Source organism: Scandinavium lactucae (assembly GCF_033843265.1).
GTDB lineage: Bacteria > Pseudomonadota > Gammaproteobacteria > Enterobacterales > Enterobacteriaceae > Scandinavium > Scandinavium lactucae.
In genome coordinates, this window is the sequence record NZ_JAWXRD010000038.1 from 57,672 (window position 1) to 115,101 (window position 57,430).

The 57,430-nt window shown below is 56.4% G+C and carries 53 protein-coding genes, 1 pseudogene and 1 riboswitch (2 of these 55 only partly in view); of the genes and pseudogenes, 24 read left to right on the forward strand and 30 right to left on the reverse strand.

Annotation, left to right across the window (positions count from 1 at the left end; translation table 11 throughout):
- Positions 1-643, reverse strand: partial view of an ATP-dependent RNA helicase RhlE gene (rhlE, locus tag SIK69_RS16855; protein ID WP_319629390.1) — the 5' end (the start) only. 740 nt of this gene lie to the left of the window's left edge; the window shows 643 of its 1,383 coding nt (coding positions 1-643); the start codon lies at positions 641-643; its stop codon lies off the left edge, out of view.
- 233 nt (positions 644-876) lie between these two features.
- Between rhlE and cecR the strand changes: the two genes are divergently transcribed.
- From cecR to SIK69_RS16880, 5 genes are read left to right on the forward strand one after another with little or no spacing between them, the layout of a single operon-like run.
- A complete protein-coding gene (cecR, locus tag SIK69_RS16860) occupies positions 877-1,545 on the forward strand; it encodes a transcriptional regulator CecR (RefSeq protein WP_319629391.1) in 669 nt (222 codons plus the stop codon).
- Positions 1,546-1,549: 4 nt separating this feature from the next.
- The gene (gene hlyD / locus SIK69_RS16865; protein WP_319629392.1) at positions 1,550-2,545 is read left to right on the forward strand and encodes a secretion protein HlyD; all 996 of its coding nucleotides are present in this window, start codon (positions 1,550-1,552) and stop codon (positions 2,543-2,545) included.
- Positions 2,538-4,277: an ATP-binding cassette domain-containing protein gene (locus SIK69_RS16870; RefSeq protein WP_319786615.1), complete on the forward strand. Its 1,740-nt coding sequence runs from the start codon at positions 2,538-2,540 to the stop codon at positions 4,275-4,277. The genes hlyD and SIK69_RS16870 overlap by 8 nt, the downstream gene beginning before the upstream one ends.
- A complete protein-coding gene (locus tag SIK69_RS16875; protein ID WP_319629394.1) occupies positions 4,267-5,400 on the forward strand; it encodes an ABC transporter permease in 1,134 nt (377 codons plus the stop codon). Before SIK69_RS16870 ends, SIK69_RS16875 begins: the two co-directional genes overlap by 11 nt.
- A 9-nt stretch (positions 5,401-5,409) precedes the next feature.
- Positions 5,410-6,516 (forward strand): ABC transporter permease, encoded by a 1,107-nt coding sequence (locus SIK69_RS16880; RefSeq protein ID WP_319629395.1) that lies wholly within the window; start codon positions 5,410-5,412, stop codon positions 6,514-6,516.
- 14 nt (positions 6,517-6,530) lie between these two features.
- On the opposite strand, the gene SIK69_RS16885 is transcribed toward SIK69_RS16880, so the two are convergent.
- On the reverse strand, positions 6,531-6,932 hold the full coding sequence (locus SIK69_RS16885; RefSeq protein ID WP_319629396.1) for a YbhQ family protein: 402 nt from the start codon (positions 6,930-6,932) through the stop codon (positions 6,531-6,533).
- 131 nt (positions 6,933-7,063) lie between these two features.
- Here SIK69_RS16885 and SIK69_RS16890 point away from each other — a divergent pair, with 131 nt between their 5' ends.
- The 3 genes from SIK69_RS16890 to SIK69_RS16900 are packed head-to-tail and all read left to right on the forward strand — an operon-like array spanning position 7,064 to position 10,025.
- Positions 7,064-7,825 (forward strand): endonuclease/exonuclease/phosphatase family protein, encoded by a 762-nt coding sequence (locus SIK69_RS16890; protein ID WP_319629397.1) that lies wholly within the window; start codon positions 7,064-7,066, stop codon positions 7,823-7,825.
- Positions 7,822-9,063: a cardiolipin synthase ClsB gene (gene clsB / locus SIK69_RS16895; RefSeq protein ID WP_319629398.1), complete on the forward strand. Its 1,242-nt coding sequence runs from the start codon at positions 7,822-7,824 to the stop codon at positions 9,061-9,063. Before SIK69_RS16890 ends, clsB begins: the two co-directional genes overlap by 4 nt.
- Complete coding sequence (locus SIK69_RS16900; protein WP_319629399.1) at positions 9,063-10,025, forward strand: lysylphosphatidylglycerol synthase domain-containing protein; 963 nt, start codon at positions 9,063-9,065, stop codon at positions 10,023-10,025. Before clsB ends, SIK69_RS16900 begins: the two co-directional genes overlap by 1 nt.
- Positions 10,026-10,079: 54 nt before the next feature.
- Here the strand turns inward: SIK69_RS16900 and SIK69_RS16905 are convergent, their stop codons facing one another.
- From SIK69_RS16905 to moaA, 6 genes are all read right to left on the reverse strand, one after another.
- On the reverse strand, positions 10,080-10,784 hold the full coding sequence (locus tag SIK69_RS16905; RefSeq protein ID WP_319629400.1) for a Bax inhibitor-1/YccA family protein: 705 nt from the start codon (positions 10,782-10,784) through the stop codon (positions 10,080-10,082).
- A gap of 76 nt (positions 10,785-10,860) precedes the next feature.
- Positions 10,861-11,313, reverse strand: a complete 453-nt coding sequence (gene moaE, locus SIK69_RS16910; RefSeq protein WP_319629401.1) for a molybdopterin synthase catalytic subunit MoaE — start codon at positions 11,311-11,313, stop codon at positions 10,861-10,863.
- A gap of 2 nt (positions 11,314-11,315) precedes the next feature.
- Complete coding sequence (moaD, locus tag SIK69_RS16915; protein WP_319629402.1) at positions 11,316-11,561, reverse strand: molybdopterin synthase sulfur carrier subunit; 246 nt, start codon at positions 11,559-11,561, stop codon at positions 11,316-11,318.
- On the reverse strand, positions 11,554-12,039 hold the full coding sequence (gene moaC / locus SIK69_RS16920; protein ID WP_319629403.1) for a cyclic pyranopterin monophosphate synthase MoaC: 486 nt from the start codon (positions 12,037-12,039) through the stop codon (positions 11,554-11,556). The genes moaD and moaC overlap by 8 nt, the downstream gene beginning before the upstream one ends.
- Positions 12,040-12,042: 3 nt before the next feature.
- Positions 12,043-12,555, reverse strand: a complete 513-nt coding sequence (gene moaB / locus SIK69_RS16925) for a molybdenum cofactor biosynthesis protein B (protein ID WP_319629404.1) — start codon at positions 12,553-12,555, stop codon at positions 12,043-12,045.
- Between the two features lie 26 nt (positions 12,556-12,581).
- Positions 12,582-13,571, reverse strand: coding sequence for a GTP 3',8-cyclase MoaA (moaA, locus tag SIK69_RS16930; protein ID WP_319629405.1), 990 nt, complete (start codon positions 13,569-13,571; stop codon positions 12,582-12,584).
- Positions 13,557-13,689, reverse strand: a riboswitch (molybdenum cofactor riboswitch). Its footprint overlaps the gene before it by 15 nt.
- A 225-nt stretch (positions 13,690-13,914) precedes the next feature.
- Here moaA and yvcK point away from each other — a divergent pair.
- From yvcK to pmrB, 4 genes are all read left to right on the forward strand, one after another.
- The gene (yvcK, locus tag SIK69_RS16935) at positions 13,915-14,823 is read left to right on the forward strand and encodes a uridine diphosphate-N-acetylglucosamine-binding protein YvcK (protein WP_319629406.1); all 909 of its coding nucleotides are present in this window, start codon (positions 13,915-13,917) and stop codon (positions 14,821-14,823) included.
- A gap of 91 nt (positions 14,824-14,914) precedes the next feature.
- Positions 14,915-16,555 (forward strand): phosphoethanolamine transferase EptA, encoded by a 1,641-nt coding sequence (gene eptA, locus SIK69_RS16940; protein WP_374941358.1) that lies wholly within the window; start codon positions 14,915-14,917, stop codon positions 16,553-16,555.
- Entirely contained in the window at positions 16,556-17,227 is a 672-nt protein-coding gene (gene pmrA, locus SIK69_RS16945) for a two-component system response regulator PmrA (protein WP_319629407.1), read from the forward strand.
- The gene (gene pmrB, locus SIK69_RS16950; protein WP_319629408.1) at positions 17,228-18,304 is read left to right on the forward strand and encodes a two-component system sensor histidine kinase PmrB; all 1,077 of its coding nucleotides are present in this window, start codon (positions 17,228-17,230) and stop codon (positions 18,302-18,304) included.
- A 197-nt stretch (positions 18,305-18,501) separates the two neighbouring features.
- Here the strand turns inward: pmrB and uvrB are convergent, their stop codons facing one another.
- Entirely contained in the window at positions 18,502-20,523 is a 2,022-nt protein-coding gene (gene uvrB, locus SIK69_RS16955) for an excinuclease ABC subunit UvrB (RefSeq protein WP_319629409.1), read from the reverse strand.
- A gap of 756 nt (positions 20,524-21,279) precedes the next feature.
- Between uvrB and SIK69_RS16960 the strand changes: the two genes are divergently transcribed.
- Positions 21,280-22,002 (forward strand): ABC transporter ATP-binding protein, encoded by a 723-nt coding sequence (locus SIK69_RS16960; protein ID WP_319629410.1) that lies wholly within the window; start codon positions 21,280-21,282, stop codon positions 22,000-22,002.
- On the opposite strand, the gene bioD is transcribed toward SIK69_RS16960, so the two are convergent.
- Genes bioD through bioB form a run of 4 tightly spaced genes read right to left on the reverse strand, consistent with a single transcriptional unit; the run spans position 21,977 to position 25,592 of the window.
- Positions 21,977-22,666, reverse strand: coding sequence for a dethiobiotin synthase (bioD, locus tag SIK69_RS16965; RefSeq protein ID WP_319629411.1), 690 nt, complete (start codon positions 22,664-22,666; stop codon positions 21,977-21,979). The two genes, SIK69_RS16960 and bioD, sit on opposite strands and share 26 nt — an antisense overlap.
- Entirely contained in the window at positions 22,659-23,414 is a 756-nt protein-coding gene (gene bioC / locus SIK69_RS16970) for a malonyl-ACP O-methyltransferase BioC (protein WP_319629412.1), read from the reverse strand. The genes bioD and bioC overlap by 8 nt, the downstream gene beginning before the upstream one ends.
- Positions 23,398-24,555, reverse strand: a complete 1,158-nt coding sequence (gene bioF, locus SIK69_RS16975) for an 8-amino-7-oxononanoate synthase (RefSeq protein ID WP_319629413.1) — start codon at positions 24,553-24,555, stop codon at positions 23,398-23,400. Before bioF ends, bioC begins: the two co-directional genes overlap by 17 nt.
- The gene (gene bioB, locus SIK69_RS16980) at positions 24,552-25,592 is read right to left on the reverse strand and encodes a biotin synthase BioB (protein WP_319629414.1); all 1,041 of its coding nucleotides are present in this window, start codon (positions 25,590-25,592) and stop codon (positions 24,552-24,554) included. Before bioB ends, bioF begins: the two co-directional genes overlap by 4 nt.
- Before the next feature lie 87 nt (positions 25,593-25,679).
- Here bioB and bioA point away from each other — a divergent pair, with 87 nt between their 5' ends.
- Together bioA and SIK69_RS16990 are read left to right on the forward strand one after the other, a co-directional pair.
- Positions 25,680-26,969 carry an adenosylmethionine--8-amino-7-oxononanoate transaminase gene (bioA, locus tag SIK69_RS16985; protein ID WP_319629415.1) on the forward strand — a complete coding sequence of 430 codons (1,290 nt, stop codon included), beginning with the start codon at positions 25,680-25,682 and terminating at the stop codon, positions 26,967-26,969.
- A gap of 43 nt (positions 26,970-27,012) precedes the next feature.
- The gene (locus SIK69_RS16990) at positions 27,013-27,489 is read left to right on the forward strand and encodes a kinase inhibitor (RefSeq protein ID WP_319629416.1); all 477 of its coding nucleotides are present in this window, start codon (positions 27,013-27,015) and stop codon (positions 27,487-27,489) included.
- A 229-nt stretch (positions 27,490-27,718) separates the two neighbouring features.
- On the opposite strand, the gene hutH is transcribed toward SIK69_RS16990, so the two are convergent.
- The 5 genes from hutH to hutI all read right to left on the reverse strand — a co-directional run bounded on the left by hutH (position 27,719) and on the right by hutI (position 34,016).
- Complete coding sequence (gene hutH, locus SIK69_RS16995) at positions 27,719-29,239, reverse strand: histidine ammonia-lyase (RefSeq protein WP_319786617.1); 1,521 nt, start codon at positions 29,237-29,239, stop codon at positions 27,719-27,721.
- Positions 29,236-30,924, reverse strand: coding sequence for a urocanate hydratase (gene hutU, locus SIK69_RS17000; RefSeq protein ID WP_319629418.1), 1,689 nt, complete (start codon positions 30,922-30,924; stop codon positions 29,236-29,238). The genes hutH and hutU overlap by 4 nt, the downstream gene beginning before the upstream one ends.
- A gap of 140 nt (positions 30,925-31,064) precedes the next feature.
- Positions 31,065-31,787, reverse strand: coding sequence for a histidine utilization repressor (locus SIK69_RS17005; protein ID WP_319629419.1), 723 nt, complete (start codon positions 31,785-31,787; stop codon positions 31,065-31,067).
- A gap of 28 nt (positions 31,788-31,815) precedes the next feature.
- On the reverse strand, positions 31,816-32,775 hold the full coding sequence (gene hutG, locus SIK69_RS17010) for a formimidoylglutamase (RefSeq protein WP_319786618.1): 960 nt from the start codon (positions 32,773-32,775) through the stop codon (positions 31,816-31,818).
- Positions 32,772-34,016 (reverse strand): imidazolonepropionase, encoded by a 1,245-nt coding sequence (gene hutI, locus SIK69_RS17015; RefSeq protein WP_319629421.1) that lies wholly within the window; start codon positions 34,014-34,016, stop codon positions 32,772-32,774. Before hutI ends, hutG begins: the two co-directional genes overlap by 4 nt.
- A 213-nt stretch (positions 34,017-34,229) precedes the next feature.
- Here hutI and SIK69_RS17020 point away from each other — a divergent pair, with 213 nt between their 5' ends.
- A complete protein-coding gene (locus SIK69_RS17020) occupies positions 34,230-35,513 on the forward strand; it encodes a putative acyl-CoA thioester hydrolase (protein ID WP_319629422.1) in 1,284 nt (427 codons plus the stop codon).
- A gap of 165 nt (positions 35,514-35,678) precedes the next feature.
- On the opposite strand, the gene SIK69_RS17025 is transcribed toward SIK69_RS17020, so the two are convergent.
- The 7 genes and pseudogenes from SIK69_RS17025 to pgl all read right to left on the reverse strand — a co-directional run bounded on the left by SIK69_RS17025 (position 35,679) and on the right by pgl (position 44,729).
- Positions 35,679-37,064 carry a KPHS_23130 family T6SS system protein gene (locus SIK69_RS17025; protein WP_319629423.1) on the reverse strand — a complete coding sequence of 462 codons (1,386 nt, stop codon included), beginning with the start codon at positions 37,062-37,064 and terminating at the stop codon, positions 35,679-35,681.
- Complete coding sequence (locus SIK69_RS17030; RefSeq protein WP_319786619.1) at positions 37,061-37,318, reverse strand: PAAR domain-containing protein; 258 nt, start codon at positions 37,316-37,318, stop codon at positions 37,061-37,063. The genes SIK69_RS17025 and SIK69_RS17030 overlap by 4 nt, the downstream gene beginning before the upstream one ends.
- A 14-nt stretch (positions 37,319-37,332) precedes the next feature.
- On the reverse strand, positions 37,333-38,031 hold the full coding sequence (locus SIK69_RS17035) for a T6SS immunity protein Tli3 family protein (RefSeq protein WP_319629425.1): 699 nt from the start codon (positions 38,029-38,031) through the stop codon (positions 37,333-37,335).
- A 2-nt stretch (positions 38,032-38,033) separates the two neighbouring features.
- Entirely contained in the window at positions 38,034-38,729 is a 696-nt protein-coding gene (locus SIK69_RS17040; RefSeq protein ID WP_319629426.1) for a T6SS immunity protein Tli3 family protein, read from the reverse strand.
- Positions 38,730-38,738: 9 nt separating this feature from the next.
- A pseudogene (locus tag SIK69_RS17045) lies at positions 38,739-40,876 on the reverse strand (T6SS effector phospholipase Tle3 domain-containing protein).
- Positions 40,873-43,386: a type VI secretion system Vgr family protein gene (locus SIK69_RS17055; protein ID WP_319629429.1), complete on the reverse strand. Its 2,514-nt coding sequence runs from the start codon at positions 43,384-43,386 to the stop codon at positions 40,873-40,875. Before SIK69_RS17055 ends, SIK69_RS17045 begins: the two are co-directional and overlap by 4 nt.
- A gap of 347 nt (positions 43,387-43,733) precedes the next feature.
- Positions 43,734-44,729 (reverse strand): 6-phosphogluconolactonase, encoded by a 996-nt coding sequence (gene pgl, locus SIK69_RS17060; RefSeq protein WP_319629430.1) that lies wholly within the window; start codon positions 44,727-44,729, stop codon positions 43,734-43,736.
- 131 nt (positions 44,730-44,860) lie between these two features.
- On the opposite strand from pgl, the gene SIK69_RS17065 reads away from it, so the two are divergent.
- Entirely contained in the window at positions 44,861-45,679 is an 819-nt protein-coding gene (locus SIK69_RS17065; RefSeq protein ID WP_319786620.1) for a pyridoxal phosphatase, read from the forward strand.
- Here the strand turns inward: SIK69_RS17065 and modC are convergent, their stop codons facing one another.
- The 4 genes from modC to SIK69_RS17085 form a co-directional block, all read right to left on the reverse strand.
- Positions 45,680-46,738, reverse strand: a complete 1,059-nt coding sequence (gene modC, locus SIK69_RS17070; RefSeq protein WP_319629432.1) for a molybdenum ABC transporter ATP-binding protein ModC — start codon at positions 46,736-46,738, stop codon at positions 45,680-45,682.
- Between the two features lie 2 nt (positions 46,739-46,740).
- Positions 46,741-47,430 carry a molybdate ABC transporter permease subunit gene (gene modB / locus SIK69_RS17075; RefSeq protein WP_319629433.1) on the reverse strand — a complete coding sequence of 230 codons (690 nt, stop codon included), beginning with the start codon at positions 47,428-47,430 and terminating at the stop codon, positions 46,741-46,743.
- Positions 47,427-48,206 (reverse strand): molybdate ABC transporter substrate-binding protein, encoded by a 780-nt coding sequence (modA, locus tag SIK69_RS17080; protein ID WP_319629434.1) that lies wholly within the window; start codon positions 48,204-48,206, stop codon positions 47,427-47,429. Before modA ends, modB begins: the two co-directional genes overlap by 4 nt.
- 174 nt (positions 48,207-48,380) lie before the next feature.
- Positions 48,381-48,539 carry an AcrZ family multidrug efflux pump-associated protein gene (locus SIK69_RS17085; protein WP_319629435.1) on the reverse strand — a complete coding sequence of 53 codons (159 nt, stop codon included), beginning with the start codon at positions 48,537-48,539 and terminating at the stop codon, positions 48,381-48,383.
- Positions 48,540-48,666: 127 nt separating this feature from the next.
- On the opposite strand from SIK69_RS17085, the gene modE reads away from it, so the two are divergent.
- The 7 genes from modE to gpmA all read left to right on the forward strand — a co-directional run bounded on the left by modE (position 48,667) and on the right by gpmA (position 56,413).
- Complete coding sequence (gene modE, locus SIK69_RS17090) at positions 48,667-49,455, forward strand: molybdenum-dependent transcriptional regulator (protein ID WP_319629436.1); 789 nt, start codon at positions 48,667-48,669, stop codon at positions 49,453-49,455.
- 66 nt (positions 49,456-49,521) lie between these two features.
- Positions 49,522-50,991, forward strand: coding sequence for a molybdate ABC transporter ATP-binding protein ModF (modF, locus tag SIK69_RS17095; protein WP_319629437.1), 1,470 nt, complete (start codon positions 49,522-49,524; stop codon positions 50,989-50,991).
- 205 nt (positions 50,992-51,196) lie between these two features.
- Positions 51,197-52,213, forward strand: a complete 1,017-nt coding sequence (gene galE / locus SIK69_RS17100; protein ID WP_319629438.1) for a UDP-glucose 4-epimerase GalE — start codon at positions 51,197-51,199, stop codon at positions 52,211-52,213.
- A 9-nt stretch (positions 52,214-52,222) separates the two neighbouring features.
- Positions 52,223-53,269 (forward strand): galactose-1-phosphate uridylyltransferase, encoded by a 1,047-nt coding sequence (galT, locus tag SIK69_RS17105; RefSeq protein WP_319629439.1) that lies wholly within the window; start codon positions 52,223-52,225, stop codon positions 53,267-53,269.
- Positions 53,270-53,274: 5 nt separating this feature from the next.
- A complete protein-coding gene (gene galK, locus SIK69_RS17110) occupies positions 53,275-54,423 on the forward strand; it encodes a galactokinase (protein WP_319786621.1) in 1,149 nt (382 codons plus the stop codon).
- Positions 54,417-55,457, forward strand: a complete 1,041-nt coding sequence (gene galM, locus SIK69_RS17115) for a galactose-1-epimerase (RefSeq protein ID WP_319629441.1) — start codon at positions 54,417-54,419, stop codon at positions 55,455-55,457. Before galK ends, galM begins: the two co-directional genes overlap by 7 nt.
- A gap of 203 nt (positions 55,458-55,660) precedes the next feature.
- Entirely contained in the window at positions 55,661-56,413 is a 753-nt protein-coding gene (gene gpmA / locus SIK69_RS17120; protein ID WP_097164985.1) for a 2,3-diphosphoglycerate-dependent phosphoglycerate mutase, read from the forward strand.
- Between the two features lie 63 nt (positions 56,414-56,476).
- Here gpmA and aroG read toward each other — a convergent pair whose 3' ends face one another.
- On the reverse strand, positions 56,477-57,430 hold the 3' portion of the coding sequence (gene aroG / locus SIK69_RS17125; protein WP_319629442.1) for a 3-deoxy-7-phosphoheptulonate synthase AroG. 99 nt of this gene lie beyond the right edge of the window; 954 of the gene's 1,053 nt are visible here — the last part of the coding sequence; its start codon lies beyond the right edge, outside the window; its stop codon occupies positions 56,477-56,479.

Below are 57,430 nucleotides of genomic sequence, written 5' to 3' on the forward strand. Positions count from 1 at the left end.
TGTTACGGCGCGCGACTTCCACTTCCAGCGGGTTGTGCAGCAGCTTGGAGGCCAGCGATTTGATTTCATCAGAGAAGGTGGCGGAGAACAGCAGGTTCTGCCGCTTGGCAGGCAGCTTCGCCAGCACGCGACGGATGTCATGGATAAAGCCCATGTCCAGCATGCGGTCGGCTTCGTCCAGCACCAGAATTTCGACTTTATCGAGGCTCACGGCACGCTGATGTTCCAGGTCCAGCAAACGCCCCGGGGTGGCGACCAGTACGTCAACGCCGCCGCGCAGTTTCATCATTTGCGGGTTAATGCTCACGCCGCCGAAAACCACCATCGAACGAAGATTCAGATATTGGCTGTACTCACGCACGTTTTCACCCACCTGAGCCGCCAGCTCGCGGGTTGGGGTGAGGATCAGCGCCCGCACCGGACGACGGCCTTTAGCATGCGGTTCAGTCTGCGACAGCAGTTGCAGCAGCGGCAGGGTGAAGCCTGCGGTTTTGCCGGTACCGGTCTGCGCGCTGGCCATCAGGTCGCGGCCTTGCAGTACGGCAGGAATAGCTTGTTGCTGGATAGGGGTCGGCTGGCGATAACCCTGCTCTTCGACAGCACGCAGGATCTCGGCATTCAGGCCAAGGGTTTCAAAAGACATAACAACTCCGAACCGCCCCGACCATGACAGGTATCGTTTTCAGGGTGATAGTGGGTATACGACAAGACAAAAACGATAATGTCAGCAAGGGGCGGAGTGTAGCAGTTTTTGTGACGCACCGCATAAAATATCCCTCATCTCTTTTTCTGCGAAACTATTTACCGGTTCGGGTGGACAAGGTTAAAATTCAGTCATAATCTTAATCAATCGATTGATTAATTTTCAGAGGCGCGATGAATACCACGCCGATCACCAGCAAAGGCGAACAGGCCAAAAACCAGCTGATTGCCGCGGCTATTGCTCAGTTTGGCGAATATGGCCTGCATGCAACCACCCGCGATATCGCCAGCCTCGCCGGGCAAAATATCGCGGCAATCCCCTATTATTTCGGTTCGAAAGAGGATTTGTATCTCGCCTGCGCCCAGTGGATTGCCGATTTTATCGGGGTGAACTTTCGCCCCCACGCCGACGCCGCTGAGCAATTACTCAGCCAGCCCGCGCCGGATAAAGCCGCCATTCGCACGCTGATTCTGCAGGCCAGCAAAAATATGATCCTATTGTTGACCCAGGATGAAACGGTCAACTTGAGTAAGTTTATCTCGCGGGAGCAACTTTCGCCCTCCCCCGCCTATCAACTGATTCACGATCAGGTTATTGCCCCCCTGCACGGGCATCTGACGCAACTGATCGCGGCCTATACCGGGCGCGATGCGACGGATACCGATACCATTCTGCATACCCACGCCCTGCTCGGGGAGATCCTCGCCTTTCGTCTGGGACGTGAGACCATTCTGCTACGTACCGGCTGGACGCAATTTGATGCAGAAAAAGCGGAACGTATTTTTCAGGTGATTACCTGCCATATCGATCTCTTGCTGAACGGACTATCTCCAGGGAGTTGACGTCATGAAGAAACCCATCGCCATTATTTTGGTGGTCTTGATTATCGTTGCCGCGATTGCCGGAGGTGGAATCTGGTATCAGAGCCGAAAAGATACTGGCCTGACGCTGTACGGCAACGTCGATATCCGCACGGTGAATATGAGTTTCCGCGTCGGCGGCCGTTTGCAGGCGTTGCAGGTCGATGAAGGGGATGCGGTGAAAAAAGGGCAAACGCTGGGTGAAATCGACCATGCTCCTTACCGAAATGCGCTGATGCAGGCCGAGGCCAACGTCGCCGCCGCACAGGCAAAATACGATCTGCTGCTGGCGGGTTACCGCGATGAGGAGATTGCTCAGACCGAAGCCGCGGTACGTCAGGCGAAGGCGGCCTATGACTATGCGCAGAACTTTTATCAGCGCCAGCTGGGGCTGTGGAAAAGCCGCACCATTTCCGCCAACGATTTAGAAAACGCCCGTTCTTCGCGAGATCAGGCGCAGGCCACGCTGAAGTCGGCACAGGATAAGCTCAGTCAGTACCATGCCGGTAATCGTCCACAGGAAATCGCCCAGGCCAAAGCCAGCCTTGAGCAGGCCCAGGCTCAGCTGGCACAGTCGCAGCTGGATTTGCAGGACACCACGCTCATTGCCCCATCTGATGGCACCATTCTCACCCGCGCCGTAGAGCCAGGCAGCATGCTGAACGCGGGCAGCACGGTGTTGACGCTGTCGCTGACCCGCCCGGTGTGGGTCCGCGCCTACGTGGATGAAAGCCATCTGAATCAGGCCCAGCCGGGTCGCGAGCTGCTGCTGTATACCGATGGCCGCCCGGATAAACCGTATCACGGCAAAATTGGCTTCGTGTCGCCGACCGCCGAATTCACGCCGAAAACAGTGGAAACACCTGACCTGCGTACTGACCTGGTGTATCGCCTGCGCATTATCGTCACCGATGCCGACGATGCACTGCGTCAGGGGATGCCGGTCACGGTGTCCTTCCCGCAAGGAGAAACGCATGAGTGAAGCGGGGATTAAGCTCGACGGGCTTATCAAACGCTTTGCTGGCATGGAGAAGCCTGCGGTCGCCCGGCTGGACTGCACTGTGCAGTCCGGCTATGTCACCGGGCTGGTTGGCCCGGACGGTGCGGGAAAAACGACCCTGATGCGCATGCTCGCCGGACTGTTGAAGCCTGATGAAGGCCAGGTCAGCGTGATTGGCTACGACCCTATCAACGACAACAGCGCCCTGCATGCGGTGCTCGGCTATATGCCACAGAAGTTCGGGCTGTACGAAGATTTGACGGTGATGGAAAACCTGACGCTGTACGCCGATTTGCGCAGCGTCACCGGCGATGTGCGGGAAAAAACCTTTGCCCGGCTGCTGGAATTTACCTCACTCGGCCCCTTCACCGGGCGGCTGGCGGGAAAACTCTCCGGCGGCATGAAACAAAAGCTGGGCCTGGCCTGTACTTTGGTCGGCGAACCGAAAGTGCTGTTGCTCGATGAACCCGGGGTGGGTGTAGACCCAATCTCACGCCGCGAACTGTGGCAAATGGTCCACGAACTGGCGGGCGACGGGATGCTGATCCTCTGGAGCACCTCCTATCTCGATGAGGCGGAACAGTGCCGGGACGTGCTGCTGATGAACGAGGGCGAGTTGCTGTATCAGGGCGAGCCGAAGGCGCTGACCGACACCATGCGCGGACGCAGTTTCCTGATGAGCAGTCCGGCGGAGAACAACCGTAAACTGCTGCAACGGGCGCTGAAGCTGCCACAGGTCAGCGACGGCATGATTCAGGGCCGTTCGGTACGCCTGATCCTCACCAAGGATGCCACCGCAGACACGATTCGTCACGCAGACGGGATGCCCGACGTCATCATCGACGAAACAGCCCCGCGTTTTGAAGATGCGTTTATTGATTTGCTCGGCGGCGCGGGCACGTCAGAATCCCCGCTGGCGGCGATTCTGCACACCGTTGACGGCAAGCCGGGCGAAACGGTGATTGAAGCCAAAGAGTTGACCAAAAAATTTGGCGATTTCGCCGCGACTGACCACGTGAACTTTGCCGTTAAGCGCGGTGAGATTTTCGGCCTGCTCGGCCCGAACGGCGCGGGCAAGTCCACCACCTTTAAAATGATGTGCGGCCTGCTGGTGCCCACTTCCGGTAACGCGCTGGTGCTGGATATGGATCTCAAAGTCAGCTCCGGTAAGGCCCGTCAGCATTTGGGCTATATGGCGCAGAAGTTCTCGTTATACGGCAACCTGACGGTGGTGCAAAACCTGCGTTTCTTCTCCGGGGTGTATGGCCTGCGCGGGAAAGCGCAGGCAGAGAAAATTGAACGCATGAGCGAGGCCTTTGGCCTGAAAAGCATCGCCGACCATGCCACCGATGATTTGCCCCTCGGCTACAAGCAGCGTCTGGCGCTGGCCTGCTCGCTGATGCATGAGCCGGACATTCTGTTTCTCGACGAGCCGACCTCCGGCGTCGACCCGATCACCCGCCGTGAATTCTGGCTGCATATCAACAGCATGGTGGAAAAAGGCGTCACCGTGATGGTGACCACCCACTTTATGGACGAGGCGGAATATTGCGACCGCATCGGGCTGGTGTATCGCGGGAAGCTGATTGCCAGCGGCACGCCGGACGACCTCAAAGCGCAGGCCGCGGATGATGAGACCACCGATCCGACCATGGAACAGGCGTTCATCACCCTGATTAACGACTGGGATAAGGAGCATCACGATGTCCGGTAGCGTTCTGTCGTGGCGGCGCGTTCGCGCCCTGTGCGTGAAAGAAACGCGGCAAATTATCCGTGATCCCAGCAGCTGGCTTATCGCGGTAGTGATCCCGCTGCTGTTACTGTTCATCTTTGGCTACGGGATTAACCTCGACTCCAGCAAGCTGCGGGTCGGCATTTTGCTGGAGCAGCAAAGTGAGGAGGCGCTGGATTTCGCCCACGCCATGACCGGATCGCCGTATATCGATGCCACGATTAGCGACAATCGCCAGGCATTAATCCAGAAGATGCAGGCCGGACGCATTCGTGGCCTGGTGGTCATCCCGGTGAACTTCGCGGCGCAGATGACCAGGCCGGGCGACACCGCACCGCTACAGGTCATCACCGACGGCAGCGAACCGAATACCGCCAACTTTGTGCAGGGTTACGTGCAGGGCATCTGGCAAATCTGGCAGATGCAGCGCGCCGAAGACCGGGGTGAATCTTTTGAACCGCTGATTGACGTGCAGATGCGCTACTGGTTTAACCCGGCGGCGATCAGCCAGCACTTCATTATCCCGGGGGCGATAACCATTATTATGACGGTGATCGGCGCGATTCTGACCTCACTGGTGGTCGCCCGTGAATGGGAGCGCGGCACTATGGAGGCGCTGCTGTCGACGGAAGTCACCCGCGCCGAACTGCTGCTGTGCAAGCTGATTCCGTATTACTTCCTCGGCATGCTAGCGATGGGGCTGTGTATGCTGGTGTCGGTATTCATCATGGGGGTGCCGTTCCGGGGGTCGCTGCTGGTGCTGTTTGTGATTACCAGCCTGTTTTTGCTGAGCACCCTGGGGATGGGGCTGCTGATATCAACCATCACCCGCAACCAGTTTAACGCCGCCCAGGTGGCGCTCAACGCCGCGTTTCTGCCGTCAATTATGCTGTCCGGGTTTATTTTCCAGATAGACAGTATGCCCGCCGCCATCCGGGTGGTGACCTATGTTATCCCGGCCCGCTACTTTGTCAGCACCCTGCAAAGCCTGTTTTTGGCGGGTAACATTCCGGTGGTGCTGATGATTAATACCCTGTTTTTGATTGCCTCGGCGGTGATGTTTATTGGCCTGACGTGGCTGAAAACCAAACGTCGGCTGGACTAAGGAGACGGCATGTTTCATCGCTTATGGACGCTGATTCGAAAAGAGCTACAGTCGCTGCTGCGCGAGCCGCAGACCCGCGCGATCCTGATTATGCCGGTGCTGATTCAGGTGCTGCTGTTCCCGTTCGCCGCCACCCTGGAAGTGACCAACGCCACCATCGCGATTTACAACGAGGACAGCGGCAAGCACGCGGTTGAGCTCACCCAGCGTTTCGCCCGCGCTAAAGCCTTTACCCACGTGCTGCTATTGCGCAGCCCACAGGAGATCCAGCCCACCATCGATACGCAAAAGGCGCTGCTACTGGTGCGCTTCCCGACGGATTTCTCGCGCAATATTGATAGCGGGCAGACCGCGCCGATGCAGCTGTTGCTCGACGGGCGTAACTCCAACAGCGCGCAGATTGCCGCCAACTATGTGCAGCGGATCGTGGAGGAGTACCAGCAGGAACTGCTCGACGGCAAACCGAAACCGAATAACAGCGAGCTGGTGATACGTAACTGGTATAACCCGAACCTGGATTACAAATGGTTTGTGGTGCCGTCACTGATTGCGATGATCACCACCATCGGGGTGATGATTGTCACCTCGCTGTCAGTCGCCCGCGAACGTGAACAAGGCACCTTAGATCAGCTGCTGGTGTCGCCGCTGGCGACCTGGCAGATTTTCGTCGGCAAAGCGGTACCCGCGCTGATCGTCGCCACCTTTCAGGCCACCATCGTGCTGGCGGTGGGGATATTCGCCTATGACATTCCGTTTGCCGGTTCGTTGTTGCTGTTTTACTTCACGATGCTGGTGTACGGGTTGTCGCTGGTGGGATTTGGTTTGCTGATCTCTTCCCTGTGCGAGACACAGCAGCAGGCGTTTATCGGGGTATTCGTGTTTATGATGCCCGCGATTTTGCTGTCGGGGTATGTATCGCCCGTGGAGAATATGCCGGTGTGGCTACAGAATGTGACGTGGATTAACCCGATTAGACATTTTACGGATATTACTAAGCAGATTTACCTGAAGGACGCCAGCTTCGATATCGTCTGGCAAAGCCTGTGGCCGCTACTGGTGATAGCGACCACGACCGGCTCAGTGGCGTACGCGATGTTTCGGCGTAATGTGGCGTAATCCTTGTTGCCGACTCAATGCCACCTGAATTTTTTTGGAACGCGTTTTTTCTCTTTAATAAGCACCGACAGCAAGGCGGGCCCGGCAAGGATAACGACGCCTGCCAGCGCCAGCAGCACATTGTTGTGCAGCACGCGAGACAGCAGCCAGAGAACAATCACCGCCGCGCCGAAATACCAGGTGGTGGTTAACTCTTCGAGGAAATCGCCGATGTCACGCCAGCGCTCCTCGTGGTGGCGTTGCAGGGCTAGCATCAGCACTACCGTGACCGCATATAGCACGCAAAGCCCTAAACCCACCTGTACCAGCGTGCGGCTCATCCAGCCCATTACCAGAACTGCAACCACCAGCAAATGCAAAATAATCTGCCAGCAGCTTAGCCCGGTTGCGACACGAATTCGTTGTTGCCACTTCATGTCTTCTCTCCTGAAGCATTTTCAACTGTAACTGAGAGTACCGGACTTTACGGAAAATTCCGTAACACCGCACCTTTTTGTGACGGCTACTACACTATTTCATTCAGGACAGAGAAGCGGACAGGGGAAATATGACTAAACCGTCGCCACATTTTTCTTTAAAGATTCTGACTATCAATACACACAAAGGCTTTACCGCGTTCAATCGCCGCTTTATTTTGCCCGAACTTCGCGACGCGGTACGTGCCGTGGGTGCCGATATTGTGTGCCTACAGGAAGTGCTGGGCGCGCATGATGCTTTGTCGCTTCGGGTCGAAAACTGGCCGAACACCAGCCATTATGAGTTTCTCGCCGATACCCTGTGGAGCGACTACGCCTACGGGCGTAACGCGGTCTATCCCGAAGGGCATCATGGCAACGCGGTGCTGTCACGTTTTCCGATCGAACATTATGAAAATCGGGATATTTCCGTCGGAGATAGTGAAAAACGCGGCCTGCTGTATTGCCGTCTTCTTCCCCCGGAGTCGCCGACGCCGGTCCACGTCATCTGCGTGCATCTGGGGCTGCGTGAAGCCCATCGTCAGGCGCAGTTAACCATGTTGAGCGACTGGGTGAACAGCCTGCCGGACAACGAGCCGGTAGTCGTGGCCGGGGATTTCAATGACTGGCGGCTACAGGCTAATCTGCCGTTAAAACGTCAGGCTGGGCTGGAGGAGATTTTCACCCAGGCCTCAGGCCGCCCGGTTCGCACCTTCCCGGTTCGCTTCCCGCTGCTGCGCCTCGACAGAATCTATGTCAAAAATGCGCACGCCAGCAGCCCAACGGCGCTGCCACTGCGGGAGTGGCGACATCTCTCTGACCATGCACCGTTGAGCGCGGAGATCCATCTATGAAATGCGGTTGGCGTGAAGGTAATCAAATTGAGCTGCTGGAAAACGGCGACCAGTATTATCCGGCTGTTTTCAGCGCCATTGCGAAAGCAGAAAGTAAAATCATTCTCGAAACCTTTATCTGGTTTGAGGACAGTGTCGGCTGGCAACTGCACGAGGCATTGCTCACTGCCGCCCGGCGCGGGGTGAGTATTGAAGTGTTGCTCGACGGGTACGGTTCGCCTGACCTGAGCGATCGTTTCGTTGGCGAACTGACGACGGCAGGCGTGGTGTTTCGCTATTACGATCCACGCCCTCGCCTGTTCGGCCTGCGCACCAATCTGTTCCGCCGAATGCACCGCAAAATTGTGGTGATCGACGCCGCAGTAGCCTTCGTGGGTGGGATTAATTACTCCGCCGAGCATATGTCGGACTACGGCCCGGAGGCCAAACAGGATTACGCCGTTCGCGTCGAAGGCCCCGTGGTACAGGATATTTTGCAATTCGAGCTCGATAACTTACCCGGCCATGCAGAGGCCCGACACTTCTGGCGACGCCGCCATCGCGCGGAAGAAAACCGTACTCCCGGCGAGGCACAAACGCTGTTTGTCTGGCGCGACAACCATGAGCATCGGGATGATATTGAACGTCACTATCTGAAAATGCTGGCTAATGCCCGGCATGAGGTGATCATCGCGAACGCTTACTTTTTCCCAGGCTACCGTCTATTGCACGCGATGCGCAATGCCGCCCGGCGCGGGGTGCGGGTTAAACTGGTGGTCCAGGGCGAGCCGGACATGCCGATTGTTAAAGTCGGTGCGCGCCTGCTGTACCGTTATTTGCTCAAAGGCGGGGTACAGATTTTTGAATACAAACGCCGCCCGCTACACGGCAAAGTAGCGCTGATGGACGATCACTGGGCGACGGTGGGTTCAAGTAATCTTGACCCGCTGAGCCTGTCGCTCAATCTGGAAGCCAACCTGATTATTCATGACCGGGCGTTTAATCAGACCCTGCGCGACAATTTGAATGCCCTCATTCAACAGGATTGTCTGCGGGTGGACAGCGCGATGGTGCCGAATCGCAGCTGGTGGAATCTGGGTAAAAGCGTGCTGGCGTTCCACTTCCTGCGCCACTTCCCGGCGATGGTCGGCTGGCTGCCTGCCCATACCCCGAAGCTGGCCCAGGTTGACCCGCCGGTGCAGACCACGCTGGAAACACAAGATCGGATCGATACCGAAAATACGGGGGTAAAGCCCTGATGAGCCATTCTCACCCACGCTGGCATAAGGCGAAAAAAATCCTCACCGGGCTGTTCTTCATTGCCGTCGCGGTGCTGTTAGTGGTGTATGCGCAGAAGGTCGACTGGCAGGAAGTGTGGAAGGTTATCCGCGATTACAACCGTACCGCCCTGCTCAGTGCTGTGGCGCTGGTTGTCGTCAGCTATTTACTGTACGGCTGTTACGATTTGTTGGGCCGCGCCTACTGCGGGCATAAACTGGCGAAGCGGCAGGTCATGCTGGTGTCGTGTATCTGCTATGCGTTTAATCTCACGCTGAGCACGTGGGTAGGCGGCATCGGGATGCGATATCGCCTCTATTCGCGACTCGGCCTGCCGGGCGGCACCATTACCCGCATTTTCTCCCTGAGCATTACCACCAACTGGCTCGGCTATATTCTCCTCGGTGGAGTGATTTTCAGTATTGGCGTGGTCGACTTGCCCGCGCACTGGTACATCAGCGACACGACTCTGCGGATTATCGGCGGCTGCCTGCTGTTGCTGATTGCCCTTTACCTGTGGGCCTGCGCCTTCGCTAAACGTCGCCATCTGACCATCAAAGGGCAGAAACTGGTGCTGCCGTCATGGCGATTCGCGCTGCTGCAAATGCTGATTTCCAGCGCCAACTGGATGGCGATGGGGGCGATTATCTGGCTGCTGCTCAGCCAACAGGTGAATTATTTCTTCGTGTTGGGGGTACTGCTGGTGAGCAGTATCGCCGGAGTTATCGTGCATATTCCGGCGGGCATTGGCGTTCTTGAAGCGGTATTTATCGCCTTGCTGGCTGGAGAACATGCCTCTCAGGGCACCATCATCGCGGCGCTGCTGGCATATCGCATGCTCTATTTCTTTATTCCGCTGGCGCTGGCCACGGTCGGCTATTTAGTGCTGGAGAGTCGGGCCAAGAAAATGAAGGCGAAAAATCAGAGGGCGATGGCCGATTGAGGATGGACAGGGTGTTGAAGACCCGGCAAGCGCTAGCGCCGCCGGGTAAACAGTCTAGCGGCGGTTGCCCATGATGCGCAGCAGCATCAGGAACAGGTTGATGAAATCAAGATACAGCGTCAGCGCACCCAGAATCGCATATTTGCGCAGGTTGCTGCTGTCGCGGGTATCGATTTGCTCACCAATCGCCTTCAGCTTCTGGGTGTCGTACGCCGTCAGGCCGACAAACACCACCACGCCGATATAGGTCACGGCCCACATCAGCGGCGTGCTCTTCAGCCAGATGTTAACCAGTGATGCCAGCAGAATACCAATCAGTGCCATAAACAGCATTTTACCCATGCCGGTCAGGTCGCGTTTGGTGGTGTAGCCGTACAGGCTCATCGCACCAAACATCCCCGCCGTCACGATAAAGGTGCTGGCAATGGAGCTGTAGGTATAGGCGATGAAAATACTGGAAAGCGTCAGCCCGGTTAGCGCCGAATAGAGCATAAACAGGGTGGTCGCCATTCCTGCACTCAGTCGCTGCACCATGCCGGACAGCACGAACACCAGCGCCAACTGGGCGATGATCAGGCCAAAGAAGGTAATTTTACTGGAGAAGACAAACATCATCACTGCCGGAGTGTTGGCAGCAAACCAGGCCACAAACGCCGTGAGCAGCAGTCCACAGGTCATCCAGCCATAGACCTGCGCCATGTAGGTCTGCAGGCCAGAACGTGCCTGAACAATTGAATTGGGACGCGAGTATCGGTCCATGATGAAACCCTCAAATAAAGGTGTGTGTGCATTAAGCGTATCACAAGCGCAATACACTCATATCCGAAAACGTGTTTTACCAGCGCCTGGCCGCTTGGTGGTCGCTGTCGCGGGACTCGACCCAGCGATCGCCTTCCAATGTGGTCTCGCGTTTCCAGAATGGGGCGCGGGTTTTCAGGTAATCCATGATGAACTCCCCTGCGGCAAAGGCGCTGCCGCGATGCACGCTGGTAACCCCGACAAAGACGATTTCCTCGCCAGGCCACATCTCCCCGATGCGGTGAACCACGCTCACCCGCCCTAACGGCCAGCGGTCGCGCGCTTCGGCTACGATTTCAGCCAGCGCTTTTTCAGTCATTCCCGGATAGTGCTCCAGGGTCAGGGCGCTCACGCTGTCGCCCAGATTATGATTGCGGACTTTACCGGTAAAGGTCACCACTGCGCCGTCTTCGTCGCGTTCGGCGAGCCAGGCATATTCGGTGCCAACGTTAAAACGGGCATTTTCCACACGGATAAGCGTGTCGTTCATAATTAGCCCCCTGTCACTGGCGGGAAAAACGCCACTTCATCACCTGCCACAATGGGATGGTCATGGCTGACTAAGGTCTGATTGACCGCGGTCAGCAGTTTGCCCTCTTCCAGCGCCAGCGCCCAGCGCGAACCCTGCGCGGCCAGCTGCTGTCGCAGTTGTTCTACGGTGGTAGCATCAGTGTCCAGCGTCAGGCGGTCGGTGCCCACCAGCTCGCGCACCTGAGCGAAAAAGAGAATGTTAATCATGCGTGTCTGCCCTGAAATCTCCGGATTTACCGCCGCTTTTCGCCAACAGGCGCAGCGGACCAATCACCATATCCTTCTGTACCGCTTTGCACATGTCGTAGATGGTCAGCGCAGCGACCGACGCGGCGGTCAGGGCTTCCATTTCAACCCCGGTTTTCCCGGTCAGGCGGCACAGCGACTCAATGCGCACCCGGTTATATTCGGGCTGCGCCTGTAAATTGACTTCCACTTTGCTGAGCATCAATGGATGGCAGAGCGGGATCAAATCCCAGGTGCGTTTTGCAGCCTGGATCCCAGCGATGCGGGCGGTGGCAAACACATCACCTTTGTGATGACTGCCGTCGATAATCATCGCCAGCGTTTCCGGCAGCATGGTGACAAAGGCTTCGGCGCGGGCTTCGCGCACCGTTTCCGCTTTGGCGGAGACATCCACCATATGGGCTTCACCGGCGGCGTTAATGTGCGTCAGTTGCGACATGGTTTATTTCTTCAAATGAGGGTGGAAATTACACGGACGAGTCCGCGCATCGAGCTGTGGCGCGATGATATTTTCCCATGCGGTGCGGCACGCTTTGGTCGAGCCCGGCATGGCGAAAATCAAAGTATTGTTCGCCACCCCAGCCACCGCGCGGGATTGTAGCGTTGAGGTGCCGATTTCTTCGAATGACAGCATGCGGAATACTTCGCCAAAGCCTTCGACTTCACGGTCAAACAGTGGCAGCAGGGCTTCGGGCACCTGGTCACCGTCGGTAAAGCCGGTCCCGCCGTTGATCAGCACCACCTGCACGTCGTCGCTGGCAATCCAGGCAGAAACCTGGGCGCGAATGGCGTAGCGGTTCTCTTTAACAATGGCTTTGTCGACAATGTGGTGGCCTGCGTCGTGGGCGCTATCGCGCAGATAGTGGCCGGACGTGTCGTCCTCTTCACCGCGCCGACTGGACACGGTAAGAATTGCGATGCGGGTCGGGATAAATTCAGCACTAACCTGACTCATTCTCAATCTCCTTATTTTGAAACGACTCAGCCACCGATATACGAAAGATTCTGAGTAATACCGGTCTGGCCCTGATGCAGGAAATGGGTCTGTTTTTTCTGCGCCAGCGCCGCGCAAATGCGCGCCTCCAGTTCAGGCTGCTGCGCATCGTCGGCGAGCAAATCACGCAGTTCGACGCCACCGTCGCCAAACAGGCACAGATGCAGTTTTCCGGTTGAGGAGACGCGCAGGCGGTTGCAGCTGGCGCAGAAGTCTTTTTCATACGGCATGATCAGGCCAATTTCCCCGGCGTAATCGGGGTGGCAGAAGACCTGCGCCGGGCCGTCGCTGCGTTGACGAATCTGGTGGATCCAGCCGCGTTTGAGCAGTTCATCGCGCAGAACCATGCCGGAAATATGATGCTTGCGGAACAGGTCGCTGCCCTCGCCAGTTTCCATCAATTCAATAAAACGTAGCTGAATCGGACGCGGTTTGATCCACTCAAGGAAGGTATCGAGCTGGTGATGGTTGACATCGCGCATCAGCACGGTGTTGACCTTCACTTTGGCGAATCCCGCTGCAAACGCGGCGTCGATACCGTCCATCACCTGCTGGAATTTATCCTGCCCGGTGATGGCCTGAAACTGGCGAGCATCGAGGCTGTCGACGCTGACGTTGACGTGGGTTAACCCGGCGTCGCGCCAGCTTTGCGCATCGCGCGCCAGACGGTAGCCGTTGGTAGTCACCGCAATCTGGCGAATGGCGTCGTTTTCACGCACGGTAGCGATGATGTCGGTAAAGTCGCGGCGCAGCGACGGTTCACCCCCGGTCAGGCGCACTTTTTCGGTGCCCATGGCGGAAAATGCCCGGGTCACGCGGCGCACTTCCGCGACGGAGAGAAAGCCGTTGTTATTGACGCCGCTCGGTTTGTAACCGTCAGGCAGGCAGTAGGTGCAACGGAAGTTGCAAACATCGGTAATCGACAGGCGCAAATAGTAAAACTTGCGTGCAAAAGCATCGGTAAGTTGTGGGGCCATACACCTTTCCAAATACGGGAGGCACAGTCATTTCTTCCTGCACCCTGGTGACATCGTCACGGCCAGAACCCCCTATCCACAGGACTTAGGCGTTAAGGCTAGAGTGTAGCTTCTGATTATAGAGAAGCGGGTTATGCAGATAGTAGCGCGGAAATGACGCTTTCGCCATTTTCGACTTTCGCTGTATATTCTTATACATAGCGGACCAATCGTGCACTTTCGCTACAGAATACGCATAAATGGGGGTTTTACATTGATATGGGTCATTTTGACGGGATCCGCCCATCGTCTTTTAGGGGTAGTTACGCTAAGGTAGCCACGACCGACTCTTCTAAGGAATTCTATGCGCAATCGTACTTTTGCGGATCTCGATCGTGTGGTCGCCCTCGGTGGCGGGCACGGTCTGGGGCGAGTGATGTCTTCTCTCTCCTCGCTGGGTTCGCGCCTGACAGGTATCGTCACTACCACCGATAACGGCGGGTCTACTGGCCGGATTCGGCGCTCCGAAGGCGGGATTGCCTGGGGAGATATGCGCAACTGTCTGAACCAGCTGATCACCGAACCCAGCGTCGCCTCGGCGATGTTCGAGTACCGTTTTAGCGGCAATGGCGAATTATCCGGACATAACCTCGGAAATCTGATGTTAAAGTCGCTGGACCATCTGAGCGTGCGGCCGCTGGAGGCGATCAACCTGATCAGAAATCTGTTGAAGGTGGAAGCGTCACTGATCCCGATGTCGGAAGTGCCGGTGGATCTGATGGCTATCGACGACGAAGGTCATGAAATCTACGGCGAAGTTAATATCGACCAGCTCAAGCTGCCGCCGAAAGAACTGCTGCTCACGCCGTCGGTGCCGACCACCCGCGAAGCGGTGCAGGCCATCGCCGAGGCCGACCTTATCCTGATTGGCCCGGGGAGTTTTTATACCAGCCTGATGCCGATTTTATTGCTCGCTGAAATGGCACAAGCCCTGCGCAGAACCCCTGCCCCGATGGTCTATATCGGCAACCTGGGGCGTGAACTGAGTCCGGCAGCGGCCAGCCTGTCGCTGAAAGACAAGCTTGAGCTAATGGAGCATTACGTGGGTAAACCGGTGATTGATGCCGTCGTCGTCGGGCCCATGGTCGACGTGTCTGAGGTGTCTGACCGGGTGGTGATTCAGGTCCCGCTGGAAGCCAGCGATATCCGCTATCGCCACGACCGCCTTCTTCTGCGCGACGCGCTGGAGCAAGCCGTTCAGGCGTTAGGTTAAGATCTAAGGTTAAGGCAATCCTTAATTTCTTAAGGTTGTCTTAACGCACCCTGGTCATCATGGCGTCATGTTTTTCTGCTGGATGCCCGTGATGCCACATTTTTCCCTGCGTCGCCCTGCGATGGGGCACATCTCTTATCTGGTGCTATTTGCACTGTATATCTCGTTATTTTTGAATATTGTTTACTATAAACAAGCCTTTACGTTACTGCCTGTTGACTCACTGCACAATGCGTTGGTGTTCGCCACCATGCCGCTGGTGCTGTTTTGCGTGATCAATATTCTTGTGACCCTGGCGTCTTTTTTGTGGCTCGACAAACCGGTCATTAGTCTGTTTATCCTGGTCAGCGCCGCCGCACAGTATTTCATCATGACCTTTGGCGTGGTGATCGACCGGTCGATGATCACCAATATTATCGACACTACGCCTGCGGAAAGTTTCGCCCTGATGTCGACTAAAATGGTGCTGACGATGCTGCTTTCCGGGCTACTGGCGGTGCTGATTGCCTGGTGGATCCGAGTGACAAAACCGCACAGTGCCTGGCGGAGCATCGTCCTGCGCGTGGGCAGCATTGTGGTCTCAGCCCTGTTGATCGTGCTGGTAGCGCTGCTGTTTTATAAAGATTACGCCTCACTGTTTCGCAACAACAAAGAGCTGGTCAAATCCCTGAACCCGTCCAACAGCATTGTGGCGGTGAATTCCTGGTATTCGCATAACCGTCTGGCCCACATGCCGCTGGTGCGCATCGGTGAAGATGCGACGCAGAAAGCGGTGATGAAAAATGGCCCGCGTCATAACCTGACCATCCTGGTGCTGGGCGAAACCTCGCGGGCGGACAGCTTCTCTCTCGGCGGCTATTCACGTGAAACCAACCCGCGTCTGAAGCAGGACAACGTGGTGTACTTCCCGAACACCACCTCCTGCGGCACCGCCACCGCGATTTCCGTGCCGTGCATGTTCTCCAACATGCCGCGCGCACGTTACAAGGAAGAGCTGGCGCAACATCAGGAGGGCCTGCTGGACGTGATTCAACGAGCGGGCATCAACGTGCTGTGGAATGAAAATGACGGTGGCTGTAAAGGCGCGTGCGATCGCGTCCCGCATCAGGATATGACGCGCCTGAATTTGCCGGGCCAGTGTGTGGACGGCGAATGTTATGACGACGTGCTGTTCCAGGGTCTGGATGCCTATATTAATAATTTGAAAGGCGATGGCGTTATTGTATTACACACCATCGGCAGCCACGGGCCGACCTATTATAATCGCTACCCGAAAGCATTACGCACCTTCTCGCCAACCTGTGACAGCAATGAAATTCAAAACTGCACCAAAGAGCAGCTGGTGAATACTTACGACAACACCCTCGTTAACGTGGATTATATTGTCGATAAGGCCATTAAATTATTGCAGTCGAAACAGAACACCTTTACCACCAGCCTCGTTTACCTCTCCGATCACGGCGAGTCCTTAGGCGAGAACGGCGTGTACCTGCACGGTCTGCCGTGGTCTATTGCTCCGGATACGCAGAAACACGTGCCGATGCTCATCTGGCTGTCCGAGGATTATCAGAAGCGCGATAACGTTAATTATTCCTGCCTGAAAGACCATGCGAAAGCGAACCACTATTCGCAGGATAATCTGTTCTCAACCATGCTAGGCTTGGCGGGAGTAGATACCAGGGAATATCAGGCCCACGACGATATCGTTGCGCCATGCAGAGGAGCAAGTTAAATGAAAGTGCTGGTGGTTGAAGACGACGCATTATTATTGCAGGGATTGATCCTTGCGATGCAAAGTGAAGGTTACGTCTGCGATGGCGTCACCACGGCACATGAGGCTGCTCTGTGCCTTGCGAACGGACATTACGGCCTGATGGTGCTTGACCTCGGCTTACCGGACGAAGACGGCTTACATTTTCTGGCCCGTCTTCGCCGGGAGAAAATCAGCCTGCCGGTACTGATCCTCACCGCGCGTGACACCGTGCTGGACAGGATCACCGGGCTTGATACCGGGGCCGATGATTATCTGGTCAAACCGTTTGCGCTGGAAGAGTTGAATGCCCGCGTACGCGCCCTGCTGCGTCGGCACAATAATCAGGGTGACAACGAAATCAGCATTGGTGATTTGTGCCTCAACGTGACGCGCCGTCTGGTATCTCGCGGTGACACGCAGCTCGATTTGACGCCCAAAGAGTACGCCCTGCTCTCGCGCCTGATGGCCAAAGCGGGCAGCCCGGTGCATCGCGAAGTGCTGTACAACGATATCTACAGCTGGGACAACGAGCCGTCGACCAACACCCTTGAAGTCCATATTCACAACCTGCGCGACAAAATCGGCAAGACCCGGATCCGCACGGTGCGTGGCTTTGGCTACATGCTGGTGAAGACCAGTGAGGATGCGTAAATGAATCTGCCGTTTATCCGTGACGTACAGTGGACCATGCGCCGCCAGCTGCTGCTGACGATCGCCGCCATTCTGCTGGTGTGTCAGGTGATCAGCGTGTTCTGGCTGTGGCACGAAAGTCAGGAGCAAATTCAGCTGCTGGTGCAAAGTGCCATCAACGGGCACAACAACCGTAAACATATTGAACACGAAGTGCGCGAAGCCGTCGCCAGCCTGCTGGTGCCAAGTATGTTGATTATCGGGCTGGCGCTGTGGATTTCTCTCCAGGCCGTCAAACGTATCACCCGCCCGCTGTGGGAGTTACAGCAAGAGCTTAACAGCCGCACCCCGGATAACCTGAAGCCTATTGACCTGCCAAAATCGGTTAGCGAAGTCGATGCCGTCACCTCGGCCATCAATCAACTGGTCGAACGCCTTAATCAAACGCTGGAGCGTGAACGCCTGTTTACCGCCGACGTGGCGCATGAGTTGCGCACCCCTCTCTCCGGGTTGCGTCTGCATCTTGAGCTGATGGCGAAATCCAACCGCGTGATGGTTGACCCACTGTTACAACGTCTGGATCAGATGACGCAGAGTATTTCGCAGCTCTTACAGTTGGCGCGCGTCGGCCAGTCATTTTCAGCGGGCAGCTATCAGCGTGTGCCGTTGGTGGAAGAAGTGATAGAGCCAATTCAGGGCGAACTGGAAGCGATGCTCAGCCAGCGCGGACAAACCTTAGCGCTGCCTGCCGGTATGCAAGAGGTCACGGTGTCAGGGGATGCCACGCTGCTGCAAGTGTTATTGCGCAATCTGGTAGAAAACGCCCATCGCTACAGCCCGGAGGATTCGACAATTACGGTTACGATTGATGCCGGAATGATGGCGGTAGAAGATGAAGGGCCGGGAATTGACGAAGCTAAAAGTGGCGAACTCAGTAAAGCGTTCGTACGAATGGACAGCCGCTACGGCGGCATTGGCCTGGGGTTAAGCATCGTGACTCGCATCGCACAGCTGCACGACGCTCAGTTCTTTTTGCATAACCGTCAACCCGGACCGGGCGTGAAAGCGTGGGTTAAATTTCCGCGCCGTTCACGTTGATCAGAATGTCAGGATCCACTGGTGGAAGAAGCCAACCACGATCAGGAAGGAAACCAGGATGGTCAGAGTGGTTAAGAAATTGTCTTTTTGCATGGCACTGTCCTCATTAAACTGAAGACAGTGTCGTCGATAAAGATTAACGCAACATTAAGGCCCCGCTTCGGGGCCTCTTTATTAAGGAAAATTGAGGAAAAATATTAAGACGCGGCGATAAACAGATCGCGCAGCTGATGTAGACGGTCGCGCACTTCGGCGGCTTCTTCAAACTCAAGATTTTGCGCATGCTTCATCATCTGCGCTTCAAGTTCGCTGATTTTCTGCTGCAACGCTTTCGGCGTCAGCGCCAGCTCTGCCGCCTCGGTCTCAGCCGCACTTCTCGACTTGCCGCGACCTTTACCGCGCGTTTTCGCCAGGCTCTCGCCCAACGACAGAATATCGACCACCTTCTTGTTCAGTCCCTGCGGCACAATGCCATTTTCCAGGTTGTACTGCTCCTGCTTCTCACGACGACGCTCGGTTTCACCCATCGCTTTCGCCATCGAGTTGGTGATTCTGTCAGCGTAAAGAATCGCCTTGCCGTTGATGTTACGCGCCGCACGACCGATGGTCTGAATAAGCGAACGTTCGGAACGCAGGAAGCCTTCTTTATCGGCGTCCAGAATCGCCACCAGCGACACTTCCGGCATATCGAGACCTTCCCTTAACAGGTTGATCCCCACCAGCACGTCAAACTCGCCAAGACGCAAATCGCGGATGATCTCCATCCGCTCGACGGTGTCGATATCCGAGTGCAGGTAGCGCACCCGTTCGCCATGCTCTTCCAGATATTCAGTCAGGTCTTCGGCCATGCGTTTGGTGAGCGTGGTGACCAGCACCCGCTCGTTAATCGCTACGCGCAGACGAATTTCTGACAGCAGGTCATCCACCTGGGTGCCGACCGGACGCACTTCGATAACGGGATCCAGCAGACCGGTAGGACGTACCACCTGATCGACCACGTCATCGCCCGATTTTTCCAGCTCATAATTGCCCGGCGTCGCCGACACGTAGATAGTTTGCGGGGCCAGAGCTTCAAATTCTTCAAACTTCAATGGACGGTTGTCCAGCGCCGACGGCAGGCGGAAACCGTATTCAACCAAGGTCTCTTTACGTGCGCGGTCGCCACGGTACATCCCACCAATTTGCGGCACGGTGACGTGGGATTCGTCGATCACCAACAGGCCGTCGGCGGGCAGATAATCAAACAGCGTCGGGGGTGGCTCGCCCGGCCCACGCCCGGAGAGATAGCGCGAGTAGTTTTCAATGCCCGAGCAGTAACCCAGCTCGTTCATCATCTCGAGGTCGAACTGGGTCCGCTGCGAAAGACGTTGCTCTTCCAGCAGCTTGTTGTTTTCCAGCAGCACTTTGCGGCGGTCTGCCAGCTCGACTTTGATCTCTTCCATCGCCTGCACAATGCGTTCACGTGGCGTAACGTAGTGCGTTTTCGGGTAGACGGTAAAACGCTGGATGGTCGATTCCAGATGCCCGGTCAGCGGGTCAAACAGCGACAATCGCTCCACTTCTTCATCAAACAGCTCAACGCGCAGGGCTATGTCGTCAGATTCCGCCGGGAAGATGTCGATAACTTCCCCGCGCACACGGAACGTACCGCGCTGGAATGCCTGATCGTTACGGGTGTATTGCAGTTCGGCCAGACGACGCAGAATCGAACGCTGATCGATAATCATGCCCACCGTCAGGTGCAGCATCATCTTCAGATACAGGTCAGGGTCGCCCAGACCGTAAATGGCAGACACCGAGGCCACCACAATCACGTCGCGGCGTTCAAGCATCGCTTTGGTCGCTGACAGACGCATCTGCTCGATGTGTTCGTTCACCGACGCATCTTTTTCGATAAAGGTATCTGAGCTGGGAACGTAGGCTTCCGGCTGATAGTAGTCGTAATAGGAGACAAAAAACTCGACCGCGTTATCCGGGAAGAACTCTTTCATCTCGCCGTACAGCTGCGCGGCGAGGGTTTTATTCGGGGCCAGCAGCATGGTCGGGCGCTGGAGGTCGGCAATCACGTTGGCGATGGTAAACGTTTTCCCTGAGCCCGTTACCCCGAGCAGCGTTTGATGCGCCAGACCATCTTCCAACCCCTCTTCCAGGCGACGGATGGCCTCGGGCTGATCGCCTGAGGGACGGAAAGCAGAATGCATTTTGAACGGTTTACTCATGAACGACAACCTGATGAAGGGAAACGGGCAGACGATTAATTCTACTCGTCGCACCAAAATTTGCCAATAAAAAACACTGGATATAAAAACAGTAACGCATTAGGGTATGTGTGTTACCGCTGTCATCTGCGATCAACTGCGGTGAAAATTTCCGCTGTGACGATATAAAACACCGGGCGGATCGGGTTATCCCCAGAACATTGTCGTATTTAACATTTGTCAAGAAGGGTGATGAATCTTTTATGGCAGCCGGTGACACTTTTCTTACAGGCATTGCTTTTATTAAACGCATTGATAAATAAAGGAAATATCGAAAAGCCGCGTTTCGCATCAATTTGGGTGCAGGCCGCGTCTTCTCTAGCCTATCGCAAGTTTTCTAACTCTCATGCACATGGTTATCCACAGGAATAGTGGATAAGTGTCTGCAGCCCAACTCCCCTGCCACTCGCGCAAAACGCATCGAGCCCCTAAAAGTCCTGTCGAAAAATTTTTTATCGCTATTTTTTGTCTTTAATCATGCAAAACGCCCGCCGTTGCGCAACGAGATGGCGCTCACAAAAGCAGCGTTAACGCTGCACCACGCGCCGACGCCCTCTTTCATTCGCAGCACCGACAAAGTGCACCGGCCCGGTTGAACACGCGGCACATACGCCTCTTTTTTGAGTAGCAATCCGAAATAGGGGGGCAATTCGCAATGCATTTTCTGTTCTGGCAAGGGATTTGCACAACCTAAAGCCACAACGTAAGGAGATGCCGATGTTGAGTCTACGCGCAGTGAATCACTATTACGGAAATCAGCATATTCTGTGGGATCTCAATCTCGACCTTGCCCCCGGGAAGTGCACCTGCGTGCTCGGGCTGCCGGGCATGGGGAAGACCACGCTGGTGAACTGTATTGCGGGCTTTCAGGCCATCGAAAGCGGCACCATGTTCTGGCAGGAGGCCAGCGGGCCGCCGCGCGACCTGCTCACCCTTTCCCCACCCCTGCGCGCGGCGATGGGTATCGGCTATGTGCCGCAGGATAAGCGGATTTTCTCGCAGATGACGGTGGAAGAGAATTTGCAGATAGCGATGCGGGCAAGCCACGAGGGAAACGGCGCGGTCGGCAGTGACATTTTTGACCTGATGCCTGAGCTGTATCCGCTGCGCCAGGTCAAGGGGGCGGCGATGTCCGACGATGACCAGTATCAGCTGGCGCTTGCCAGCGCGCTGGTCACCCGGCCCAAACTGCTGATCCTTGACGAGCCGACGCGCGGGATGGGGCTGGGGTTTATGCACAAACTCGGCGAATGCCTGCTGCGTCTGAACCGTGAACTGGGGCTAACGGTGCTGCTCGCCGAGCAGCACCTGCCGTTTATTCGCCGGGTGGCGGATACCTTCTGCCTGTTGCATCGCGGGCGTAACGTCGCGCAGGGCCCGGTGAATCAGCTCGATACCCGGCTGCTGGCGCAGTTTATGACGCCGGACGAAGCGCCGTAAGGTCGAGATATTGCCCTGTCTCTGCGGCCTCTGGCCCCTGTTCCAGATAAGGGATTTCTCCCAGCAACGGCGCGGGCAGCATCCTCGTCAGAGTCGCCAGGTATTCGGCGTGACGTTTACCCGGCGGGATAACGTCATTAGCAATCCAGCCCGCGAGGTGCAACCCGGCCTGTTGCACCGCCTGCGCGGTCAGCAGCGCATGGTTGATACAGCCGAGCTTTACACCCACCACGAGGATCACCGGCAAGCGCTCAGCCTGCACCCAATCGGCAAAGGTATACGAGGCTGACAACGGCGTGAACCAGCCGCCTGCCCCTTCGACCAGCACCCATTCCGCTTTCTGCGACAGCGCCTGCAGCCCAGCGGAAAGCGTTCGCGCCTCTATGGGTCGGCCTTCATCTGCGCTAATGATGTGCGGCGAGGTCGGTTCCGCAAAGGTGTATGGATTCACCTCTGCGTAGTTCAGCGCTACCGCGCTGTGGCGTTGCAGGGCCAGCGCGTCGGTGTTGCGCAACCCGTCGGCGGTCATTTCGCTACCCGATGCCACTGGCTTATAGCCTGCGGTGCGATAGCCCGCGCGGTTTGCCGCCTGCAAAAGCGCGCAGCTGGCAACGGTTTTACCGACTTCGGTGTCGGTGCCAGTAACAAAATAACGTTCAATCACGGTCAATGACTCCTGTAAAAATATGGTACGTCAGGGCGCAACGCCCCTGCTGTTTCGGCCATGCCAACTGAATTTGCTGCAACTGGCTGCGGGTCAGGGTTTGCGCCGCCCGGCCTTCATGCAGATGGGTCGCGCCAATGCCTTTCAGTGAGCGCATCGCACTCAGAGCATCGTCAAAGGTCAGGCAGAAAGTGTGCGTGTGATGCTGGCAGCGATAACCCGCCAGGGCGGCAATAATCTCGGCCTGGGTTAAAAAACGATTGGCGTGCGGCTGGCGGTCGACTGGCTGCCATGCCTGATGCAGTTCCGGCAGCGAATCCGCCACCAGAGTGCTGAACGCCACCCGGCCCCCGGGACGCACCACGCGGTACAATTCGCTCAGCGCCGTCGGCAGCGAGTCACACCACTGCACCGCGAGGTTGCTCCAGGCCAGGTCGTACTGCTCATCAGCCAGCGGCATGGCTTCAATATCCGCCTGCACATAGTGTTGTGCCGAACGCTGGGACAGCGCCTGTTCCAGCATCGGCGAGGAGAGGTCCAGTGCCGTGACCTGGCTTCCCACATCCGTCCAGTAGCGACTCATGCTCCCCGGCCCACAGCCAGCATCCAGCACCCGGTTGAACGCTCGTCCGGGAAGCTGTGCCAGCAACGCCGCGGCGCTCTGGCGCTGGAGTTCGTCGTGTTGCTGATAGTGACTGGCGGCCCGGCCAAACGCGGCCGCAATCGCTGATTTATCGACGGGCGGCATCCAACACCTCCAGTAACTGGTCGATATCCTGCGGCTGATGTGCGGCGGTCAGCGTCACCCTCAGGCGCGCCGTCCCCGCTGGCACCGTCGGTGGGCGGATAGCCGTCAGCCAACACCCCTGCTCGCGCAGACTTTCCGCCAGCCGTAATGCCCGGCTATTTTCACCGACGATCAGCGGCTGAATGGCGCTGTTCGATGCCGTAAGCTGCAAGGAGAGCTGTTCTGCCCCCTGACGGAAACGCGCGATGTGGCGGCGTAAGGTCTGACGGCGGGATTCGCCCTCTTCACTGCGGATAATCGCCAGCGCCTGACTGAGCGCCACCGCCTGTGCGGGCGGCATACTGGTGCTGTAAATCAGATGTCGCGCGAACTGCAACAGATAATCCGCTACCGGGTCGCTGCACAGCACCGCCGCCCCGCTCAGGCCAAACGCCTTCCCAAAGGTCACCACCAGTAGCTCAGGATGGACGCCCTGTGCGGCGCAGCTGCCCCGGCCATTGTCTCCGCTGACGCCCACCCCGTGCGCATCGTCCACCAGCAGCCAGCCGTTGGCTTGGCGGGTAACGGCGGCGATCCCGGCGAGCGGGGCGCTGTCGCCGTCCATACTGAAAATGCCTTCGGTGACCGCCAGTTGCAGGCCCTCAATGGGCTTCGCCAGCAGGCTTGCCAGTTGAGAGCTATCGTTATGGGCGAAGCGCCGCAGCTGCGCCGGGCTGTGGCTGGCCGCTTCCAGCAGCGAGGCGTGGCTCAGTTTGTCCGCGACAATCCGGTCGTCTTTGTGCATCAGGGCAGCAATCACCGCCTGATTAGCCGCGAAGCCAGAGATAAACAGCAGCGCACGCGGGTAGCCCAGCCACTGCGCCAGTTCCTGCTCAAACTGCTGATGCGCTTCGCTGTAGCCGGTGACGTGTCCGGACCCGCCGCTGCCGGTGCCGTAGCGCTCAGCGCCCTGTTGCCAGGCGGCGACGATCTGCGGATGCTGGCTCAGACCAAGGTAATCGTTGCTGGAAAAATTCAGCCAGCGGCGTTCCCCCTGAACCAGCCAGCGTCCCGCGCCGTGGCTGACCGGCAGGCGATGACGAAACGTATCGGCATGACGTCGTTCCGTTAGCGCAGTGTCGATGCGTTGCTGCCAGCTCATACCGCCGCCGCGTTGTAATACGTGTCGGTATCCGGGGTCAGCAGCGCCTGTTCGAGTTTTTGCTGCTGTTCGATATCCCCCGCCAGCACCGCGGTCTGCTCTGGATTGATCCCCAGCTTGCGGAACAGCAGCAGATCTTTGTCCTCTTCCGGGTTCGGCGTGGTCAGCAGCTTGCAGCCGTAGAAAATCGAGTTGGCCCCGGCCATAAAGCACATCGCCTGGGTTTGCTCGTTCATCTTTTCGCGTCCGGCAGACAGACGCACGTGCGAGGTCGGCATCATGATCCGCGCCACGGCGATGGTGCGAATAAATTCAAAGGCATCAACGTCTTCGTTGTTTTCCATTGGCGTACCTTTGACCTTCACCAGCATGTTGATCGGTACGCTTTCCGGCGGCGTCGGCAGATTCGCCAGCTGCAACAGCAGCCCGGCGCGGTCGGTCACCGTTTCGCCCAGGCCGACAATCCCGCCCGAACAGACTTTGATCCCGGCGTCACGCACTTTGCCGAGGGTGTCGAGGCGCTCCTGATAGGTGCGGGTGGTGATGATGTTGCCGTAGAATTCCGGCGAGGTGTCGAGGTTATGGTTGTAGTAATCCAGCCCGGCCTCCCCCAGACGCTGCGCCTGGGAATCAGACAGCGTGCCGAGGGTCATGCAGGCCTCAAGGCCCATCTCCTTCACGCCTTTGACCATCTGCTCGAGATACGGCATATCGCGCTCGTGCGGATTTTTCCACGCCGCGCCCATGCAAAAACGGGTCGAACCGGCGTTTTTCGCTTTGCGTGCCGAGGCCAGCACTTCCTCGACTTCCATCAGGCGTTCGGCTTCCAGCCCGGTTTTGTAGCGGGCGCTCTGTGGGCAATATTTGCAGTCTTCCGGGCAGGCACCGGTCTTAATCGACAATAGGGTGCTGACCTGAACCTGGCACGGATCGAAGTGTTGGCGGTGAATGGTCTGCGCTTCAAACAGCAGGTCCAGCAAGGGTGTGTTAAACAGTTCAGTGACCTGCGACATTGTCCAGCGTGCGTGGTGAGCCATTGGCGTCTCCAAAAGGGGTTCAGTTGTTTCTCGGTTCGGTGTAGGATCGTAAACCTAAAACTTTTCAAAATGGTTTACAAGTCGATTATGACCCAGGACGATCTCGCCTTCGATCAACGCCATATCTGGCACCCCTACACGTCCATGACCGCCCCGTTACCGGTTTACCCGGTGGTGGCCGCTCACGGCTGCGAACTGGCGCTGGCCTCTGGCGAGCCGTTGGTTGACGGTATGTCGTCCTGGTGGGCGGCAATCCACGGATACAATCACCCGCGCCTCAACGCCGCAATGACCCAACAGATGGCGCAGATGTCGCACGTGATGTTTGGCGGGATAACCCACCCTTCTGCCGTGGCGCTGTGTCGCAAGCTGGTATCGATGACGCCTGAAGCGCTGGAATGCGTGTTCCTCGCGGATTCGGGTTCGGTGGCGGTCGAAGTGGCGATGAAAATGGCGTTGCAGTACTGGCAGGCCAAAGACGAACCGCGTCAGCGTTTTCTCACCTTCCGCAATGGGTATCACGGCGATACCTTCGGGGCGATGTCGGTCTGCGATCCAGACAACTCAATGCACAGTCTGTGGCAAGGGTATCTGCCGGAAAACCTGTTCGCTCCGGCCCCGCAAAGCCGTTTTAACGGCGAATGGGATGAGAGGGATATGGTGCCGTTTGCCCGCCTGATGGCGGCGCATCGCAGCGAGATAGCGGCGGTTATCGTCGAACCCGTGGTACAGGGCGCGGGCGGGATGCGGATGTACCACCCGGAGTGGCTGCGCCGGTTGCGCAAGATGTGCGACCGCGAAGGCATTCTGCTGATCGCCGATGAAATCGCCACTGGCTTTGGCCGTACCGGGAAGCTTTTCGCCTGTGAACACGCGGGGATTGCCCCGGATATTCTGTGTCTTGGCAAGGCGCTGACCGGTGGCACCATGACCCTGTCCGCCACGCTCACCACCCGTGACGTCGCGAATACTATCAGCAACGGGGCTGCGGGCTGCTTCATGCATGGCCCGACGTTTATGGGCAATCCGCTGGCCTGCGCGGTCGCGGCTGAGAGTCTGGCCCTGCTGGAAGAAGGCCACTGGCAGCAGCAGGTAGCGGACATTGAAGCGCAGTTGACGCGCGAACTGGCAGACGCACGCCAGTCACCTTTGGTCGCCGACGTGCGTATTTTGGGGGCCATTGGCGTGGTAGAAACCCATGCGCCGGTGAATATGGCACGACTGCAAAAATTCTTCGTCGAGCGCGGGGTATGGATCCGTCCATTTGGCAAGCTTATCTATCTGATGCCACCGTATATCATCACGCCTGCGCAGCTGACACGCCTGACCGATGCGGTAAAAGCCGCTCTCAACGACAACACGCTTTTTGCCTCCTGAGCTAAACTTCGTGATTATTCAGCACCCTGAAAGAGGCTATAAGATGAAATTGTTGAGTCAGGATTTTAAGGATGGCGACAAGCTGCCACACCGTCAGGTTTTCAACGGCATGGGCTACGACGGGGATAATATTTCGCCGCACCTGGCCTGGGATGACGTGCCGTCTGGCACCAAAAGTTTTGTGGTGACCTGCTATGACCCGGACGCCCCAACCGGCTCCGGCTGGTGGCATTGGGTGGTCGTTAATTTACCGGCCAGCACCCGCGTGCTGCCACAGGGCGCAGGCTCCGGCATCGCCGATTTGCCAGACGGTGCCTTGCAGACCCGGACCGATTTTGGCAAAGCGGGCTACGGTGGTGCAGCGCCACCGAAGGGCGAAACGCACCGCTATATTTTTACCGTGCATGCCCTGGACGTGGAAAAACTGGAGGTGGATGAAAACGCCAGCGGCGCGATGGTTGGCTTTAATGTGCATTTCCATAGTCTGGCGAGCGCGTCAGTGACGGCGATGTTTAGCTGAGCGCTGTGGCTGTGGTGTCTGTCTTTCGGATCGGCACCGATCGTGTCCCCGCTTGAAATCGCGGGCTGGAAGAGCGGGCAGTGCGAAGCACCGATTTCTGTTGCGGGGCCACGGGGATTGATAAGGGGAGCATGGTGCTCCCCTTATCACGTTCACGTTTTGTATGGTTTACGGAACCTGCCGAACATCTGGTGAACGGAACAGTTCCACAGAATTCCACGGGTGATCATTAAAGTACTGATGGCACCAGCTTCTGCAACTGCCCTTCACCCAGCATCGCCATCGCGGCCTCGATATCTGGCGCGAAGAACCGGTCCTGCACATAGTGCGACACCTTCTCACGCAGCAGATGACGCGCCTGTTCCAGCAACGGACTGGTGGTCAGCCCCTCGCGCATATCAATGCCCTGCACCGCCGCTAACCATTCCACCGCAATCACGCCGCGGGTGTTGGCCGCCATTTCCCACAGGCGACGTCCGGCCGCCGGGGCCATCGACACGTGGTCTTCCTGGTTAGCCGATGTCGGCAGACTGTCGACGCTGTGCGGATGTGCCAGCGCTTTGTTCTCACTCGCCAGTGCGGCGGCGGTGACCTGCGCAATCATAAAGCCGGAGTTTACCCCACCGTTTTTCACAAGGAATGGCGGCAGCTGCGACATGTGGCTGTCCATCAGGAGCGCAATCCGACGTTCGGCCAACGAACCGATTTCGGCAATCGCCAGCGCGATATTATCGGCCGCCATCGCCACCGGTTCAGCGTGGAAGTTGCCCCCGGAAATCACCTCGTTTTCATCTGCAAACACCAGCGGGTTGTCGGACACCGCGTTTGCTTCGGTGAGCAGCACCTCTTTGGCCTGACGCAGTTGGGTCAGGCACGCGCCCATCACCTGCGGCTGACAGCGCAAGGAGTAAGGGTCCTGCACCTTGCTGCATTTGGCGTGAGACTGGGACACCGCGCTGGAATCGGTCAGCACCTGACGATACAGCGCCGCAGCGTCAATTTGACCACGCTGGCCGCGCGCCTCATGAATACGCGCATCGAACGGACGACGAGACCCGAGTGCGGCTTCGGTAGTCAGCGCCCCGCAGATCACCGCCGAATGGAACAGTTCTTCGGCTTCAAACAGCCCGCGCAGGGCGAAAGCCGTGGAGGCCTGGGTGCCGTTCAGCAGCGCCAGCCCCTCTTTCGCCGCCAGCGTCAGTGGCTCAAGCCCGGCTTTTTTCAACGCCTCTTTGGCCGGGAGCCATTCTCCCTGCCAGCGGGCTTTACCCTCACCGAGCAACGTCAGCGACATGTGCGCCAGCGGGGCCAAATCGCCGGACGCGCCGACGGAGCCTTTGGCCGGAATACACGGGTAGACTTCGTGGTTCACCAGCTTCATCAGGGCCTGAATCACGCTCAGGCGGATGCCGGAAAAACCGCGCGCCAGGCTGTTAATTTTCAGGACCATAATCAGGCGGACCATCGCATCGTCGAGGGCTTCGCCCACGCCCGCGGCGTGTGAAAGCACCAGCGAACGTTGGAGATTTTCCAGATCGTCAGTGGCGATGCGGGTCGAGGCCAGCAGACCAAACCCGGTGTTGATCCCGTAGGCGGTGCGCCCTTCGGCCATAATCGCGTTCACGCAAGCAACGCTGGCATTGATGCCAGGAATGGCGCTGTCATCGAGGGTCAGGGTCTGCGGCTGGCGATAAACGTTCAGCAGTTGGGCAAGGGTCAACTGACCCGGAATGATGTTCAGTGTGCTCATTTTTTCTGCCCCTGGGTTGCAGCGATCATCGGTAAATTCAGTCCTTGTTCAGCGGCGCATTCTACCGCGATTTCGTAGCCTGCGTCGGCATGGCGCATAACGCCTGTGGCCGGATCGTTATGCAGCACGCGGGCGATTCGCGCCGCGGCCTCGTCGGTGCCGTCGCAGACAATAACCATTCCGGCATGTTGTGAAAAGCCCATTCCCACGCCACCGCCGTGATGCAGTGACACCCAGGTGGCACCGCTGGCGGTGTTGAGCAGAGCGTTAAGCAATGGCCAGTCGGATACCGCATCTGAGCCGTCGCGCATCGCTTCCGTTTCACGGTTAGGGCTGGCGACGGAGCCAGAATCCAGATGATCGCGACCAATCACAATCGGAGCAGAGACTTCGCCTGAACGCACCATTTCATTGAACGCCAGGCCGAGTTTTTGCCGCCATTCAAGACCTACCCAGCAGATTCGCGCCGGTAAGCCCTGGAAGCTGATCCGCTCCCGAGCCATGTCCAGCCAGCGGTGCAGATGTTTATCGTCGCTGACAATCTCTTTCACTTTGGCATCAGTTTTGTAGATATCTTCCGGGTCGCCGGAGAGCGCCACCCAACGGAACGGGCCGATACCGCGACAGAACAACGGACGGATATAGGCCGGAACGAAGCCCGGGAAATCGAAGGCGTTGCTGACGCCCATCTCTTTCGCCATCTGACGGATGTTGTTGCCGTAATCAAAGGTGGGTACGCCCATTTCATTGAAGGCCAGCATGGCGCTGACATGTTCTGCCATCGACTGTTTGGCGGCTTTAACCGTGCCCTGCGGATCGCTTTCCGCCTGCTGCTGATAGTGCTCCCAGCTCCAGCCCTGCGGCAAATAACCGTGCAGCGGGTCATGGGCGCTGGTCTGGTCGGTGACCATGTCCGGGCGCACGCCGCGTTTAACCAGTTCAGGCAGAATGTCGGCAGCGTTCGCACACAGCGCCACGGAAACCGCGCGGCCTTCTGCGGTGTATTTTTTGATGCGGGTCAGCGCGTCGTCGAGGGAATCGGCCTGCTCGTCGATATAACGAGTACGCAGACGGAAATCGATGCGGCTTTGCTGGCACTCAATTACCAACGAACACGCGCCTGCCAGCGTGGCGGCCAGCGGCTGTGCCCCGCCCATGCCACCCAGCCCGGCGGTCAGTACCCAGCGCCCTTGCAGGTTACCGTCATAGTGCTGACGTCCGGCTTCGACGAAGGTTTCATAGGTACCCTGCACGATGCCCTGACTGCCGATGTAAATCCAGCTCCCGGCGGTCATCTGGCCGTACATCGCCAGCCCTTTAGCATCGAGTTCGTTGAAGTGCTCCCAGGTCGCCCAGTGCGGGACAAGGTTCGAGTTGGCAATCAGCACGCGCGGCGCGTTTTCGTGCGTTTTAAACACGCCCACCGGCTTGCCAGACTGCACTAACAGGGTTTCATCATTTTCGAGCTGCGTCAGGGATTCGACGATGGCATCGTAGCAATCCCAGTTACGCGCCGCCCGCCCAATGCCGCCATAGACCACCAGCTCATGCGGATTTTCCGCCACGTCCGGGTCAAGGTTGTTCATTAACATGCGCAATGGGGCTTCGGTCAGCCAGCTTTTGGCGGTGAGGGTGGTGCCACGTGGGGCACGGATTTCCTGCGGACGGTATTTGTTCTGAGACATCGGTAAAACTCCTGACGGATACGATGAAGACAAGAAACATATACTTGTCTATACAATCATTCGCAAGCCAGGATTTAACAATTCAGATACATTTTTGTTATCTTGCGTCAGCAATCACGCTTTTGCTGACGCCATGAGCGTTATGAACCAAAGTGGCCCTGTAAACGATAGCGTGTGCCGGGGAAAATCAGGCGGGCGTGGGAAACGATGGTCGAGCGCGACCAGGTGCGGCGGCGAATCAACAGGCACGGATCGTGTTCGTGAATGCTGAGCAAACGACACTCTTCGGCGCTGGCCTTCACCGCTTCGACGATATGCTCGCCCTCGGTGAGCGGGGCAATCAGCGACAGATAATCGTGCGCGGTGGTAGCGGTGTAATCCTGTTGCAGATATTCGGGCACCACGGTGGCATTGACGCAGCGATCTTCAATCTGTACCGGCACATCGTTTTCAAAATGCACCATCAGCGAATGGAAAATGCGGGTGCCTTCCGCCACGCCCAGCGCCTGGGCCTGCTGCTTATCGGCTTTCACTTCTTCAAGTAGCAGCACTTCGCAGCGGTGTTGATGCTGACGCGCGGCGATTTCATCAGCAATGCTGTGGACTTCAAACAGCGCCGACTGCCCTTTTGGCTCGGCCACGAAGGTGCCAACGCCCTGCAATCGCACCAGCAGGCCTTCATCGGTGAGTTCGCGTAGGGCGCGGTTGATGGTCATGCGGCTGAAACCAAACTGCGCCACCAGCTCCGCCTCCGACGGTATACGGTCATGCGGACGCCAGATCCCGGCGGCAATGTTGTCGCTGATGACGCGTTTGATCTTCTCATAGAACGGCGCGGGAGCGCCGGGTCGCGGTGAATACATGTGTCGTCCTTTCATAGTCCGGGTGCTGTCACGCATGCCAGCAATCAACAATTTGCCAGGCCAGTCTGGCCGCGGTGCGGGCACCCTGTCCGTCTCTGTCATAGTGCGGGTTGAATTCAACCATATCAACCGCCTGCAGTTTGCCACTCTGACACAGCGGCATCACTATCCGCAACAAAATTGCCAGTGGAACGCCCAATGCCGCAGGGGCCGATACGGCAGGCATTTCCCAGGCCGGGAGCACGTCCAGATCGATGGTTAAATAGATTCGGTCATGTTCAGCAATGACCCGCTGGACATCGGCCTGCCACTGCGACGTGAGCGGGTCCAGGAGGGTTAAATCTTCAAACACCGTGACCTTGCGGTCGTGCGCTTCCTGCCACAATGCCTGGGTGTTAGCCGCGCGGCTGGCACCATAACAGGTGTAATTAAAACTGCGCCCCTGACTTTCACAGTGCAGCGCCAGCTGGCGGAATGGCGTGCCCGACGTCGCGACTGCGGCATGGCGTAAATCAAGGTGCGCATCCAGATTGACGATGGCGACGCTCTCATCAGGAAACGCATCCAGCACCCCGGAACCATGGCCCCAGGCAGTTTCGTGCCCCCCACCCAACACCAGGGTTTTCATCTGCGCCCGCTGGCAGGCTAGCACCGCATCGTGCAGTGCCTGCTGCGCGGCTTCCAGTTGATCGGGTTCGGCATGCACGTTGCCAACATCCACCAACCGCTGATGGCCCTGATGGCTCGCCATGTTTGCTAGCGCTTTGCGCAACGCATCTGGCCCCTGTTGCGCGCCAGGCCGCCCCAGATTGCGCTTCACGCCTTCATCGCAGGCAAAACCCAGCAGGGCTATTTTCCCATGATGCGACGCGGGGGCAAAGTCGCGACTTACCGTGATGGTCTGAAAAAGACGTTTTGCCGTGGGGGATTCGGCGCTGTCGTCGCGCCCGGTCCAGCATTCCGGGGCCGTCGGTTGCCACAGGTTCATTGACTCACCTCGCCGCGAAAGACACGCTGCCACAGCGGGTTGCGCCCTGGCTCATACACCATTTCCACCGGATGTTGCGCATCCCAGATGGCGAAATCGGCCACGAAACCGGCCGCCAGCTGCCCGTGGGTGTCCTGCCGCCCCAGCGCACGTGCCGCGTGGCGGGTAACGCCTGTCCAGGCTTCTTCCGGCGTCAGGCCAAATTTTACGCAGGCCATGTTCATCGCCAGATGCAGACTGGCAAACGGACTGGTGCCCGGATTGTAATCGGTCGCGACGGCCATCGGTACGCCGTGGCGACGCAATGCGTCCACCGGCGGCTTTTGCGTTTCGTTAAGGAAATAAAATGCGCCGGGTAACAGCACCGCAACCGTGCCGCTGTCGGCCATCGCCGCCACGCCCTCTTCATTCAGATATTCAATATGATCGGCGGAAAGCCCTTGATAGTGGCTGACCAGCTGCGCCCCGCCCAGCGATGAAAGCTGCTCCACATGACCTTTCACCGGAATGTTCAGCACCTGCGCGGCACAGAACACGCGTTCAGTTTGTTCCGGCGTGAAACCGACGTTTTCGCAGAAGGCATCGACAGCTTCGAATAGCCCTTGCTCCCAGAGCGTCGGCAGGATGGTTTCACAGACCAGAGTGATATAGTCGTCAGCGCGGCCTTTATATTCCGTTGGGACTGCATGTGCCGCCAGTAGGGTGGAGCTGATTTCAACGGCATTGTTCTCGGCCAGCTGCTGGGCAACACGCAGCATTTTGCTTTCATTTGCCGCATCCAGACCGTAGCCCGACTTCACCTCCACGGTGGTCACCCCTTCACGCATCAGCCGCTCAAGCCGCGCCTGCGCCAGCATTAACAGCTCAGCTTCGCTGGCCGCGCGGGTGGCCTGCACGGTGGCATTAATCCCGCCGCCGTTGGCGCTGATGGTCTGATAGGACACGCCGTTCAACCGCTGTTCCCATTCGGCGGCCCGGTTGCCGCCAAACACCAGATGGGTATGGCAGTCGACCAGCCCCGGCGTCACCAGTCGCCCTTGCAGGTCAATGCGTGTGCCCTTTTTTGCCCCGAGCGAGGCGTCAGGCACAACTTCAGCAATCCGCCCGTCGCGCACGATAATGGCGTGATGTTCCAGTAAACCGTAGGGTTGGGGTTGATTCGGATCGAAGGTCGCAATCCGGGCGTTATGCCAGATTACGTCGGTATCAGCATGTTCAGGCATGGTCACGTCACTTGTCATGGGTAACTTGTCATGGGTTGTATAGACATTTATTGATAGCAACGACGAGGATGTCAACCTTCCGGCGGGATATGTTGCTTTTTTGTGATATTCAGCGCGCGCGGGTGACGGTTCGCTACCCTCTTTTTTACGGCTCTGCTTCCCGTTTCGCTCAACTTAGTATAAAAAGTCTGGTTTTAAGGACACTTTCCATTTAAATCAGCCTGGAGCACCATGAACACATTCTCGGTTTCCCGTCTGGCGCTGGCACTCGCCTTTGGCGTGGCGCTGACCGCCTGTAGCTCAACGCCACCCGATCAGCAGCCATCTACCCAGGCCGCGCCGGGGACGTCTTCTCGCCCTATCCTGACCGCTGGCGAAGCCAAAAACTTCGTGCAGGCGCGCTATTTCACCACGATGGCCCCGAATGCGGCCCCGTGGTCGCCTTCTGCTATCGCGACTCCGGCGAAACCTGATTTCGTGGTGGGCCCGGCGGGCACGGCGGGCGTGACTCATACCACCATTCAGGCTGCCGTTGATGCCGCTATTAATCGTCACAGCAGCTCACGCGTTTATATCGCCGTGATGCCGGGTGAATATCAGGGCACCGTGTATGTCCCTGCGGCCCCAGGCAGCGTGACCCTTTACGGCACCGGTGACAAAGCGTCTGATGTGAAAATCGGTGAAGCCATCGATTCTGAAATCGACCCGAATACCTGGCGTCGACTGGTTAACCCGGCGGGCAAATACATGCCGGGCAAACCGGCGTGGTACATGTTTGACACCTGCCAGAGCAAGCGCACCGCCACCGTGGGCGTGATGTGTTCTGCGGTCTTCTGGTCGCAGAACAACGGTCTGCAGTTACAGAACATGACTATCGCCAATAACCTCGGTGATAGCGTTGACGCCGGTACGCATCAGGCCGTTGCCCTGCGTAGCGATGGTGACCAGGTGCAGTTGAATAACGTCAATATCCTCGGTCGTCAGAACACCTTCCTCGTGACCAACAGCGGCGTGAAGAACGCGATGCAGAACGACCGTATCACCCGCACCCTGGTAACCAACAGCTACCTCGAAGGCGATGTAGATATCGTTTCTGGTCGTGGCGCGGTGGTGTTTGATAACACAAACTTCCAGGTCGTGAACTCTCGCACCCAGAAAGAAGCGTACGTGTTCGCCCCTGCGACGCAGTCCAACCTGTTCTACGGTTTCCTCGCCACCAACAGCCGCTTCAACGCAGCCGGTGACGGCGTGGCGCAGCTCGGTCGTTCGCTGGACATCGACGGTAACACCAATGGTCAGGTCGTTATCCGCGATAGCGCGATCAATGAAGGCTTCAATACCGCCAAACCGTGGGCCGATGCCGCCATCTCTAACCGTCCGTTCAGCGGCAACACCGGTGCCAAGAACGACAAAGACGAGATCGAACGTAACCTGAATGACACTAACTTCAACCGCATGTGGGAATACAACAACCGCGGCGTGGGAAGTTATGTAGTGGCCGAGCCGAAGAAGTAATCCTCTGCTTTAGCCCTAAAAACCTCGCTTCGGCGTAGTGTTTGTCGGTTAAGCATTAATAAAGAAGGCCGTAATGGATAACATTGCGGCCTTCTTCACTTTTAATGTCAAAAATCAGCATGGTAATAACCAGCAATAGTTGAGGTTATCGGGTCAGACTGTCCATTAATAACCCCCCATATGTTCAGAGGCTTTTGTACTGATATACCGCGTTAACGCTATCCCTAAACCCAAAAAAACCACAATCGGCGTGATAAGAAAGAATAAAGCCATTTCACCTGACTCGTCACTTTTGGCTGCTGCATCAGTAAAAGCTGTGGGGCCATATACTAAGGCGAACGCAATAAACATCCCCATTAACCCTGACCAATGCCAGGGCTGAGCATAATCCACAAATAGAGATTCTAGGGATGGATCTGTTAGACGTGATGACAGCGGGATGATATCTAACCGATTGCTATCAGACGCAGCAATTAACTGGTCCCCCTGGGCGTATTTGACTGCATCTGCCGCCAGCGCTAACGCCAGCCAGCGATATCCCGCCGATGTGTCCCCGAATGACGTTTCCAGCTCCAGCCGGTTCGCCACCAGCTTAGCCTCGTCGAGCCCCTGCATGAGCGGGTATTTTTCAACTTTTGACAGACCGGTGTACCAGAGTGTTTTCGGCGCACTGACAGGCTTTACTTGCAAATAGACTGGCAGGGTTATTTCGAGGTCTGTGATGCGGGTTATTGGCCGATAAAGGTACACCGGCTTCTCACCCTCCATTTTCCCGTGGTTATTGGTCAGCAGCAGAGCAGAGGCGTTTTCCATTGATTTGGAATCGCCCTCTTCGTCGTGCATATCCACGATGACCAGCAACCGGTTAAACACATAGCCACGTGCCTTGTCTATCCAGTCATTGATCAGGGAATAATCCGGACACTCCGGCAAATATTCAATTCTGTCAGATTCCAGCCCCAGTCGTTCGAACGTTCGCCGCAAATCTTCAGCACACGACGCATCCCCCCCCCGCACCCACAGTGCCGTCTCAAACGATGGGTAATTTGAGGCTTTCAACTTTTCAAGCAAGGGAGTTAACAGTCGGTAGAACAGCTGTTCATTGGCGGTAAATTCAAAATCTTCTTGGCGGGGAATTTTTAGCGGCGTTTTGGGGGCCAGCGGAAACTCCCCCTCAAGTTTGAGCATACTCAGGGCCAGTTCTTCCATGGGAGTGAGTGCCGACCAGCCCGCAATAATGACGTTGTGGTTGGCGTAAATCTTGAGCTCATTTTTCCGTTTTTTTGCAATCTCTAACCGGCATTCGTCGTAATGCCGGTTAGAACTTATTGCGGTCATGCAGAAAGAACCTAGCGCTAAACAGATCGTCGCAGGAAGGGCTATAGATTGCGAAAAAAAAGTAGAATCAACGTGTTTATCACCCGGCCACGTCAATGCCCGGATTACGACACAGATGATAACGACGATAAGCGTAAAAATGACCACCTGTAGCGCCGGAAAGTCAGAGCGGTTCGGCTCATCTTGTTCATTGAATAACCACCATTTCATCATACGGCTCCCGCCACCGGTAGCGTACTTTTTATCGCACACCCACAATCTGCTTTACAGCCATCTACCACCACGCCCCGGCCGTACATTGTCCATGTGGCGTGACACTGCTTAATAGCAAACGTGCCCTTATGTGCCGGGCATTGGACCTGATCGCCCTTCAGCACAACGGGGATCCCCATGAACTCTGCACCTGATGCTGTGATTACTTTTCCGCCGCTTATCAGCGGGTCGTTAAGACGTATAACTCCGTTCATGTGTTTTTATCTCCTTATCGTCCTGCATCCATATCGCAGCGCATGTGGTCCCAACCGGTGTAACCCTTAACTTCTGGCACCTTGTCTGGTTGCTCCTGCCAATTAGTTTTAAATTGTTCAGTGGTTTCTTGCAGCCCTTGCTTAGTCATATACACCATGCCCCACGCCCAGCCAGGCGAGCGGGGATCTATGTGATGTACTGCGCCATCTGATGCAGTGTAAGTAAGTCCTGGGCCGCCAGGAGTCAGACGCGGATCACCAAACGGTTTGGACGACATATACAGCCGGTGTTTGGTCTGTAAAAATCCCTGGTCGTTGACGACGGTGAAGGAAAGAACGTCATCGTAAGGGCCATAATTGTCCCCATTAGGCTCATTACCTGAAGGGGAGTAAAGTGCATCTGACCATGTCTGACCGTAGTCTTTAGAAACAATGAAACCGTCAGCTCCCCAATTTGTAATGGCTATATATTTCTCAGATGGATGAATATATTTACGTGTAAAAATTCGATAAAACTGACTTGCAGGCTGCGTGTGAATTCCTCGCTTCGTATCCGTGTACCAGAGTTCGCCTTCGCAGTCCCAGCCTTTCAGCTCCAGATAACGATGGTCATCAAAACGATAGACGACTTGGGTCGGTGGCTCTTTTGCCTGGCATCCGGCTGCCAGTAAAACGACGGCGGCCGTTAGCGCCGTAAAAAATCCTTTCGCCATTCTTAGCGCCCCTTATCCATATCACAGCGCATGTGGTCCCAGCCGGTGTAACCCTTAACTTCTGGCACCTTGTCTGGCAAGCCCTGATAATTTGTCTCGTGGCTCACTACCTTTCCTTCCAGCCCCTGTTTTGTTAAATACACCATTCCCCATTTCCACCCTGGAGAATTTGGTTCAATTCTTTGCACTGTTCCGTCTTCAAGTGTGTAGGTAATTCCCGGTCCCCCTTCAACAACTCGCGGATCATCAAACGGTTTGGACGACATATACAGCCGATGTTTGGTCTGTAAAAATCCCTGGTCGTTGACGACGGTGAAGGAAACAGCATCTTCTCTAGGCGCACTGTTATCTCCGTTAGGTTCATTACCTGATGGTGAAAATTGCGCAAGTTGCCAGGTTTGACCATAATCTTTAGAAACTATAAAACCACTGACGTCCCAGCTTGTAATTGCAATATATCTCTCTGATTGATGGATAAACTTTCGCGTAAATAGTCGGTAGAACTGTGAGTACGGTTGCGTACGTATTCCTCGGTGCGTATCCGTGTACCAGAGCGCACCCTCGCAGTCCCAGCCCGTTAGCTCCAGATAACGGTGGTCATCAAAACGGTAAACCACCTGCGTCGGTGGCTCTTTTGCCTGGCATCCAGCCGCCAGTAAAACGGCAGTGGCTGTTAGCACCGTACAAAATCCTTTCATTGTTTATCCTTATGCCAGTTGGCTGTCGCTAAGTGGTTCGGGCATATCCCATTGTAGGTTTGGCACTTCCTTGTTCCCCGCGACCAGGTCACGGGACGGGATAACCGTCGTCGCGTTGTTAAACTGGTTTACAACCCCAAACTCCCCTTTAGGAAGCATCTCATTGGGTTTATTCATAAATTTTTTCGTTAAGTCGATTTGTAACTTTCCCGTCCGGTAATACTCTTTAGCAGCAGCGTAACCATTCAACGGATCCCTCCAGTCAGCACGGTGCAACAGGCCCTCCCAGAATTTCCCGGCCTTGTAGTCGAATGCCTTGCACTGGCCGATGGCCAGGTCAAACGCCATCGCGTGGGACGGTGCAAATTTGCTCATGACAATCGATGAATGCTGGCTATAACCCACCGGGTCGGTTTTTTGCCATTCCGCCTGTAACTCTTCATCTGTTTTCTTCCAGGTCAGCGCCACGCTCTGAAAATCTTTGCTGCCTGAAACGATGCCGTGAATCACTTCTCGCTTGCGGTCATAGCTCTCTACTTTCAGCTCGTCGGACGTCAGAACATGGCCCGGTCGCCAGCTGAGACTCTGGTAACGACTCACCGGATACGTCGCGCTTTCGGTGCGTTTGATGGCGAAGGCCTTCGCAGAATAAGAGATATAGGCATCCGGGCTGTTTGGGTCGATATAGGCTTCATACGGGGTATCGCAGGTCACCGGGTCGTCATCTTTTTTGTTTCGCTCGCCCTGTAGCTCGAAGATAAACGTCTCCGGCAGCTCTTCGCCGTTAATCACCACGTCACTGTAGGAATAGCCCGCATTCATCACCGGCGTGGGGCTGAAATCCCCTTCGCGCTCCGGGGCCATACTGAACGGTTTCCCCTGTACGGCTTGCCCTACCCAACGATGCTGGCAAAACACACGCTGGCGAAGATTGGGGATGTCTTTGGCTATCTCATTCGGAATACCGCGCCAGCCAAACCCCTGGATAGGTTGCAGCGACACCGTGCCATCCTGGGGGCACCAGTAGTTGTAGACCTTGCCGTTATTGTTCCGCCGATATCGGATGTCTTCCCGTAGCGGATTGTCTGCCGCTTTCCGTGACGCGCAACTGGCTTCCATCGCCTGCATCTCCCCATCGGATAACTCGCCCCCTTTGTACTGTGTCGCCATCAGCGCGCAAAAATGCCTGAATGTTTCCACCCGCGCCTGTTCCGTCTGGTGATGACCGGGCTGACCATTTTCAAGAAGTCGCCCCTCCAGCGAGTACGGGGAATGATTCAGGATGGTACAGTTCACCGGGTCATAGCCGGCCTGCTTGACCAGCATATTTGCCAGCATGGTGAGGATCGTGCCCTGACTGTGCGCCACCACATTGATCACATCATTCTTAGTGACATCTTCACCGCGAATCTGAATAATCAAATCCGCCAGACGCTGGGCGGCAAAAAACTGATAGATACGGTGCGGATTAGCGAAAATGGGATGGGTATAATCGCCTCCATTCGCGTACAACGAACCGAAACCGGCAGCGGCCAGGGCAGCGCACCCGGCCCCAGCATGTCAGGGATGCAGGTGGTGGCGTTCGCAAAGGTTCCGCCCCCTTTGGCAAAATTCACATCAAGGCCGTTTTTAAAATTGTCGTTCTGAAACTTAAACGGGCTTTTTTCATCGTTACCCAGCGCGGCTTTATTCTTCGCGTTATCTTCCTGATACGCGTCATAGGGCAGACGGGCCTGCGATGACAGCTTACTGACTTCGGCCTTGTAACGTTGCTGGTCAGCCTTGTAGTCGGCATGCGTGACCGGCTTATACCCCCAGTAGAACGGGATCACCGGCGAACGGCCCGGCTCTTTGATTTTCTTCTGGGCCTCTTCGTTGTGCATCATGATGAAATCGCGCCAGCCGTGCGCGTACAAATCCGTCCGGGCCAGGCGCTTACTCAGCCCGGCAATGATCCCTTTCTCCTGATTCTGGTACGCCTCCCCCACGTCGTTGACCCCGTGAACCAGGATAACAATACAGGGCATCGGCCGCGGAACGGCCACCCGGCACGTTTGGGCCACTTCCCCCAGATCTTTATGAACCGGGATATCGCCCTCTGAAATTACGCGTGGGGCATACGGGCTTTTTTTCGTCGTGTCCGTCATTCCATCAACTCCATTTTAAGTGTATCGAGATCGTCCGCGTCGATGAGCGGTGTATAACCGTCACTGTCGGTCACCCCCTCTGTCACTTGCCCGGATGAGCTGGTCATTCTGAATTTTTTGTTGGCGAGAATTTGCTGATCGTCATCAGGAGAGTGGAGCTGGTAACGCTGTTTAAACGCCCCTTTGTTAAACGATGGTGTCTGTACCTGCGCGCTATCTGGTCCGTCGTATTTCAGAGTCGGGCCTTTCAGCTCAATACCCGTCGGCGAGAAGATCGTCACCAGCCCGTTGGGGCTGATACGTATCCCGCCACCCCCGCAGGTAAACTGCATGCCCTGCTTGGCGCTACCGTTCATTTTCCCCGCGGTGCTGGTCAGCGTGAAATCCTGCTGTGACAGCATGTGCATGGCCCCGCGCTGGGCTTGGGTATTGATATCCCCGGCCCCGGCAATCAGCTGGATACCGAGCTTGCGGACGAACAGCGAGAGTTTATCGCCCACGGCCATCGAGAGTTTTTTAACGACGTTCACCGTGGCGTTATTTCCCGCCGTGGCGATCAAATCTTTTCCGGCCGACAGTTGCAGGGTTTGCGGCGTCACCTGGGCCAGACCCTCACCCGCATACGTCAGAATGCCCGCGCCAGTCAGCTTGTTCAGCGTCTGCTTTAACGTGTTTTGCCGATCGGTCTCCACAGTATCAGCCCCTGCCGTCAGAGCGCTTTGTTGCAACGTTTTCGCCAGTGACAGCGCTTTTTCCAGCTGCGCCACGGCCTCGGCCATATCCAGCTGCTGCCCCTGGGCACGGGGCTGGGCTTCGGTGGTGATCAGCATCCCTTTCGCGGCACGCAGCGTCATCCGGTTATCGGTTCGCGCTTCCACTCCTTCCCCGCGCGGTTTCCCCTCGGCATCGACCAGGTGACCCACGCTGAGCTGGCTCTTTTCGTACTCGGTGGAAATCTTGACGTGTTCCTTGCCGCGCCTGTCCTCAAGGCGGATTTTGTTCAGACCGGCGGTGCGGATGACGTTGCGAGTATCGTTACGGTTTGTGACCAGATCGGGACGGGCTCCGTCATGCATCACCTGGGCGATATACGGTCTGTCCGGGTCGCCACTCTCAAACATCACCGCGACTTCAGTCTTATCCAGCAGCGGAAAGTGAAAACCGTAGGTGTCGCCTGCATACGGCCTGCCCAGACGTACCCGTGCGCTTTCAAAGCCCTCCCGCTGTTCATCCAGGTCAAAATCAAACTTCACGCGGTAGCGGCCCTGCGCATCCACCCCGGCGTACGTTTTATCCCCCCCGATGGAGGCCACCCTTGCAGGCACCGATCCGGCAATCACCGGACGCGCCAGCCGTGCCGGTCGAAAACTGTAACCATTGAGATAGGGAATACCGCCCAGCGTCGCGCGATAGTGCTCAGCCCGGCTCCCGCCGATCGTCATCGACGAAATCAAATAGCCTGCTTTAAAGCTGTCTGGAATGGGTCCGGTTGGAGTGAACATCATGCCGGGCTGTAGCGCCGGGTCGCTGGTTGTCGCCCGCAGAATAGTCTGGTTATTTAGCAGCCGTTCATAACGCACCCGGGCGTAAAACGTCGCCGTTTCCGCTTCTTCACCGTAGACATCCCCGGATTCCAGAAAGCGATCGGCATAGTGGTATTCCCGCCCGGTGGTCACGCCCTCGGGGATATCATGCGTTTCAATGCTTTTATCGGTTTGCGGCGAGTACGGGTCACGGTAGTTATAATTCCGCACCAGCACGTTTTTGGGGATCAGCGTGTGATGCTCTTCCAGATCGGTAATGTACTCGTCGTAACCGGTCAGGCCGGAATTGCGGACGTACGGCAATTTCTTGTCACTGAAAATATAACGTCCAACTGAATCACCAAAGACAGCCACGGTTTCCGTCGGAACCTGGTCATGATTTTCAAAGCGGAACCAAATCCCAACGTCAGCCAGCAATCGGCGGATAAAGGTCAGGTCAGTTTCCTTCCACTGAACAATCATTTCCCGCCGGGGATAGCGGTGACTCAATTTATCGAAATCGATGTTATAACCGTCAAAATATCCGCTCTCTTTCATCAGCTTCGTGACGAGCTCAGGAACCGACATATCCATGTAAACGGCAGAGCGATAATTGCGGTCCAGTAACGCCAGTTCATGCTCCAGCACGCACTCGTAGAGTGCCTCATCGGCGGAGGATTTGATGCGGGAAAACGAGGTGATCACGCCGTTGATGTGTCGCACCGGCAGCCAGGGGGATTGCCCGGGCCAGGACGCCTTTGGGTTCGGGGCACGGAGAAGAAATTCAGCCGTCTGGTTAAGCACGGCATTCATCGGGAGGTTTTGTTCCGGAGTGGTGAAACGGATGGTGTAGCGGTAGGGCTGACTTAACGCTTCTTCGCCTGTGAAGGAATGAACATCAAGGGTAATCGCTTTAGTGCGGGGGAAAAATAATAAATAACGGTTAAAAGTATCATGCTGTTGAATCGTTCCCGATTGTCCTGCCATAGACAAATATCCTTTTTATATAACGCTCAATTTTATTAAAAAGAATACTCCCGCCCCCTGACAATTAAAACACCCTTTCACAGCACCAAATCAATATCGCTGCCGAATTCATTCACCACTTAAATAAAACCAAGCCACATTAATCACGAAGCAAATAAAATAGAATATTCATGATGAAATACAGATTGGGTTATCCGTTATAAAAGCAACTAGGTAATAAACTTGCGATTAAGTGGTTGGCTCCATCGGAATAATAAAGGCCGTAACGTACTCCGTTACGGCCTTCTTCAAGAATCAGACAGAAAAAACCTGATGCAACGCGGTGTTTTTTATTTTCAGCGCATGGCTTAGTGCGCGTTGACCACCACCCACATCGGGCCCTGGCCGACCGCATAACGGCCCTTCTCCTGCAACAGCCCCTGCTCGCCCTGAATCTCATACACCGCAATGTGATGAGATTTCTGACCGGCAGCAATCACGAACTTACCGCTGTGATCGACGTTAAAGCCGCGCGGCTGGGTTTCGGTCGGCTGGAAGCCCTGAACCTCGAGCACGCTGCCGTCTTCAGATACCGTGAACACCGTCAGGGTGCTGGAGGTACGGTCACAGGCATACAGATGGCGGCCATCCGGGGTGATGTGAATATCCGCCGCCCAGCGCGTGCCGGTGAAGTCCGGCGGCATCATGTCCAGGGTCTGCACACATTCAATTTCACCGTGAGGATCGTTCAGTTCCCAAACGTCGACAGAGCTGTTCAGCTCGTTGACGCAGTAGGCGTACTGCTGATTCGGGTGGAACACCAGGTGACGCGGACCCGCGCCTTCTACGGTGGTCACTTCCGCCGGGGTTTGCGCAACCAGTTTGCCATCGTCGCTCAGGGTAAACAGACAGATGCGATCCTGCTTCAGGGCCGGAACCCACAGAGTACGGTTGTCCGGGGTGATGTTGGCAGAGTGGCAACCTTCAAGACCTTCCACCACGTCAACCACGCCGACCGGGAGGCCATCTTCCAGACGCGTGACGCTGACGCAGGCCTGGTTGTAAGAACCGCTGAACAGGAACTGGCCGTGATGATCAGTGGAAATATGGGTCGGACTGCCCGGCAGTGCGGATTCCGCCGCATAGGTCAGTGCGCCGTCATCCGGGGCAATACGGTAGGCCAGGACGCGAAACTCCGGGCGCACGCCAACGTAGAGATAACGCTTGTCGGGGCTGATCACCATCGGCTGAACCTGGCCCGGCACGTCAACCACCTGCACCAGCGTCAGCTGGCCGTCGTGATGCAGGCTCCAGACGTGGATCTGCTGACTTTCCGGGCTGGCGGTATATACGGTTTGTTTCATGAAAACTCCTTTCCATACTGCACGTGGAAGCAAATTATACATAATAGTGAGTGCTGAAAAATTTGCCCTGCGCGCGCTGCGGTGTACCATCGTGAGCTGCACATTTTTCAACATTAACCCTGGACTGCAACATGACATCACGCGTGATAGCTCTCGATTTAGACGGTACCCTGCTAACGCCCACGAAAACCATTCTTCCCGAATCCCTCGAGGCGCTGGCTCGCGCCAGACAGGCAGGCTACAAAATCCTCATCGTCACGGGCCGACATCACGTTGCTATCCATCCTTTTTATCAGGCACTGGCGCTGGATACACCTGCAATTTGCTGTAATGGCACCTATTTGTATGATTATCAGGCAAAAAAGGTTATCGAAGCCGATCCGATGCCGGTTGAAAAAGCCCGTTCGCTGGTTGGATTATTGGCTGAACACAACATTCATGGCCTGATGTACGTCGATGACACCATGATGTATGAGCAAGCCACCGGGCACGTGACGCGCACCCTGAACTGGGCGCAGCAGTTGCCAGAAGCACAACGTCCGTCGTTTACTCAGGTCGCGTCGCTGACCCAGGCCGCACAGGAAGTGAAGTCGGTGTGGAAGTTCGCTCTGACGGACCAGGACACGCAAAAGCTGAATAATTTCGCCAATCATGCGACGAAAACGCTGGATCTGGAGTGCGAATGGTCGTGGCACGATCAGGTGGATATTGCGCGCAAGGGCAACAGCAAAGGCTATCGTCTGGCGCGCTGGGTCGAATCGCAGGGATTATTGATGCAGGATGTGATTGCCTTCGGCGATAACTTTAACGACATCAGTATGCTGGAAGCCGCAGGTACCGGCGTGGCGATGGGCAATGCCGATGACGCGGTGAAAGCCCGCGCCAACGTGGTTATCGGGGATAACACCACCCACAGCATCGCCGAATTTATCTACACTCGTCTGCTGTAATCAGGCGGTTATCGACACGCTTTTAATCTGCGCATACAGCCACTGGCCTGGCTTCACCGCCAGGTCATCGCGGGCCCATGGGCTGATGCGCGCCCACAGCGTGCGCCCGCCAACTTCAAGCTCGACTTCCACCTGTCCGTTATTATCGTAGCATTTAGCGACTTTGGCTCGCAGCACGTTCCGGATGCTGGTTTGCACCGGTGGCTGGAGCACCAGCGACACATCGGATGCCTGAATACGCACCCGCACCGCCGACTGTACCGGGCGCTCAAGTTTGTTGACCCAAAGATGCTGGTCGCCCAGCGCCAGCGCGGTCATCGCGTAATGCGGATGATGCTCCAGCACCGTGGCTTTCAGAATGCTGCTTTGTTGATCCTGCGGCAGCCAGGGATGCATCACGCTGCTGCCCCAGACGTCTTCCAGATTGCCAAACGCTTTAACGTTGCCCTCCTCCAGGACCAACACCTTATCGGCCAGATGCAGAATTTCATCGAGGGAATGGCTGACGTAGAGCATCGGAGTATTGATTTCGCGGGCCAGACGTTGCAGATAAGGCAACAGCTCGCGTTTGCGCGGAATATCAAGCGAGGCTAGCGGTTCATCGAGCAACAGCAGTTCCGGGGCGGTGAGCAGCGCCCGGCCAATCGCCACACGCTGTTTTTCGCCGCCGGAAAGTCCACCAGGCAGGCGGTCGAGCAGCGTTTCAATCCCGAGCAGGGCCACCAGTTTATCGAACTGTCCGGCCATGCTTTTTGCCATGCCGTAGCGCAGATTGCCGCGCACTTTATAGTGCGGGAACAGACGCGCATCCTGAAAGACATAGCCAACCCGACGTTTTTCCGGCGACAGGTAAATCTTTTTATCGACGTCGTTGAGCACTCGCCCGTTGAGCACGATGCGTCCCTGCTGTGGCCGGGTCAGGCCGCTGATGGCATTGATGAGCGATGTTTTACCCGCCCCCGAGACGCCAAATACGGCGGTTATCCCGCTAGCGGGGAGCGATTCGTTGATGGTCAGGCAGTGGTTGCCGAGGGTCTGTGTGAAATTGAGTTCCAGCATGATTATTTCCCCATCCGCTCACGGCTAAGCCGCGCCAGCCATTCAGAGATCAACAGAGAAACCAGCGCCAGCACGATGGAAATGATGCACAGACGCGCGGCCGCACCTTCCCCGCCCGGCGTCTGAATCAGGGTGTACATCGCCGAGGGCAGGGTTCGCGTTTCGCCAGGGATGTTTGACACAAAGGTGATGGTCGCGCCAAATTCGCCCAGCGATCGGGCAAAGGCCAGCACGGTGCCGACGATAATCCCCGGCAGCATCAGCGGCAGCGTGATGGTAGCAAACACCCGCCAGCGCCCGGCCCCAAGGGTGCGGGCCGCCTGTTCCAGCTTGATATCGACACCTTCCAGCGCCAGTCGTATGGCACGTACCATCAACGGGAAGGACATCACCGCCGCAGCCAGCACCGCCCCGCGCCAGCTAAAGGCAAAGGTCAGGCCAAACCAGTCGTATAGCCAGGCTCCGATAAATCCCCGCCTCCCCATCGCAATCAGCAATAAATAACCGACCACCACCGGGGGCAACACCAGGGGGAGATGGATGAGACTGTCGAGGAGCGCTTTGCCAGGGAAATTACGCCGCACCAGTAGCCAGGCAAAGAAAATCCCAAACGGCAAGCTGAACACCACGGCCAGGGATGAAACTTTTAGGCTCAGCAGTACCGCCTGCCATTCGGGATCGGTCAATATCATTCGTGCGTTGTAAACCCGTACTGTTTAAAGATGGCTGAGGCCTGTGGGCCTTTCAGATAATCGTAGAAGGCTTTGACCATGGCGTTGTTATGTCCGTCGGTGATAGCCATCGGATACTCTACTTTTTTATGAGAGTCTTCAGGGAATGTGCCCACCACTTTGACGCCATTACTGGCCACCGCATCAGAACCGTAAACGATGCCCAGCGGCGCTTCGTTACGTTCCACTAGCGCCAGCGCGCCACGCACGTCTTCCGCCGGAGCCAGTTTCGGTGACAGGGTATCCCATGCCCCCAATTTCTGTAACGCTTCTTTGGCATAGATGCCCGCCGGAACGTGGTCCGGATCGCCCACCGCCAGACGCCCCCCCTTCAGCAGGCTGGTCCAGTTGGTTTTGGCGTCAATGGTGACTGCGCCTTGCTCGCTGGCTTTCGATGCAATAACGACCAGGCTGTTACCGAGCAGCGTTTCACGGCTTGCGTTATCGATAGCCTTTTTCTCAACCGCGTAATCCATCCATTTCTGATCGGCAGAAATGAACAGATCGGCTGGGGCACCCGCTTCAATCTGGCGCGCCAGGGTTGAGGACGAGGCAAAAGAAGAGACCACTTCGACGTTGTTCTCTTTTTTATACTCTTTGGCAATGTCCTGCATCGCATTGGTCAGCGAAGCGGCCGCAAATACGGTAATTTTGCCTGCGTCTGCTGCCGCAGCGTGCCCCACTACCGCAAGGGATAACGTCGCGCCGGCGAAAAAGCGTAGCCATAATCGTTCCATCTGTAACTCCTGTAAATATCGTTATGTATTTTATAATATAACGATAACGGTAGGGTTTTCCCAGCGCGAATTAGGGGGACTCAGGGATACTATCGGCAGAAAGAAAAGGAACTTAAACAGCGAGAAGACAGATAGGGGATAAAAAAACGCCCGGCGATGCCGGGCGTCCTGAAATCAATGATGTTGTTTGGACTGCTGGTCGTTGTCTTTATGGCCTACGTTCGACAGAACGTTAAACACTTCACCCAGACCGTAAATCAGCCCCAGGATGATTGCCATCACCACGGGAACCATGATCACGGCAAATACCAGACTTTTCAATAACTCTAACATGGTCAACTCCAGACACTGTGATTCCTTTATTGTAACTGCTTCAGCAGGAAATTCACGCCCCTTTTGTGCGATGCGCTGTGTAATAATAACGTTGACCACCCCCTTTTCTTCTGAGCAGGACATTGATATGCAGGCCGAAATTCTACTTACTCTCAAGCTCCAGCAGCGCCTTTTTGCTGACCCGCGTCGGATTGCGCTGCTTAAGCAAATTGCGCTGACCGGCTCGATAAGCCAGGGCGCAAAGAATGCGGGTATTAGCTATAAGAGCGCCTGGGATGCGATCAATGAAATGAATCAGCTCAGCGAACAGCCGCTGGTTGACAGAGCGACCGGCGGCAAGGGCGGCGGCGGCGCGGTGCTTACCCGCTACGGTCAGCGATTGATCCAGCTGTACGACCTGCTGGCACAAATACAGCAAAAAGCCTTCGACGTGCTTAGCCACGACGATGCCCTGCCGCTCGACAGCCTGCTGGCGGCAATCTCACGCTTCTCGCTGCAAACCAGTGCCCGCAACCAGTGGTTTGGCACCCTCACCCGCCGCGACCACCAACAGGTGCAGGAGCATGTTGACGTGTTGCTGGCTGACGGTGAAACGCGCCTGAAAGTGGCGATCACCGCCCACAGCGGAGAACGTCTGGGTCTGGAAGAAGGCAAAGACGTGTTGGTGCTACTGAAAGCGCCATGGGTGGGGATCACGCGCGATGCGACGGTGGCCGCAGCAGCCGATAATCAGCTGCCTGGCACGATAAGCCATATCGAACGCGGCGCAGCGCAGTGCGAAGTATTAATGACGTTGCCGGATGGTCAGGTGCTATGCGCTACCATTCCGCTGGAAGAGGCCGCAGAATTACAGCCCGGCGAACCCGCCATCGCCTGGTTTAATGCCGATCGGGCTATCCTCGCCACCCTGTGCTGATGGCTTGACTTTCGCGGTCAGAAAACGTATCCCTGAATGACTTCGCTGCAAAAAACGGGATACATCATGTCATCATTGCAAATTTCGCAAGGCACGTTTCGTCTTAGCGATACAAAAACGCTCTCTATTGCCGAGTTAACCGTTCGTTCCGGCGAGTCCTGGGCCTTTGTCGGCAGCAACGGCAGCGGTAAGTCGGCGCTGGCCCGCGCACTCTCCGGCGAACTGACGCTGCTTACCGGCACGCGTGTAAGCCAGTTCACTCGCCCGACCCGCCTCTCGTTTGAGCAATTACAGAAGCTGGTCAGCGACGAGTGGCAGCGCAACAATACTGATTTACTGAGCCCTGGCGAAGAAGACACCGGCCGCACTACCGCTGAAATTATCCAGAATGAGGTGAAGGACGCCGCACGCTGTGACGCGCTGGCGACCCGGTTTGGCATCCCTCACCTGCTCGATCGTCGTTTCAAATATCTGTCCACGGGCGAAACCCGCAAAGCGCTGCTGTGCCAGACACTGATGAATACCCCGGACCTGCTCATCCTCGATGAACCCTTCGACGGGCTGGACGTGGCATCGCGCAAAACCTTAGCCGAGCTGTTGGCCACTCTGCATCTTGACGGCCTGACGCTGGTGCTGGTGTTGAACCGCTTTGATGAAATTCCCGAATTCGTCCAGTTTGCTGGCGTGCTGGCTGACTGCACGTTACTGGAAACCGGCGCGAAAAAAGGCCTGCTTGAACAGGCGTTGATTGCCCAACTGGCACACAGCGAAAAGCTGTCAGGCATCGCCCTGCCCGAACCGGACGCCCCCCCTGCCCGTCTTACGCTCCCGGAGGATCAGCCGCGCATTGTGCTCAATAACGGGAATGTGTCCTATAACGATAAACCGATCATTAACGCGCTGAGCTGGACGGTAAACCCCGGCGAGCACTGGCAAATTATCGGGCCCAACGGTGCGGGAAAATCGACGCTGTTAAGCCTCGTGACCGGCGACCATCCGCAGGGTTACAGTAATGATTTGACGCTATTTGGCCGACGTCGCGGCAGCGGAGAAACCATCTGGGATATTAAAAAGCACATCGGCTATGTCAGCAGCAGCCTGCATCTTGATTACCGCGTCAGCACCAATGTGCGTAACGTGATCCTCTCCGGCTTTTTTGACTCGATTGGTATTTATCAGGCTGTTTCTGACAAGCAGCATAAGCTGGCGCAGGGCTGGCTGGATATTCTCGGGATCGACAAACGTACCGCCGATGCACCTTTCCACAGCCTGTCGTGGGGACAGCAACGGCTGGCGCTGATTGTTCGCGCCCTGGTGAAACATCCGACCCTGCTTATTCTGGACGAGCCATTGCAGGGACTTGATCCGCTCAATCGCCAGTTGGTGCGCCGCTTTATTGATGTACTGATAAGCGAAGGCAACACCCAGCTACTGTTCGTGTCGCATCACGCCGAAGATGCCCCGGACTGCATCACCCATCGCTTAACGTTTGTGGCCGAAGAAAACGGCTACGGCTATGCAATTGGGGCACGGTAAGTTTACCTCGCGGGAGTTTCGGCTCCCGCTTTTCAGATAAAGAGCAACACCCCTTCACAGTCTCTTTGATTTATAATGCAAAATCTGCAGGTTTCAGGAACAAAACACACCGTGTAAACGATTCCACTAATCTATTCCATGTCACACTTTTTTTATCTCTGTTATGCTAGTCTTATTACATACCATAAGCCTAATGGAGCGAAAAATGAGAGTTCTGGTTACGGGTGGTAGCGGTTACATTGGCAGCCATACTTGTGTACAGTTACTGAAACAAGGCCACGACGTCATTATTCTGGATAACCTCTGTAACAGTAAGCGCAGCGTGTTACCGGTGATTGAACGTCTGGGCGGGAAACAGCCGATTTTCGTTGAAGGCGATATTCGCAACGAAGCGCTGATGACCGAAGTACTCCACGATCACGCGATTGATACCGTGATCCACTTCGCGGGCCTGAAAGCCGTCGGTGAATCCGTCGCCAAGCCGCTGGAATACTACGATAACAACGTAAACGGCACCCTACGTCTGATTGCCGCCATGCGCGCCGCCAACGTCAAAAACTTCATCTTCAGCTCTTCCGCTACCGTTTACGGCGATCAACCCAAAATCCCTTACGCCGAAAGTTTCCCAACCGGCACGCCGCAAAGCCCGTACGGCAAGAGTAAGCTGATGGTCGAGCAAATCCTGACTGACCTGCAGAAAGCCCAGCCAGAGTGGAGCATTGCCCTGCTGCGCTATTTCAACCCGGTGGGGGCGCATCCGTCAGGCGATATGGGTGAAGACCCGCAGGGCATTCCTAATAACCTGATGCCGTACATCGCGCAGGTTGCGGTAGGCCGCCGTGAATCGCTGGCGATCTTTGGCAACGATTACCCGACCGAAGACGGCACCGGCGTGCGCGATTACATTCACGTCATGGATCTCGCCGATGGCCACGTTGCGGCGATGGAAAAACTGGCTGAAAAACCGGGCGTTCACATTTATAACCTCGGTGCCGGAGTCGGTAGCAGCGTGCTGGACGTGGTTAATGCCTTCAGCAAAGCCTGCGGCAAACCGGTTAATCATCATTTTGCGCCACGCCGCGACGGTGACCTCCCGGCCTACTGGGCTGATGCGAGCAAAGCCGACCGTGAACTTGACTGGCGCGTTACCCGTACTCTTGACGAAATGGCGCAAGACACCTGGCACTGGCAGTCACGCCATCCGCAGGGTTATCCCGACTAAGGATTTGTCATGACTCAATTTAACCCCGTCGATCACCCGCACCGCCGCTTCAACCCGTTAACCGGGCAGTGGATCCTGGTGTCGCCGCATCGCGCCAAGCGCCCCTGGCAGGGGGCGCAGGAAACGCCAGCGAAACAAACGCTGCCGACGCACGATCCTGATTGCTTCCTGTGTCCGGGCAACACCCGCGTCACCGGCGACAAAAACCCGCAGTACAGCGGCACCTACGTGTTCACCAACGACTTTGCCGCGCTGATGACCGATACGCCAGATGCCCCGCAAACCGACGATCCGCTGATGCGTTGTGAAAGCGCGCGCGGCACCAGCCGGGTTATCTGTTTCTCGCCGGATCACAGTAAAACGCTGCCTGAGCTGAGCGTCAGCGCACTCGAAGAAGTGGTGCAAACCTGGCAGCAGCAAACCGCTGATTTAGGTCAACGCTATCCGTGGGTTCAGGTTTTCGAAAACAAAGGCGCGGCGATGGGCTGTTCCAACCCGCATCCGCACGGCCAGGTTTGGGCTAACAGCTTCTTACCGAACGAAGCTGAACGCGAAGACCGTCTGCAACAAGCGTATTTCGCCGAGCAGGGTTCTCCAATGCTGGTGGACTACGTGCAACGTGAACTCGCAGACGGCAGCCGCACGGTGGTGGAAACCGAACACTGGCTGGCGGTAGTTCCTTACTGGGCAGCCTGGCCGTTTGAAACCCTGCTGCTGCCGAAGGCCCACGTGCTGCGTATTACCGATTTAACCGATGCCCAGCGCGCCGACCTGGCGCTGGCGTTGAAAAAACTGACCAGCCGTTACGACAACCTGTTCCAGTGCTCCTTCCCGTACTCAATGGGCTGGCACGGTGCGCCGTTCAATGGCGAAGAGAATTCACACTGGCAGCTCCATGCCCATTTCTACCCACCTCTGCTGCGCTCGGCGAGCGTACGTAAATTTATGGTCGGTTACGAAATGCTGGCAGAAACCCAGCGCGACCTGACGGCGGAGCAAGCCGCTGAACGCCTGCGCGCCGTCAGTGACGTCCACTATCGCGAATCAGGAGTCTAAAAATAATGAGTCTGAAAGAGAAAACCATGTCCCTGTTTGCTGAGAAATTTGGCTACCCTGCCAACCACACGATCCAGGCCCCGGGCCGCGTGAACCTGATTGGCGAACACACCGATTACAACGACGGCTTTGTGCTGCCATGCGCCATTGATTACCAGACGGTGATTAGCTGTGCCCCTCGCCAGGACCGCACCGTGCGGGTGATCGCCGCCGATTATGATAACCAAACCGATGAATTTTCTCTCGATGCGCCGATTGTCAGCCACGACACGCAGCAATGGTCCAATTACGTGCGCGGCGTGGTCAAGCATCTGCAAAAACGTAACCCTAATTTTGCGGGCGTCGATATGGTTATTAGCGGCGACGTGCCGCAGGGTGCGGGCCTGAGTTCCTCGGCATCACTGGAAGTCGCGGTCGGAACCGTATTCCAGCAGCTTTATCACCTGCCGCTCGACGGGGCGCAAATCGCCCTCAACGGTCAGGAAGCGGAGAACCAGTTTGTCGGCTGTAATTGCGGCATTATGGATCAGCTGATTTCAGCGCTGGGTAAGAAAGACCACGCGCTGCTGCTCGACTGCCGCACGCTTGGCACCAAAGCGGTATCGATGCCGAAAGGCGCGGCGGTGATTATCATTAACAGTAACTTTAAGCGCACCCTGGTCGGCAGCGAGTACAACACCCGCCGCGAACAGTGTGAAACGGGCGCTCGTTTCTTCCAACAGCCTGCCCTACGCGATGTGTCGCTGGAAAAATTCAACGCCGTAGCGCATGAGCTGGATCCGGTGGTCGCTAAACGCGTGCGTCATGTGCTGACCGAGAACGCACGTACCGTTGAAGCCGCTTCCGCACTGGAGAAAGGCGACCTGAAACGTATGGGCGAACTGATGGCGGAGTCTCATGCCTCAATGCGTGACGATTTCGAAATCACCGTGCCACAAATTGATACCCTGGTGGAGATTGTCAAAGCGACCATCGGCGATACAGGCGGGGTGCGCATGACCGGTGGCGGCTTCGGCGGTTGTATCGTGGCGCTGGTACCAGAAGAACGGGTGCCTGCGGTGCAAGAGGCCGTTGCGGCACAGTATCATGCCAAAACCGGTATCAAAGAAACCTTCTACGTGTGTAAAGCATCACAAGGAGCGGGCCAGTGCTAAAAGAAATTCCGACTCTGGCTCCTGACGGCCTGCCTTTCCGCCTGCTGACCCTGCGCAACGGCGCGGGGATGGTAGTCACACTGATGGACTGGGGCGCGACGCTGCTTTCGGCCCGCGTTCCGATGCAGGATGGCACCGTCCGTGAAGCGCTGCTTGGCTGCGCCAGCCCGGAACACTACCCGTCTCAGGCGGCTTATCTTGGTGCCTCCGTAGGGCGTTACGCGAACCGTATCGCCGACAGTCGCTTCACCCTTGGGGGGACGACCTATGAATTGACCCCGAACCAGGGGCCAAATCAGCTGCATGGCGGCCCGGATGGATTTGATAAGCGTCGCTGGCGGGTAGTGAATCAGAATGACGAATCGGTGCTGTTTGCGCTCGAATCAGCCGATGGCGATCAGGGCTTTCCCGGTAATCTCAGCGCCACGGCGCATTATCGTCTGACCGATGATAACCGCATCGCCATTGAATACCGTGCCACCGTCGATAAAGCCTGCCCGGTGAACCTGACAAATCACGTCTATTTCAACCTCGACGGCGGTCAAAGTGACGTGCGCCAGCACAAGCTGCACATTGCGGCTGAAACATATCTCCCGGTCGATGAGATGGGCATTCCGCGCAGCGGGCTGAAAAACGTGGAACAAACCAGTTTCGATTTCCGCCAACCAAAGGTCATCGCCAGCGCCTTTTTAAGCGACGACGATCAGCGCCAGGTAAAGGGTTACGATCACGCCTTTTTACTCTCGACCCAGGGCGACATCTCCCATCCGGCGGCAGTGGTGTGGTCGGCTGATGAAAAATTGCAGCTCAAGGTCTTCACTACCGCGCCTGCGCTACAATTCTATTCCGGTAATTATCTGGGAGGTACGCCGTCCCGGGAACCCGAGCCCTATGCCGACTGGCAAGGGCTGGCGCTCGAAAGCGAATTCCTGCCGGACAGCCCTAATCATCCGGAATGGCCGCAGCCCGACTGCGTGTTACTCCCGGGTGAAGAGTACGTCAGCGTTACCGAATACCAGTTTACCTCGTTGTAATCCCTGCCCTCCTTTCGGAGGGCTTTTTTTCGCCAACTTGCTGAAAGTCCCGCCACTTACCGACAAATATACAACTGCTGATTCACAAGCCGCTTACACTACGCCGCTATTTTCGCTATGGTTAAGGATAAGCGTTGCCGTTGGTTATAAGGCGGCAATATAATGAGAATTGTTATCATTCAATCTAGTTCAGGAGTAACGGTATGGCTGTAACTAAGCTTGTGCTTGTTCGCCACGGCGAAAGTCAGTGGAATAATGAAAACCGCTTCACCGGTTGGTATGACGTTGATCTGTCTGAGAAAGGCGTTGGCGAAGCTAAAGCTGCAGGTAAACTGCTGAAAGATGAAGGCTTCAGCTTTGACTTTGCTTACACCTCTGTGCTGAAACGTGCCATCCACACTCTGTGGAATGTGCTGGATGAACTGGATCAGGCCTGGCTGCCGGTTGAGAAATCCTGGAAGCTGAACGAACGTCACTACGGTGCGCTTCAGGGTCTGAACAAAGCCGAAACCGCTGAAAAATACGGTGACGAGCAGGTTAAGCAGTGGCGTCGTGGTTTTGCGATCACGCCTCCAGAGCTGACCAAAGATGACGAGCGCTACCCGGGTCACGACCCGCGTTACGCGAAACTGACCGATAAAGAGCTGCCAGTCACCGAAAGCCTGGCGCTGACTATCGATCGCGTGGTGCCCTACTGGAACGAAACCATTCTGCCACGCCTGAAAAGCGGCGAGCGCGTGATTATCGCCGCTCACGGCAACTCCCTGCGTGCTCTGGTGAAATACCTGGACAACATGGGCGAAGACGAAATTCTCGAACTGAACATCCCAACCGGCGTGCCACTGGTGTATGAATTCGACGAAAACTTCAAACCGATTAAACACTATTATCTGGGCAACGCGGACGAAATCGCAGCGAAAGCCGCGGCCGTAGCGAACCAGGGTAAAGCGAAGTAATTTTTCGCCAGACATAAAAAAAGCGTGGAGCAATCCACGCTTTTTTATTGTCTGCTGTGCCGCTTAGCCGCGACGCGCTTTAACCGCTGTCGCCAGCTGGCGCAATACTGCGTCAGTATCGTCCCAGCCGATGCAGGCATCGGTGATGCTCTTGCCATAAGTCAGCGGCTCACCGCTTTCCAGATTCTGATTGCCTTCAACCAGATGGCTTTCAATCATCACCCCGACAATCGCTTTCTCGCCAGAGGCAATCTGCCCGGCCACATCCGTCGCGACGTCCATTTGCTTTTTGAATTGCTTGCTGGAGTTCGCGTGGCTGAAGTCGATCATCACCTGAGCTGGCAGGCCCGCTTTTTGCAGCCCTTCTTTCACCATTGCCACGTGATGCGCGCTGTAGTTTGGCTCTTTGCCGCCGCGCAGAATAATATGGCAATCGCCGTTTCCGCTGGTGTTCACAATCGCCGAGTGGCCCCATTTGGTCACTGACAGGAAACAGTGCGGTGCGCCCGCCGCGTTAATCGCGTCTATCGCCACTTTGATGGTGCCATCGGTGCCGTTTTTGAAGCCGACCGGGCAAGACAGACCGGATGCCAGCTCGCGGTGAACCTGAGATTCGGTGGTACGCGCACCTATTGCGCCCCAGCTCATCAGGTCCGCCATGTACTGCGGGGTTATCATATCGAGGAATTCACCCGCGGCAGGCAGACCGCTATCGTTGATTTCCAGCAGCAGCTTACGAGCAATGCGCAGCCCGTCGTTGATCTGGAAGCTGTTATCCATATGCGGATCGTTAATCAGCCCTTTCCAGCCCACGGTGGTGCGTGGTTTTTCAAAGTAGACGCGCATTACGATTTCCAGCTCGCCTTTCAGCTCATCACGCAGGGTCAGCAGACGGCCAGCGTATTCTTTCGCGGCAACCGGATCGTGAATCGAGCATGGGCCGATCACCACCAGCAGGCGATCGTCGTTGCCTCTGAGGATCTTATGAATCGCTTTACGTGCGTGAGACACCGTGTT

Coding starts and splice junctions, on each gene's coding strand:
- cecR (WP_319629391.1), top strand. CDS start 877: ATGAATACCACGCCGATCACCAGCAAAGGCGAACAGGCCAAAAACCAG.
- hlyD (WP_319629392.1), top strand. CDS start 1,550: ATGAAGAAACCCATCGCCATTATTTTGGTGGTCTTGATTATCGTTGCC.
- SIK69_RS16870 (WP_319786615.1), top strand. CDS start 2,538: ATGAGTGAAGCGGGGATTAAGCTCGACGGGCTTATCAAACGCTTTGCT.
- SIK69_RS16875 (WP_319629394.1), top strand. CDS start 4,267: ATGTCCGGTAGCGTTCTGTCGTGGCGGCGCGTTCGCGCCCTGTGCGTG.
- SIK69_RS16880 (WP_319629395.1), top strand. CDS start 5,410: ATGTTTCATCGCTTATGGACGCTGATTCGAAAAGAGCTACAGTCGCTG.
- SIK69_RS16885 (WP_319629396.1), bottom strand. CDS start 6,932: ATGAAGTGGCAACAACGAATTCGTGTCGCAACCGGGCTAAGCTGCTGG.
- SIK69_RS16890 (WP_319629397.1), top strand. CDS start 7,064: ATGACTAAACCGTCGCCACATTTTTCTTTAAAGATTCTGACTATCAAT.
- clsB (WP_319629398.1), top strand. CDS start 7,822: ATGAAATGCGGTTGGCGTGAAGGTAATCAAATTGAGCTGCTGGAAAAC.
- SIK69_RS16900 (WP_319629399.1), top strand. CDS start 9,063: ATGAGCCATTCTCACCCACGCTGGCATAAGGCGAAAAAAATCCTCACC.
- SIK69_RS16905 (WP_319629400.1), bottom strand. CDS start 10,784: ATGGACCGATACTCGCGTCCCAATTCAATTGTTCAGGCACGTTCTGGC.
- moaE (WP_319629401.1), bottom strand. CDS start 11,313: ATGAACGACACGCTTATCCGTGTGGAAAATGCCCGTTTTAACGTTGGC.
- moaD (WP_319629402.1), bottom strand. CDS start 11,561: ATGATTAACATTCTCTTTTTCGCTCAGGTGCGCGAGCTGGTGGGCACC.
- moaC (WP_319629403.1), bottom strand. CDS start 12,039: ATGTCGCAACTGACGCACATTAACGCCGCCGGTGAAGCCCATATGGTG.
- moaB (WP_319629404.1), bottom strand. CDS start 12,555: ATGAGTCAGGTTAGTGCTGAATTTATCCCGACCCGCATCGCAATTCTT.
- moaA (WP_319629405.1), bottom strand. CDS start 13,571: ATGGCCCCACAACTTACCGATGCTTTTGCACGCAAGTTTTACTATTTG.
- yvcK (WP_319629406.1), top strand. CDS start 13,915: ATGCGCAATCGTACTTTTGCGGATCTCGATCGTGTGGTCGCCCTCGGT.
- eptA (WP_374941358.1), top strand. CDS start 14,915: ATGCCACATTTTTCCCTGCGTCGCCCTGCGATGGGGCACATCTCTTAT.
- pmrA (WP_319629407.1), top strand. CDS start 16,556: ATGAAAGTGCTGGTGGTTGAAGACGACGCATTATTATTGCAGGGATTG.
- pmrB (WP_319629408.1), top strand. CDS start 17,228: ATGAATCTGCCGTTTATCCGTGACGTACAGTGGACCATGCGCCGCCAG.
- uvrB (WP_319629409.1), bottom strand. CDS start 20,523: ATGAGTAAACCGTTCAAAATGCATTCTGCTTTCCGTCCCTCAGGCGAT.
- SIK69_RS16960 (WP_319629410.1), top strand. CDS start 21,280: ATGTTGAGTCTACGCGCAGTGAATCACTATTACGGAAATCAGCATATT.
- bioC (WP_319629412.1), bottom strand. CDS start 23,414: ATGCCGCCCGTCGATAAATCAGCGATTGCGGCCGCGTTTGGCCGGGCC.
- bioF (WP_319629413.1), bottom strand. CDS start 24,555: ATGAGCTGGCAGCAACGCATCGACACTGCGCTAACGGAACGACGTCAT.
- bioB (WP_319629414.1), bottom strand. CDS start 25,592: ATGGCTCACCACGCACGCTGGACAATGTCGCAGGTCACTGAACTGTTT.
- bioA (WP_319629415.1), top strand. CDS start 25,680: ATGACCCAGGACGATCTCGCCTTCGATCAACGCCATATCTGGCACCCC.
- SIK69_RS16990 (WP_319629416.1), top strand. CDS start 27,013: ATGAAATTGTTGAGTCAGGATTTTAAGGATGGCGACAAGCTGCCACAC.
- hutH (WP_319786617.1), bottom strand. CDS start 29,239: ATGAGCACACTGAACATCATTCCGGGTCAGTTGACCCTTGCCCAACTG.
- hutU (WP_319629418.1), bottom strand. CDS start 30,924: ATGTCTCAGAACAAATACCGTCCGCAGGAAATCCGTGCCCCACGTGGC.
- SIK69_RS17005 (WP_319629419.1), bottom strand. CDS start 31,787: ATGTATTCACCGCGACCCGGCGCTCCCGCGCCGTTCTATGAGAAGATC.
- hutG (WP_319786618.1), bottom strand. CDS start 32,775: ATGAACCTGTGGCAACCGACGGCCCCGGAATGCTGGACCGGGCGCGAC.
- hutI (WP_319629421.1), bottom strand. CDS start 34,016: ATGACAAGTGACGTGACCATGCCTGAACATGCTGATACCGACGTAATC.
- SIK69_RS17020 (WP_319629422.1), top strand. CDS start 34,230: ATGAACACATTCTCGGTTTCCCGTCTGGCGCTGGCACTCGCCTTTGGC.
- SIK69_RS17025 (WP_319629423.1), bottom strand. CDS start 37,064: ATGATGAAATGGTGGTTATTCAATGAACAAGATGAGCCGAACCGCTCT.
- SIK69_RS17030 (WP_319786619.1), bottom strand. CDS start 37,318: ATGAACGGAGTTATACGTCTTAACGACCCGCTGATAAGCGGCGGAAAA.
- SIK69_RS17035 (WP_319629425.1), bottom strand. CDS start 38,031: ATGGCGAAAGGATTTTTTACGGCGCTAACGGCCGCCGTCGTTTTACTG.
- SIK69_RS17040 (WP_319629426.1), bottom strand. CDS start 38,729: ATGAAAGGATTTTGTACGGTGCTAACAGCCACTGCCGTTTTACTGGCG.
- SIK69_RS17055 (WP_319629429.1), bottom strand. CDS start 43,386: ATGGCAGGACAATCGGGAACGATTCAACAGCATGATACTTTTAACCGT.
- pgl (WP_319629430.1), bottom strand. CDS start 44,729: ATGAAACAAACCGTATATACCGCCAGCCCGGAAAGTCAGCAGATCCAC.
- SIK69_RS17065 (WP_319786620.1), top strand. CDS start 44,861: ATGACATCACGCGTGATAGCTCTCGATTTAGACGGTACCCTGCTAACG.
- modC (WP_319629432.1), bottom strand. CDS start 46,738: ATGCTGGAACTCAATTTCACACAGACCCTCGGCAACCACTGCCTGACC.
- modB (WP_319629433.1), bottom strand. CDS start 47,430: ATGATATTGACCGATCCCGAATGGCAGGCGGTACTGCTGAGCCTAAAA.
- modA (WP_319629434.1), bottom strand. CDS start 48,206: ATGGAACGATTATGGCTACGCTTTTTCGCCGGCGCGACGTTATCCCTT.
- SIK69_RS17085 (WP_319629435.1), bottom strand. CDS start 48,539: ATGTTAGAGTTATTGAAAAGTCTGGTATTTGCCGTGATCATGGTTCCC.
- modE (WP_319629436.1), top strand. CDS start 48,667: ATGCAGGCCGAAATTCTACTTACTCTCAAGCTCCAGCAGCGCCTTTTT.
- modF (WP_319629437.1), top strand. CDS start 49,522: ATGTCATCATTGCAAATTTCGCAAGGCACGTTTCGTCTTAGCGATACA.
- galE (WP_319629438.1), top strand. CDS start 51,197: ATGAGAGTTCTGGTTACGGGTGGTAGCGGTTACATTGGCAGCCATACT.
- galT (WP_319629439.1), top strand. CDS start 52,223: ATGACTCAATTTAACCCCGTCGATCACCCGCACCGCCGCTTCAACCCG.
- galK (WP_319786621.1), top strand. CDS start 53,275: ATGAGTCTGAAAGAGAAAACCATGTCCCTGTTTGCTGAGAAATTTGGC.
- gpmA (WP_097164985.1), top strand. CDS start 55,661: ATGGCTGTAACTAAGCTTGTGCTTGTTCGCCACGGCGAAAGTCAGTGG.